General features: G+C 72.4%; 48 protein-coding genes and 3 pseudogenes (2 of these 51 only partly in view). 25 read left to right on the top strand and 26 right to left on the bottom strand.

Going from position 1 to position 57,107, the window contains the following annotated elements:
• From ACN26Y_RS11870 to ACN26Y_RS11850, 5 genes are all read left to right on the top strand, one after another.
• On the top strand, positions 1-848 hold the 3' portion of the coding sequence (locus tag ACN26Y_RS11870; protein ID WP_422734715.1) for a peptide ABC transporter substrate-binding protein. The gene continues 757 nt to the left of window position 1, outside the view; 848 of the gene's 1,605 nt are visible here — the last part of the coding sequence; its start codon lies off the left edge, out of view; its stop codon occupies positions 846-848.
• Between the two features lie 82 nt (positions 849-930).
• Positions 931-1,869: an ABC transporter permease gene (locus ACN26Y_RS11865; protein WP_422734714.1), complete on the top strand. Its 939-nt coding sequence runs from the start codon at positions 931-933 to the stop codon at positions 1,867-1,869.
• The gene (locus tag ACN26Y_RS11860; RefSeq protein WP_155330341.1) at positions 1,862-2,830 is read left to right on the top strand and encodes an ABC transporter permease; all 969 of its coding nucleotides are present in this window, start codon (positions 1,862-1,864) and stop codon (positions 2,828-2,830) included. Before ACN26Y_RS11865 ends, ACN26Y_RS11860 begins: the two co-directional genes overlap by 8 nt.
• Before the next feature lie 7 nt (positions 2,831-2,837).
• A complete protein-coding gene (locus ACN26Y_RS11855; protein ID WP_155330340.1) occupies positions 2,838-3,875 on the top strand; it encodes an ABC transporter ATP-binding protein in 1,038 nt (345 codons plus the stop codon).
• Positions 3,859-4,881: an ABC transporter ATP-binding protein gene (locus ACN26Y_RS11850; protein WP_155330339.1), complete on the top strand. Its 1,023-nt coding sequence runs from the start codon at positions 3,859-3,861 to the stop codon at positions 4,879-4,881. The genes ACN26Y_RS11855 and ACN26Y_RS11850 overlap by 17 nt, the downstream gene beginning before the upstream one ends.
• 67 nt (positions 4,882-4,948) lie before the next feature.
• On the opposite strand, the gene purH is transcribed toward ACN26Y_RS11850, so the two are convergent.
• Together purH and purN are read right to left on the bottom strand one after the other, a co-directional pair.
• Entirely contained in the window at positions 4,949-6,517 is a 1,569-nt protein-coding gene (gene purH, locus ACN26Y_RS11845; RefSeq protein WP_155330338.1) for a bifunctional phosphoribosylaminoimidazolecarboxamide formyltransferase/IMP cyclohydrolase, read from the bottom strand.
• Positions 6,514-7,134, bottom strand: a complete 621-nt coding sequence (gene purN / locus ACN26Y_RS11840; RefSeq protein WP_422734713.1) for a phosphoribosylglycinamide formyltransferase — start codon at positions 7,132-7,134, stop codon at positions 6,514-6,516. The genes purH and purN overlap by 4 nt, the downstream gene beginning before the upstream one ends.
• A 169-nt stretch (positions 7,135-7,303) precedes the next feature.
• Between purN and ACN26Y_RS11835 the strand changes: the two genes are divergently transcribed.
• On the top strand, positions 7,304-7,594 hold the full coding sequence (locus ACN26Y_RS11835) for a CD225/dispanin family protein (RefSeq protein WP_155330336.1): 291 nt from the start codon (positions 7,304-7,306) through the stop codon (positions 7,592-7,594).
• Positions 7,595-7,603: 9 nt separating this feature from the next.
• Positions 7,604-7,987, top strand: a pseudogene (locus tag ACN26Y_RS11830) (DUF4190 domain-containing protein); the annotation flags it as partial.
• A 173-nt stretch (positions 7,988-8,160) separates the two neighbouring features.
• On the opposite strand, the gene ACN26Y_RS11825 reads toward ACN26Y_RS11830, so the two are convergent.
• Positions 8,161-9,435: a DUF6350 family protein gene (locus ACN26Y_RS11825; RefSeq protein WP_155330335.1), complete on the bottom strand. Its 1,275-nt coding sequence runs from the start codon at positions 9,433-9,435 to the stop codon at positions 8,161-8,163.
• A 145-nt stretch (positions 9,436-9,580) separates the two neighbouring features.
• On the opposite strand from ACN26Y_RS11825, the gene ACN26Y_RS11820 reads away from it, so the two are divergent.
• The gene (locus ACN26Y_RS11820) at positions 9,581-9,844 is read left to right on the top strand and encodes a DUF4190 domain-containing protein (protein WP_155330334.1); all 264 of its coding nucleotides are present in this window, start codon (positions 9,581-9,583) and stop codon (positions 9,842-9,844) included.
• 80 nt (positions 9,845-9,924) lie between these two features.
• Here the strand turns inward: ACN26Y_RS11820 and sucD are convergent, their stop codons facing one another.
• The 3 genes from sucD to ACN26Y_RS11805 all read right to left on the bottom strand — a co-directional run bounded on the left by sucD (position 9,925) and on the right by ACN26Y_RS11805 (position 12,840).
• The gene (gene sucD, locus ACN26Y_RS11815; protein WP_155330333.1) at positions 9,925-10,812 is read right to left on the bottom strand and encodes a succinate--CoA ligase subunit alpha; all 888 of its coding nucleotides are present in this window, start codon (positions 10,810-10,812) and stop codon (positions 9,925-9,927) included.
• A gap of 3 nt (positions 10,813-10,815) precedes the next feature.
• Positions 10,816-11,994 carry an ADP-forming succinate--CoA ligase subunit beta gene (gene sucC / locus ACN26Y_RS11810; protein ID WP_422734712.1) on the bottom strand — a complete coding sequence of 393 codons (1,179 nt, stop codon included), beginning with the start codon at positions 11,992-11,994 and terminating at the stop codon, positions 10,816-10,818.
• A 441-nt stretch (positions 11,995-12,435) separates the two neighbouring features.
• Positions 12,436-12,840, bottom strand: a complete 405-nt coding sequence (locus ACN26Y_RS11805) for a cobalamin B12-binding domain-containing protein (protein ID WP_155330331.1) — start codon at positions 12,838-12,840, stop codon at positions 12,436-12,438.
• 422 nt (positions 12,841-13,262) lie between these two features.
• Between ACN26Y_RS11805 and ACN26Y_RS11800 the strand changes: the two genes are divergently transcribed.
• The 8 genes from ACN26Y_RS11800 (at position 13,263) to ACN26Y_RS11765 (ending at position 20,837) form a co-directional block, all read left to right on the top strand.
• On the top strand, positions 13,263-13,973 hold the full coding sequence (locus ACN26Y_RS11800) for a M23 family metallopeptidase (protein ID WP_155330330.1): 711 nt from the start codon (positions 13,263-13,265) through the stop codon (positions 13,971-13,973).
• 274 nt (positions 13,974-14,247) lie between these two features.
• Positions 14,248-15,009, top strand: coding sequence for a M23 family metallopeptidase (locus ACN26Y_RS11795; protein WP_230688961.1), 762 nt, complete (start codon positions 14,248-14,250; stop codon positions 15,007-15,009).
• 246 nt (positions 15,010-15,255) lie between these two features.
• Positions 15,256-15,912 (top strand): response regulator transcription factor, encoded by a 657-nt coding sequence (locus ACN26Y_RS11790; RefSeq protein ID WP_155330329.1) that lies wholly within the window; start codon positions 15,256-15,258, stop codon positions 15,910-15,912.
• A complete protein-coding gene (locus tag ACN26Y_RS11785) occupies positions 15,912-17,054 on the top strand; it encodes a sensor histidine kinase (RefSeq protein ID WP_155330328.1) in 1,143 nt (380 codons plus the stop codon). The genes ACN26Y_RS11790 and ACN26Y_RS11785 overlap by 1 nt, the downstream gene beginning before the upstream one ends.
• A gap of 237 nt (positions 17,055-17,291) precedes the next feature.
• Positions 17,292-17,873 carry a hypothetical protein gene (locus ACN26Y_RS11780; RefSeq protein ID WP_155330327.1) on the top strand — a complete coding sequence of 194 codons (582 nt, stop codon included), beginning with the start codon at positions 17,292-17,294 and terminating at the stop codon, positions 17,871-17,873.
• Positions 17,870-18,928 (top strand): peptidoglycan-binding protein, encoded by a 1,059-nt coding sequence (locus ACN26Y_RS11775; protein WP_155330326.1) that lies wholly within the window; start codon positions 17,870-17,872, stop codon positions 18,926-18,928. The genes ACN26Y_RS11780 and ACN26Y_RS11775 overlap by 4 nt, the downstream gene beginning before the upstream one ends.
• A gap of 2 nt (positions 18,929-18,930) precedes the next feature.
• A complete protein-coding gene (locus ACN26Y_RS11770; protein WP_155334041.1) occupies positions 18,931-19,638 on the top strand; it encodes an ABC transporter ATP-binding protein in 708 nt (235 codons plus the stop codon).
• Positions 19,635-20,837, top strand: a complete 1,203-nt coding sequence (locus ACN26Y_RS11765) for an ABC transporter permease (protein WP_422734711.1) — start codon at positions 19,635-19,637, stop codon at positions 20,835-20,837. The genes ACN26Y_RS11770 and ACN26Y_RS11765 overlap by 4 nt, the downstream gene beginning before the upstream one ends.
• A gap of 229 nt (positions 20,838-21,066) precedes the next feature.
• Here the strand turns inward: ACN26Y_RS11765 and pcrA are convergent, their stop codons facing one another.
• On the bottom strand, positions 21,067-23,460 hold the full coding sequence (pcrA, locus tag ACN26Y_RS11760; protein ID WP_155330324.1) for a DNA helicase PcrA: 2,394 nt from the start codon (positions 23,458-23,460) through the stop codon (positions 21,067-21,069).
• A gap of 314 nt (positions 23,461-23,774) precedes the next feature.
• Here pcrA and ACN26Y_RS11755 point away from each other — a divergent pair, with 314 nt between their 5' ends.
• Positions 23,775-24,113, top strand: coding sequence for a chorismate mutase (locus tag ACN26Y_RS11755; RefSeq protein ID WP_155330323.1), 339 nt, complete (start codon positions 23,775-23,777; stop codon positions 24,111-24,113).
• Positions 24,114-24,382: 269 nt separating this feature from the next.
• Here ACN26Y_RS11755 and ACN26Y_RS11750 read toward each other — a convergent pair whose 3' ends face one another.
• The 5 genes from ACN26Y_RS11750 to ACN26Y_RS11730 form a co-directional block, all read right to left on the bottom strand.
• Positions 24,383-25,393, bottom strand: coding sequence for an ABC transporter ATP-binding protein (locus tag ACN26Y_RS11750; protein ID WP_155330322.1), 1,011 nt, complete (start codon positions 25,391-25,393; stop codon positions 24,383-24,385).
• A complete protein-coding gene (locus tag ACN26Y_RS11745) occupies positions 25,386-26,423 on the bottom strand; it encodes an ABC transporter ATP-binding protein (RefSeq protein WP_155330321.1) in 1,038 nt (345 codons plus the stop codon). The genes ACN26Y_RS11750 and ACN26Y_RS11745 overlap by 8 nt, the downstream gene beginning before the upstream one ends.
• Positions 26,424-26,428: 5 nt before the next feature.
• Positions 26,429-27,376 (bottom strand): ABC transporter permease, encoded by a 948-nt coding sequence (locus ACN26Y_RS11740; protein ID WP_155330320.1) that lies wholly within the window; start codon positions 27,374-27,376, stop codon positions 26,429-26,431.
• Between the two features lie 75 nt (positions 27,377-27,451).
• The gene (locus tag ACN26Y_RS11735; protein ID WP_155330319.1) at positions 27,452-28,462 is read right to left on the bottom strand and encodes an ABC transporter permease; all 1,011 of its coding nucleotides are present in this window, start codon (positions 28,460-28,462) and stop codon (positions 27,452-27,454) included.
• Between the two features lie 100 nt (positions 28,463-28,562).
• A complete protein-coding gene (locus tag ACN26Y_RS11730) occupies positions 28,563-30,200 on the bottom strand; it encodes a peptide ABC transporter substrate-binding protein (protein ID WP_155330318.1) in 1,638 nt (545 codons plus the stop codon).
• A gap of 223 nt (positions 30,201-30,423) precedes the next feature.
• On the opposite strand from ACN26Y_RS11730, the gene ACN26Y_RS11725 reads away from it, so the two are divergent.
• The gene (locus ACN26Y_RS11725; protein ID WP_422734710.1) at positions 30,424-31,158 is read left to right on the top strand and encodes a PIG-L deacetylase family protein; all 735 of its coding nucleotides are present in this window, start codon (positions 30,424-30,426) and stop codon (positions 31,156-31,158) included.
• Positions 31,159-31,189: 31 nt separating this feature from the next.
• On the opposite strand, the gene ACN26Y_RS11720 is transcribed toward ACN26Y_RS11725, so the two are convergent.
• Both ACN26Y_RS11720 and ACN26Y_RS11715 read right to left on the bottom strand, forming a co-directional pair.
• On the bottom strand, positions 31,190-31,876 hold the full coding sequence (locus ACN26Y_RS11720) for a response regulator (RefSeq protein WP_422734709.1): 687 nt from the start codon (positions 31,874-31,876) through the stop codon (positions 31,190-31,192).
• On the bottom strand, positions 31,876-33,141 hold the full coding sequence (locus ACN26Y_RS11715; protein ID WP_155330315.1) for an ATP-binding protein: 1,266 nt from the start codon (positions 33,139-33,141) through the stop codon (positions 31,876-31,878). The genes ACN26Y_RS11720 and ACN26Y_RS11715 overlap by 1 nt, the downstream gene beginning before the upstream one ends.
• A gap of 172 nt (positions 33,142-33,313) precedes the next feature.
• Between ACN26Y_RS11715 and ACN26Y_RS11710 the strand changes: the two genes are divergently transcribed.
• The 3 genes and pseudogenes from ACN26Y_RS11710 (at position 33,314) to ACN26Y_RS11700 (ending at position 36,915) form a co-directional block, all read left to right on the top strand.
• Positions 33,314-34,975: a PspC domain-containing protein gene (locus ACN26Y_RS11710; RefSeq protein WP_155330314.1), complete on the top strand. Its 1,662-nt coding sequence runs from the start codon at positions 33,314-33,316 to the stop codon at positions 34,973-34,975.
• A pseudogene (locus tag ACN26Y_RS11705) lies at positions 34,972-35,214 on the top strand (hypothetical protein); the annotation flags it as partial. The gene ACN26Y_RS11710 and the pseudogene ACN26Y_RS11705, both read left to right, overlap by 4 nt.
• A gap of 447 nt (positions 35,215-35,661) precedes the next feature.
• Positions 35,662-36,915: a phosphatidylserine decarboxylase gene (locus tag ACN26Y_RS11700; RefSeq protein WP_155330313.1), complete on the top strand. Its 1,254-nt coding sequence runs from the start codon at positions 35,662-35,664 to the stop codon at positions 36,913-36,915.
• A 67-nt stretch (positions 36,916-36,982) separates the two neighbouring features.
• Here the strand turns inward: ACN26Y_RS11700 and ACN26Y_RS11695 are convergent, their stop codons facing one another.
• The 3 genes from ACN26Y_RS11695 to ACN26Y_RS11685 form a co-directional block, all read right to left on the bottom strand.
• A complete protein-coding gene (locus tag ACN26Y_RS11695) occupies positions 36,983-37,885 on the bottom strand; it encodes a CDP-alcohol phosphatidyltransferase family protein (RefSeq protein ID WP_155334040.1) in 903 nt (300 codons plus the stop codon).
• 442 nt (positions 37,886-38,327) lie between these two features.
• On the bottom strand, positions 38,328-39,242 hold the full coding sequence (locus tag ACN26Y_RS11690; RefSeq protein WP_422734919.1) for an NUDIX hydrolase: 915 nt from the start codon (positions 39,240-39,242) through the stop codon (positions 38,328-38,330).
• 123 nt (positions 39,243-39,365) lie between these two features.
• Positions 39,366-40,313, bottom strand: a complete 948-nt coding sequence (locus ACN26Y_RS11685) for an NUDIX hydrolase (RefSeq protein ID WP_155330312.1) — start codon at positions 40,311-40,313, stop codon at positions 39,366-39,368.
• Between the two features lie 144 nt (positions 40,314-40,457).
• Between ACN26Y_RS11685 and ACN26Y_RS11680 the strand changes: the two are divergent.
• Positions 40,458-40,769, top strand: a pseudogene (locus ACN26Y_RS11680) (PspC domain-containing protein); the annotation flags it as partial.
• Positions 40,770-40,881: 112 nt separating this feature from the next.
• On the opposite strand, the gene guaA reads toward ACN26Y_RS11680, so the two are convergent.
• Both guaA and ACN26Y_RS11670 read right to left on the bottom strand, forming a co-directional pair.
• Positions 40,882-42,435 carry a glutamine-hydrolyzing GMP synthase gene (gene guaA, locus ACN26Y_RS11675; protein WP_155330310.1) on the bottom strand — a complete coding sequence of 518 codons (1,554 nt, stop codon included), beginning with the start codon at positions 42,433-42,435 and terminating at the stop codon, positions 40,882-40,884.
• Between the two features lie 118 nt (positions 42,436-42,553).
• On the bottom strand, positions 42,554-44,248 hold the full coding sequence (locus tag ACN26Y_RS11670; protein WP_422734708.1) for an FAD-dependent oxidoreductase: 1,695 nt from the start codon (positions 44,246-44,248) through the stop codon (positions 42,554-42,556).
• A 145-nt stretch (positions 44,249-44,393) separates the two neighbouring features.
• Between ACN26Y_RS11670 and ACN26Y_RS11665 the strand changes: the two genes are divergently transcribed.
• Complete coding sequence (locus ACN26Y_RS11665) at positions 44,394-45,524, top strand: LCP family protein (protein ID WP_155330308.1); 1,131 nt, start codon at positions 44,394-44,396, stop codon at positions 45,522-45,524.
• A gap of 46 nt (positions 45,525-45,570) precedes the next feature.
• Here ACN26Y_RS11665 and ACN26Y_RS11660 read toward each other — a convergent pair whose 3' ends face one another.
• From ACN26Y_RS11660 to guaB, 4 genes are all read right to left on the bottom strand, one after another.
• Positions 45,571-47,040 carry a M1 family metallopeptidase gene (locus ACN26Y_RS11660; protein WP_155330307.1) on the bottom strand — a complete coding sequence of 490 codons (1,470 nt, stop codon included), beginning with the start codon at positions 47,038-47,040 and terminating at the stop codon, positions 45,571-45,573.
• A gap of 102 nt (positions 47,041-47,142) precedes the next feature.
• Positions 47,143-48,552, bottom strand: a complete 1,410-nt coding sequence (locus ACN26Y_RS11655) for a M1 family metallopeptidase (RefSeq protein ID WP_422734707.1) — start codon at positions 48,550-48,552, stop codon at positions 47,143-47,145.
• A gap of 50 nt (positions 48,553-48,602) precedes the next feature.
• Positions 48,603-49,721 (bottom strand): GuaB3 family IMP dehydrogenase-related protein, encoded by a 1,119-nt coding sequence (locus ACN26Y_RS11650; RefSeq protein ID WP_155330305.1) that lies wholly within the window; start codon positions 49,719-49,721, stop codon positions 48,603-48,605.
• Between the two features lie 29 nt (positions 49,722-49,750).
• Positions 49,751-51,313 (bottom strand): IMP dehydrogenase, encoded by a 1,563-nt coding sequence (gene guaB, locus ACN26Y_RS11645; RefSeq protein WP_422734706.1) that lies wholly within the window; start codon positions 51,311-51,313, stop codon positions 49,751-49,753.
• 185 nt (positions 51,314-51,498) lie between these two features.
• Here guaB and ACN26Y_RS11640 point away from each other — a divergent pair, with 185 nt between their 5' ends.
• Positions 51,499-51,906, top strand: coding sequence for a DUF5319 domain-containing protein (locus ACN26Y_RS11640; RefSeq protein WP_155330304.1), 408 nt, complete (start codon positions 51,499-51,501; stop codon positions 51,904-51,906).
• Positions 51,907-51,910: 4 nt separating this feature from the next.
• On the opposite strand, the gene ACN26Y_RS11635 is transcribed toward ACN26Y_RS11640, so the two are convergent.
• The gene (locus ACN26Y_RS11635) at positions 51,911-52,735 is read right to left on the bottom strand and encodes a helix-turn-helix transcriptional regulator (protein ID WP_155330303.1); all 825 of its coding nucleotides are present in this window, start codon (positions 52,733-52,735) and stop codon (positions 51,911-51,913) included.
• A gap of 242 nt (positions 52,736-52,977) precedes the next feature.
• Here ACN26Y_RS11635 and ACN26Y_RS11630 point away from each other — a divergent pair, with 242 nt between their 5' ends.
• Positions 52,978-53,361 carry a WhiB family transcriptional regulator gene (locus ACN26Y_RS11630; RefSeq protein WP_155330302.1) on the top strand — a complete coding sequence of 128 codons (384 nt, stop codon included), beginning with the start codon at positions 52,978-52,980 and terminating at the stop codon, positions 53,359-53,361.
• A 366-nt stretch (positions 53,362-53,727) separates the two neighbouring features.
• Here the strand turns inward: ACN26Y_RS11630 and ACN26Y_RS11625 are convergent, their stop codons facing one another.
• Both ACN26Y_RS11625 and groL read right to left on the bottom strand, forming a co-directional pair.
• Entirely contained in the window at positions 53,728-55,341 is a 1,614-nt protein-coding gene (locus ACN26Y_RS11625) for a molybdopterin-dependent oxidoreductase (RefSeq protein ID WP_422734705.1), read from the bottom strand.
• A 127-nt stretch (positions 55,342-55,468) separates the two neighbouring features.
• A protein-coding gene (gene groL / locus ACN26Y_RS11620) for a chaperonin GroEL (protein WP_155330300.1) crosses the window boundary here: on the bottom strand, positions 55,469-57,107 show its 3' portion. The gene runs 11 nt beyond the window's last position; the window shows 1,639 of its 1,650 coding nt (coding positions 12-1,650); its start codon lies beyond the right edge, outside the window; the stop codon is at positions 55,469-55,471.

The following is a 57,107-nucleotide window of genomic DNA, read 5'->3' as shown; positions in this document are numbered from 1 at the left end:
TGACCGCGGCGTACGCCGACGTGCTGTCGGACAACCTCGACGTGATCAAGACGATCCCGACCGAGAACCTGTCGACCGCGTCGACCGACCTGGGCGACCGGTTCAAGACCAGCCCCGCCTCGTCGTTCCAGTTCCTCTCCTTCCCGACGTACCAGAAGGAGTTCAGCAACCCGGACGTGCGCAAGGCGATCTCGATGGCGATCGACCGCGAGGAGATCACCAAGTCGATCTTCAAGGACTCGCAGACGCCGGCGCGCTCCTTCGTCTCCCCGGTCGTGGCGGGCTACCGCGACAACACCATCGGTTCGGCCGGCACGTTCGACCCGGCCAAGGCGAAGGCGCTGTACCAGGCCGCGGGCGGCCCGAGCCGGATCGAGATCTCGTACAACGGCGACGGCGGCCACAAGGACTGGGTCGACGCCACCTGCAACCAGCTCAAGGCCAACCTGGGTGTGGACTGCGTCGGCACCGCCGAGCCGAAGTTCGCGGACCTGCTGACCAAGGTCAAGGCGAAGCAGCCGGTCGGCCTGTTCCGGATGGGCTGGATCATGGACTACCCGTCCATGGAGAACTACCTCGGCCCGCTGTACAGCACCACCGGCTCGTCGAACTACTACGGCTACAGCAACCCGGAGTTCGACAGGCTGGTCGCCGAGGGCTCGGCGGCGGCCACCGAGGAAGAGGCGATCAAGAAGTACCAGCAGGCCGAGGACCTTCTGGCCAAGGACATGCCGGTGATCCCGCTCCGGTTCGGCCAGAACAGCTTCGGTCACTCGACCAAGGTCACGAACGTGGAGATGGATCTCTTCGACCGGGTCGACCTGGTGAAGATCGAGGCCGTTCAGTAACACGGCGCGACGGGTCGGGCCACTGCCAGCCGGTGGTCCGACCCGCCTTCCTGTTCGCCCTTTTTCAGAGAGACTTCCTAGTATGTTCCGCTTCATTCTGCGGCGACTGCTCCAGATGGTCCTCGCGTTCTTCGGGACCACGCTGATCGTCTACGCGCTGATGTTCGCCGGTCAGGGCGACCCGATCCAGGCGCTCGCCGGCGAGCGCCCGGTCACCGCCGCCCAGCGGGCATATCTGACGGAGAAGTTCCACCTGGACAGGACCGGGATCGACGGCTTCTTCTACCGCTACTTCGACTACGTCACCAACCTGCTCCAGGGCGACCTCGGCCAGTCCCTCACCGGACGGCAGATCGGCGACATCCTCGCCGCCGCCTGGCCGGTGACGATCAAGCTGGCGCTCATCGCCATGGCGGTCACCATCCTCTTCGGGGTCACCGCGGGCGTGCTCGCCGGCATCCGGCGGGCCAGCATCTTCGACAACTCGACGCTGCTGCTGACCCTGCTGGTGCTCGGCATCCCGACGATCGTGCTGGCCCCCCTCGCCCAGTACTTCCTCGGCGTGAAGTGGCAGCTCTTCCCGCCCACCGCCGGCGCCGAGCCCGACCTGTACGCGCTGCTCCTGCCCGGCATCGTGCTCGGCTCGCTCTCCCTGGCCACCGCGCTGCGGCTGACCCGGACCTCGGTGGCGGAGAACCTGCGCGCCGACTACGTCCGCACCGCCCGGTCCAAGGGCCTGGTCAAGCGGCGCATCGTCGGGATCCACGTGCTGCGCAACTCGCTCATCCCGGTCGTCACCTTCCTCGGCGTCGAACTGGGCAACCTGATGAGCGGCGCGATCATCACCGAGGGCGTGTTCAACATCCCCGGTGTCGGCTTCAACCTCTTCCGCGGCATCCGCACCGAGGACGGTCCGCTGGTGGTGGGCATCGTCAGCGTGCTGGTCGTGGTCTACCTCATCTCCAACCTGGTGGTGGACGTCCTGTACGCCGTACTCGACCCGAGGATCCGCTATGAGTGATTTCGAAACCGTGGCGGCGTCGGAGGACCAGGCCGCACGGCGGGGGCCCTCCGGCGAGCCGGGCGCCCCGAACCAGGTCGGCGGCACCTCGACCGTCACCGGCCGTCCCCGTAGCCTGGCCGGCGACGCCTGGCGCGACCTGCGCCGCAAGCCGATCTTCTGGATCAGCCTCGCGCTGGTCGTGCTGGTCACCGCGATGGCCGCGGTGCCCGGCCTGTTCACCGGCAACGACCCGACCAACTGCGTCCTCGCGCGGCAGCACGCCGCGCCGTCCGGCGGCGCCATCCTCGGGTACGACTTCCAGGGCTGCGACACCTACGCCCGGGCGGTGTACGGCGCCCGCGCCTCGCTCCTGGTGGGCGCACTCTCCGCGCTGCTCACCGGGCTGGTCGCGCTCACCGTCGGGATGCTCGCCGGCTACTTCGGCCGATGGGTCGACGCGATCCTCTCCCGCGTGATCGACATCGTGCTCGGCATCCCGCTGCTGCTCGCCGCGATCGTCCTGCTCAAGCGGGTCGCCAGCGACAGCTCGACGGTCCGGATCGCCTCCGTCATCTTCGTGCTGGCGGTGCTCGGCTGGACCACGGCGGCCCGGGTGGTCCGCTCGTCGGTGATCACCGCCAAGGAGCAGGACTACGTCGCCGCCGCCCGGATGCTCGGCGCGAGCAACGGCCGGATCATGTGGCGACACATCCTGCCCAACGCGCTCGCCCCCGCCGTCGTGGTGCTGACCATCGCGCTCGGCTCGTTCATCGCCGCCGAGGCGACGCTGTCCTTCCTCGGCATCGGCCTGAGGGAGCCGACGATCTCCTGGGGCATCGACATCAACAACGGCCGGGTGCACATGCGGGAGTCGGCGACCCCACTGATCGTCCCGTCGACCTTCCTCGCGCTGACCGTCCTGGCGTTCATCATGCTCGGCGACGCGATCCGTGACGCCTTCGACCCGAAGCTCCGGTGAGGCTCTCATGACCCAGTCCGCTGTCCACCCCACCCCGGCCTCCCCCACCCCGGAGGGCGGTCACCTGCTCGAGGTGCGGGACCTGCACGTCGAGTTCCGCACCACCGAGGGCGTGGCGAAGGTGATCAACGGCGTCTCGTACCACCTGGACGCCGGTGAGACCCTCGCCGTCCTGGGCGAGTCCGGCTCCGGCAAGTCCGTCACCGCCCAGGCGATCATGGGGATCCTCGACACCCCGCCCGCGGTGATCCGCTCCGGCCAGATCCTCTACCGGGGCCGGGACCTCCTCACCCAGTCCGAGGAGCAGCGCCGGCAGGTACGGGGCAAGGAGATCGCGATGATCTTCCAGGACGCCCTGTCCGCGCTGAACCCGACCTTCCCGGTGGGTTGGCAGATCGGCGAGACGCTGCGCCAGCGCGCTGGCATGTCCCGCGCGGACGCCCGCCGCCGCGCGATCGAGCTGATGGACCTGGTGAAGATCCCGGCCGCCGCCAACCGGCTCGGCGACTACCCGCACCAGTTCTCCGGCGGCATGCGGCAACGCGTCATGATCTCCATGGCGCTGGCGATGAACCCCAAGGTCCTCATCGCCGACGAGCCGACCACGGCGCTGGACGTGACGGTGCAGGCCCAGATCATGGACCTGCTCGCCGACCTGCGCCGCGACCTCGACATGGCGATGATCCTCATCACCCACGACCTCGGCGTGGTCGCCGGCGTCGCGGACCGGATCGCCGTCATGTACGCGGGCCGCATCGTCGAGCACGCCGACGTGCGGTCGCTGTACCGGGCGCCCGCCCACCCGTACACCAAGGGGCTGCTGGAGTCGATTCCGCGGATGGACGTCCGCGGCCAGCAGCTGTCGACGATCCGGGGTCTGCCGCCGAACCTGATGCGGATCCCGTCCGGCTGCCCGTTCCACCCCCGGTGCCCGTACGTCCAGCAGGTCTGCGTGGACGTCGTGCCGCACGACCTGGTCCTCGGCGACGGCCGGACCAGCGCGTGCCACTTCGCGCAGGAGGTCCGTGATGACAGCGCCCGCTAGCCCGACCAAGGTCCGGGGCGAGACGATCCTCGCCGTCGAGAACCTGGTCAAGCACTTCCCGATCACCCGGGGCGTCGTGTTCCAGAAGCAGGTCGGCGCGGTCAAGGCGGTCGACGGGGTCAGCTTCGAGCTGCGCCGCGGCGAAACGCTCGGCATCGTCGGCGAGTCCGGCTGCGGCAAGTCCACCCTGGCCCGCCTGCTGATGCGCCTGGAGACGCCGACCTCCGGCAAGGCGACCCTGGAGGGCCGGGACCTGTTCAAGGCCTCGGGCGCCGAGCTGCGCCGCCTGCGCCGCAACATGCAGATGGTGCTCCAGGACCCGTACACGTCGCTGAACCCGCGGATGACCGTCGGCGACATCATCGGCGAGCCGTTCGAGATCCACCCGGAGGCGGCCCCGAAGGGCAGCCGGCAGCGACGGGTGCAGGAGCTGCTGGACGTGGTCGGCCTGAACCCCGAGCACATCAACCGGTACCCGCACCAGTTCTCCGGCGGCCAGCGGCAGCGCATCGGCATCGCCCGCGCGCTCGCGCTGCGGCCCGAGGTCATCGTCTGCGACGAGCCGGTGTCCGCCCTGGACGTGTCGATCCAGGCCCAGGTGATCAACCTGCTGGAGCAACTCCAGGACGAGCTCGGGCTCTCGTACATCTTCATCGCCCACGACCTGTCGGTGGTGCGGCACATCTCGGACCGGGTCGCGGTGATGTACCTGGGCCGGATCGTGGAGATCGGCACCGAGGACGAGATCTACGAGCGCGCCACCCACCCGTACACCCAGGCGCTGCTGTCGGCGGTGCCGGTGCCGGATCCGGAGCAGCGCGACAACCGGAACATGATCCGGCTGGTCGGCGACGTGCCGAGCCCGGCGAACCCGCCGAGCGGCTGCCACTTCCGCACCCGCTGCTGGAAGGCCCAGGAGGTCTGCGCCGCCGAGGACCCCGCCGCGGTGCCCCGCGCCGCCGACCCGCACCCGTCGGCCTGCCACTTCGCCGAGCTCCGTACGTAAGGAAGGGCCCCTTCTTAACGCCTCGCGTTGTGGAAGGGGCCCTTCTTAACAGGACACGTCGGGGCCGTCAGTGGAAGAAGTGGCGGGTGCCGGTCAGGTACATGGTCACGCCGGCCTCCTTGCAGGCCGCGATGGTCTCCTCGTCCCGGATCGAGCCGCCGGGCTGGACGATCGCCCGCACGCCCGCGTCGATGAGGATCTTCGGGCCGTCGGCGAACGGGAAGAACGCGTCGGAGGCGCACACCGCCCCGCGCGCCCGCTCGGCGCCGGCCCGGTCCACCGCCAGGCGGGCCGAGTCGACCCGGTTGACCTGGCCCATGCCGACGCCGACGGTCGCGCCGTCCTTGGCGAGCAGGATCGCGTTGCTCTTCACCGCCCGCACCGCCCGCCAGGCGAAGGCGAGGTCGCGCAGGGTCGCCTCGTCGGCCGCCTCGCCGGTGGCCAGGCGCCAGGTCGCCGGGTCGTCGCCCTCGGCGTCGATCCGGTCCCGCATCTGCACCAGCACACCGCCGGTGACCTGCCGCCACTCGGCCGGCAGCGGGGCGTACGCGGGTGCCCGCAGCAGCCGGATGTTCTTCTTCCCCTGAAGGATCTCGACGGCACCAGGCTCGAACTCCGGCGCGACGACCACCTCGGTGAAGATCTCCGCGACCTGCCGGGCCAGCTCGGCGCTGACCGGGCGGTTCACCGCGATCACGCCGCCGAACGCCGAGACCGGGTCGCAGGCGTGCGCCTTCCGGTGCGCCTCGGCCACGTCCGCGCCGACCGCGATGCCGCACGGGTTCGCGTGCTTGATGATCGCCACCGCCGGCTGGTCGGCGAAGTCGTTCGCGGCCCGCCACGCCGCGTCCGCGTCGAGGTAGTTGTTGTAGGACATCTCCTTGCCGTGCAGCTGCTCGGCCTGGGCGAGCCCCGCCGGGCCGGACGGGTCGGCGTAGAGGGCGGCCGCCTGGTGCGGGTTCTCGCCGTAGCGCAGCACGGCCTGCCGGCTCAGTGCCAGGCCGGCGAACTCCGGCCAGGCGGCATCCTCGACGAGTTCCTTCGCGCACCACTCGGCGACGGCCACGTCGTAGTCGGCGATCACCGCGAAGGCGCGGGCCGCGAGCGCCTTGCGCTGCGCCAGTGTGAACCCGTCGGCCCGCACGGCCGCCAGGAGCACCGGGTACGCGGCTGGGTCGGTCACCACCGCGACCGAGGCGTGGTTCTTGGCGGCGGCCCGGACCATCGCGGGCCCGCCGATGTCGATCTGCTCGACGCACTCGTCCTGGCTGGCCCCGGAGGCGACGGTGGCCTGGAACGGGTAGAGGTTGGAGACCAGCAGGTCGATCCCGGCGATGCCGTGCTCGGTGAGCTGCGCCGCGTGCGACTCCTTGCGCAGGTCGGCGAGGAGGCCACCGTGGATCTTCGGGTGCAGCGTCTTGACCCGGCCGTCGAGGATCTCCGGGAAACCGGTCACGGACTCCACCGCGGTCACCGGCACGCCCGCACCGGCGATGGCCGAGGCCGTGCTCCCCGTCGAGACGATCTCCACGCCGGCGTCGTGCAGCGCCCGGGCCAGCTCGACCAGGCCGGTCTTGTCGTAGACGCTGACCAGCGCCCGCCGGATCGGGCGGCGCTCGTCCTGACTGGAACTCACGGAACCGTGACCTTTCTTCCGGTGATCGTCCAACCTTCGCGGACCAGGCGGCCCACCTGCTCGACGAGCTGGCGCCGCTCGGCTTCCTTGATGCGCTCGGTAAGCGTCTCCACGTCGTCGTCGTCGAGCACCGGCACGGCGACCTGCGCGACGATCGGGCCGGTGTCCATCCCGGCGTCGACGAAGAAGAGGGTGGCCCCGGTGATCTTGACGCCGTAGGCGAGCGCGTCGCGAGGCCCGTGGATGCCGGGGAACGCCGGCAGCAGCGTGTTGTGCGTGTTGAGGTAGCGGTCGCCGAAGGCGGCGAGGAAATGCGGGCCGACCAGCTTCAGGAAACCGGCGGAGATGACCAGGTCCGGCTTGTGCTCGGCCACGTGCGCGGTGAGGGCGGCGTCCCAGTCCTCGCGGCTCGGGTGGGCCTTGACCCGCTCGACGAACGTCGGCACCCCCGCCGCGGCGGCGCGGTCCAGCCCCGCGATGCCGTCCCGGTCGGCGCCGACCGCGACCACCCGGGCTCCGTACGCCGGGTCGGCGCCGGCGTCGAGCAGTGCCTGGAGGTTGCTGCCGGAGCCGGAGACGAGGACGACGATGCGGGCGACGGACGCGGGCTCGGTCACCGGACAACCCTATCGGGACGGCGACGCCGTCCAGCCGGTGGGCGGCGGGCCGGTCACCGACGCCCTGACTGGCACGAACCGGGTACGCTGCCGGTCGCTCTGGCCGGCGCGTGCCCGGCCGTCACCATCCGACGCCCCGGCGTCGACCCCCGTTGAGGAGTGACCAGAGATGCAGCCCGGATACCCGCCCCAGCAGCCGGCCCCGGTCGACAACAACATGACGATGTCGATCGTCTCGATCTTCCTGTTCTGGCCGCTGGCCATCCCCGCCATCATCAACGCCAGCAAGGTCAACCCGCTGCTCCAGCAGGGTGACTACGCGGGCGCCCAGGCCGCCGCGGCGGAGTCGAAGAAGTGGTCCAAGTGGGCGCTCATCGTCGGCATCGTCATCTGGGGCGTCACCATCCTGTGCTGCCTGGCCTCCTTCGCGCTGAGCGGCAGCACCGCCAACAGCCTCTGACCGGACGGGACGTCCCACATGCGGCCCGGCCCCGATCCGTACGGTCCACCACCGACGGATCCCACCGCACCGCCGCCGCACGACCCGTACGGCGGGACGCCGGTGTACCCGAACGCGGGCTACCCCTTTCCGCGGGGACAGCAGAACACGCTCGGGCTGATCTCCATGATCCTCGGCATCGCGTCGGTCCCGCTGGTCTGCTGTCACCTCGGCCTGCCGCTGGGCGTGGCCGCGCTGGTGACCGGCTGGCTCGGGAAGCAGAAGGGCGACCAGGGGCTGGCGGGCAACCCGGGCCAGGCGGTCGCCGGCATGGTCTGCGGCGCGCTCGGCGCGGTGCTGGGCCTGGCCTGGGGCGCCCTCACAGTCGTCGGGTTCGGCCTGTCCGGGCCGTGATCGGCGTACCCGTGACAGCTCCGGCGGGGGCACCCGGACGATCCGGGCGCCCCCGCCGCCGTCCCGGGACCGCTCGCGCCGGCGGGTGACACTCGCGGTCCTGCCGGCGGAGCGTCGTGGCCGGACCGCACGGCCGGACCGGAGCGGGCGGCGGCCCAGGGCGGCCGGCGGGCTCAGGGGCGGGAGAGGACCCGGGTGGCGGCGGCACCGAGCAGCACGCCGACCCCGGTCACCGCGGTCGCGACGGCCGCCACGTGCCACGGCACCGGGCCGATGTCGGCGAGTCGGCCGCCGCCCAGCGGCCCGGCGGAGGCCGCCGCGGCGAGGCCGGCCAGCAGGCCCGCGACGGGCCCGGCCAGCACCGCCCGCCGGAGCAGGGGCGCCCAGGGCAGCGGCGCCTTCTCGTCTGCGGCGAGCCGGAACACCCGGCGGGCCAGCAACCAGCCCGCCACCATGCCGGCCAGCACCGGTATCGCGAGCAGCGCGGTGGCGGGCCCGTCGACCGGCCCCCCGGGAAGCCCGGCCACGAGCGGCACGGCCGGCAGCGCGCCCACTGACACCTCGCTCGTCCGGACGGCCGTGTCGGTGCCGACGGCGAAACCGGGACCGAGCAGGTAACTGGCCGACCAGACGGCGGCGTTCGGGGCGTACGCCAGGCTGACCAGCGTGATGCCCGCCTGGCCGGCCACTCCGGTCCGGTACGCCCCGATCAGGTCGGCCGCGTCACCACCCCCGGTCGCCACCGAGAGGCCCGCCGCACCGGCCCCGGCCGCGAGCAGCAGCAGCCCGGCGACCAGGCCGGCCCGAACTCCGTCGCGCAGCGGCAGCGGCGCCCGCTCGGCGAGCAGGTGGGCGACGCCGGTCGTGCGGGCGGCGCCGACCAGGGCGGCGAGCGTGCCGACGACGGCCAGCGTCAGCCCCGCCCGCACCGGCGACACCCCCGGCCCGCCGGCCGCCACCAGCAGCGCGGCGAGCACGCCGAGCACGGCGTACGCGACACCGACCGCGCCGGCGGCGACGAGCGCCCGCCGTGGGGAGCGGCTGCCGCGCGCGCCGATCGCGCGGCTGGTGTGCACTCCGGCGCGGGTGAGCCGCCAGACGGCGAGCAAGGTCAGGGCGAGCGGGGCGAGACCGAGCGGCCCGGCGTCGGTCGTCAACGGGACACCGTGCCCGAGGAGCCAGCCGGCCAGCCCGGCACGGACCGCACCCGGCACGGTCGCGGCCCCCTCGCTGAGCTGGACGAGCCAGAGCACCACCGCGACCGGCAGCCAGGAGGTGAACGCTGCCCCGGCGGCGGCGACCCCGGCGGCGACGGCGAGGGGCGGCCGGCGGCGGGGCGGCTCGCCGGCGCGCGGTGCGGGGATCCGCCGGGCCGCCCCGGGGCGCCCGGGTGGCCGCGGGCCCACCTCCGTGGGTCGGCTGGGCTGATCGGGGGTGACGAACGACATCGGGTCTACTCTGGCACGCCGCACCGCTGATGGCAGTCCGATACCGCGCCCGGACGGCGGCGAGTTCCGTGATCCACCGTCCCCCACCTCCGATCGGGTCTAGCCTCGGCCACAGGACGTGATCGCGAGGCGGAGGAGGCAAGCCGTGAACGCTCCCTACCCACCGCCCCCACCCCCACCGGCGGGTGGCCGGGACCGGACCACCCTCTGGGGCGTGCTCGGCATCATCACCGGCCTGCTCTGTTGCGGCATCCTGGGGATCGTCTTCGGCTACCTGTCGATCCGCGACGCCCGCCGCTTCGGTCAGTCGCCGGTGCTGGGCTGGCTGGCCATAGCCTTCGGCGTGATCAACATCATCGGGAGCGGCATCCTCTGGGCCGGCGGCAACTATCCGCTCTACAACGACTGAGCCCCGGACCGCCGGGATCCGGAAACGAGCGGAGGGGCCGACCGTGACCGGTCGGCCCCTCCGCGACAGCCGCTGCGGGCTCAGCCCGCCGACATGATCTCCCGCATCAGCTTCGCGGTCTCGGTCGGGGTCTTGCCGACCTTGACGCCGACCGCCTCGAGCGCGGCCTTCTTGGCGTCGGCCGTGCCGGCCGAGCCGGAGATGATGGCGCCCGCGTGCCCCATGGTCTTGCCGGGCGGCGCGGTGAAGCCGGCGATGTAGCCGACCACCGGCTTGGTCACGTTCGCCTTGATGAACTCCGCGGCCCGTTCCTCGGCGTCGCCACCGATCTCACCGATCATGACGATCGCGTCGGTGTCCGGGTCGGCCTCGAACGCGGCCAGCGCGTCGATGTGGGTGGTGCCGATGATCGGGTCACCGCCGATGCCGACGCAGGTGGAGAAGCCGATGTCGCGCAGCTCGTACATCATCTGGTAGGTCAGCGTGCCGCTCTTGCTGACCAGGCCGATCCGGCCGGTGCCGGTGATGTCGGCCGGGATGATGCCGGCGTTGGAGGCGCCCGGCGAGGCGATGCCGGGGCAGTTCGGGCCGATGATCCGGGTCCGCTCGCCCTGCGCCACGTTGTACGCCCAGAAGGCGGCGGTGTCGTGCACCGGCACGCCCTCGGTGATCACCACGGCCAGCGGGATGCCGGCGTCGATCGCCTCGATCACCGCGCCCTTGGTGAACTGCGGCGGCACGAAGATGACCGTCACGTCGGCGCCGGTCTCCTTCATGGCGTCCGCGACGTTCGCGAAGACCGGCAGCTCGGTGCCGTCGAAGTCCACGGTGGTGCCCGCCTTGCGCGGGTTCACGCCGCCGACGACGTTGGTGCCCGCGGCGAGCATCCGCCGGGTGTGCTTGGAACCCTCGGAACCGGTCATCCCCTGAACGATGACCTTCGAGTCCTTGGTCAGCCAGATCGCCATGTGTCAGACCCCCGCAGCGGCCAGCTCGGCGGCCCGCTCGGCCGCGCCGTCCATCGTGTCGACCCGCTGCACGAGCGGGTTGTTCGCGCCGTCGAGGATCGCCCGACCGGCCTCGGCGTTGTTGCCGTCGAGGCGGACGACCAGCGGCTTGGTGACCTTCTCGCCACGCTGCTCGAGCAGGGCCAGCGCCTGCACGATTCCGTTGGCGACCTCGTCGCAGGCGGTGATGCCGCCGAAGACGTTGACGAAGACGCTCCTGACCGACGGGTCGGACAGCACGATCTCCAGGCCGTTGGCCATCACGGCCGCGCTCGCGCCGCCGCCGATGTCGAGGAAGTTGGCCGGCTTGACGCCGCCGTGCCGCTCACCGGCGTACGCGACCACGTCGAGGGTCGACATGACCAGACCCGCGCCGTTGCCGATGATGCCGACCTCGCCGTCGAGCTTGACGTAGTTGAGGTCCTTCTCCTTGGCGGCCTGCTCCAGCGGGTCCACCGCGGCCTGGTCGACCAGCGCCTCGTGGTCCGGGTGCCGGAAGGCGGCGTTCTCGTCCAGGGTCACCTTGGCGTCGAGCAGCAGCAGCTTGCCCTCGCCGGTCTTCGCCAGCGGGTTCACCTCGACCAGCGTGGCGTCCTCGGCGACGAAGGCCTTCCACAGGCCCACGGCGACCTCGACGACCTGGTCGGCGACCTCGGCCGGGAAGCCGGCGGCGACGACGATCTCGCGCGCCTTCGCCTCGTCGACGCCGGTGTTCGCGTCGATCGGGGCCTTGACGACCTTCTCCGGGGTCTCGGCGGCGACCTGCTCGATGTCCATGCCGCCGGCCACGCTGGCGATGCAGAGGAAGGTACGGTTCGCCCGGTCCAGCAGGTAGGAGAAGTAGTACTCCTCGGCCACGTCCGCGGTCACGGTGATCATGACCTTGTGGACGGTGTGCCCCTTGATGTCCATGCCGAGGATGTCGGTGGCCCGGGCCACCGTCTCCTCCGCGCCCTCGGCCAGCTTCACACCGCCGGCCTTGCCCCGGCCGCCGACCTTCACCTGCGCCTTGACGACCACCCGACCGCCGAGGCGTTCGGCGATCGCGCGGGCCTCCTCCGGGGTCGTGGCGACGCCGCCGGCGAGCACGGGCAACCCGTGCCGCTCGAACAGGTCCCGCCCCTGGTACTCGTACAGGTCCACGATTGCGCGTCCCGTCCCGTCTCCGCGGCGCGCCGTCGCGCCGCCACCAGCGATATGGAAAACAGTTTGACGCCTGTCATCAGTTGAAACAGGCCATTGGGCGCAGCCTAGCGAGGTCGGCACCGCCGGCAACCGAGCGGGTGCGCGGTGTGCGGTAATGCACAACCGCCCCGCCGCCGCCCGCCCGTCATGCCGTCGTCAGCCTTCCGGGCGATGTTGCCCGGGGTGCGTAACCCCTCCGGCAGGGCGTCGTTGAGTCAGGTGTCGGAGCGCTGGTTCGGCGCGACGACGGGAGACGGCCGATGCCCTGTCGGTCGAGGGGTGGCGGCGGGGCATCGTGCATAGAGGGGCCGGACGTGTGAGGGGTGCGTCCGGCCCCTCCCCCTGTTCCGGTACGGGCGCCGGGTCGACCGCACGGCCGGCCGCGCGGCCGGGTGGGCGTCAGCCGACCGGCTGCGCCACGTTCTGCCGGACCCACTCCACGATCGACTGGGTGGTCGCCCCCGGCGTGAAGATCTTGGCGACCCCGAGCTTCTCCAGCTCCGGGATGTCGGCGTCCGGGATGATGCCGCCGCCGAACACGACGATGTCCCGCGCGTCCCGCTCGCCGAGCAGCTCCAGCACCTTGCGGAAGAGCGTCATGTGCGCCCCGGAGAGAACGGAGAGCCCGACGGCGTCGGCGTCCTCCTGGATCGCCGTCTCGACGATCTGCTCGGGGGTCTGGTGCAGACCGGTGTAGATGACCTCCATGCCGGCGTCCCGGAGGGCACGCGCGACGACCTTGGCGCCACGGTCGTGGCCGTCCAGGCCCGGCTTGGCGACGACGACCCGAACACGAGAGCTCATCTGCGCATCCCCTTCACCGGCTCCGCGGCTCTACCTGAACGAACGGTAACCCGGCCGGGCCGAGCCGGGAAATCCGGGCCGCGTCACATCAGGCGGACGGCGGACACCGGTACGTGGCCGGGCAGTGACAGTTACGGTCTCGGTCGTCAAGCGGGACGACTCCGCCGTTTGGTCACGCTGCGCGACGAACGGTCGGTATCGGGGGCACGTTCACCGGGCTGTGAGGTGCCACAATCATGGACGCAACCGGACAGATCGCTACACCAATTCGGCGATGCGGCTTGTGACGGACGTGGCAGTTGGCTAACGTGTCCACGGTTGTCATCAGGTCCATGGACGGGTGGCGACGCGGTCAGCGGACGTTCAGCCGAGCTTCACGAACGCCCCGGGCCGCTTCGGTACCCCGACAACGGAGGGTGTGCGTGCGCCAGCGCCTGTCGTCTGAGCCCGATCGATATCGCGGTCGCCGCCGCGTACCCACCCCGCCGCGGAGCCGTTACGCCGCCGTCGTCACCACCGCTTTCGTCGGTGCCGGCGGGGTCGCGCTCCTCGCGGGCGCCCTGCCGGACGCCAAGAGCGTCAACCCGTCGGTCCTCGACGAGTTGAAGGCCGCGTCCACGCTGAGCCAGGACGCCGCCGACCGCGCCGACGCCGCGGACCGCGCGACGCGTGGCAACACCCGCGGCGGCGCCGAGGCCGAGCCCGAGGTCTGGCTGCTCCCCCTCCAGGGTTACGACTTCAACTCGCCCTACGGAGTGCGCTGGGGCAAGTTGCACACCGGCGTCGACCTGGTCGCCCCCGAGGGCACCCCCTATGTCGCCATCCACGACGGCACCGTCACCAAGGCCGGCTGGTTCGGCGGGTACGGCTACACGGTGATCGTCCGCCACGCCGACGGCAGCGAGGCCATCTACGGCCACTCCTCCGCGGTGACGGTCAAGGAGGGCCAGCAGGTCAAGGCGGGAGACCAGCTCGGCCTGGTCGGCAACACCGGCCACTCCTACGGCTCCCACCTGCACCTGGAGATCCATGTCAAGGGCGAGCCGCTCGACCCGGTGCCATGGCTCAAGGAACGCGGAGTGGACATCAAGCTCCAGGTGGAGGCAATCTACAACGAGGTTGCCGCCTCCTGACGCTGCGTGATGCCCGACAACCGCCCGGATCGTTCGATCCGGGCGGTTCCGTATTGCCACCCGAGGCGGGAAAGTGTCCTGGGTCACATCACGGGATGTGGCCAAGCACACGGCCATCCATGATCGACTTTCGCGGCATTCCCGGACAGCAGGGGACATAGGGCCCTCGACCACATCGGACCCGCCGCCGCCGCCCCGGTCCCCTTATCCGGCCTGATCCGGACCGACACCAGTATTTCGAGGTCACATGCCCCTCGATCAGTGAAGGTCCGTAGTGCAGGACGACAGCTCCAACCCGACCGAGAACATCGCCCCCGTCCGGCACCGCAGGCGGGCCAGCACGCGTACCCGCGTGCTGATGGCCACGGCGGTCGCGGTGGCCGGACTCGGACTCGGGGGCGTCGCGGTCGCCGCAACAGGTAACGACGACGCCACCGTGCCGGCCGCCGCCGCGATCGACGCACAGGCCCGCGCCGACGCCGCCGCCCGGGCCGACCGCTCCGCCCGCGAGTCGGCCAGCCCCACCCCGGCGAGCCCGACGCCCGGCCCGTCCACTGCCAGCCCCACACCGAAGGCCACCGCCAAGCCGACGGTGACGGCCAAGCCGACGCCGAAGAAGACCACCCGGCCGAAGCCGACGTGGGTCATCCCCATGAAGGGCGCGGAGATCACCTCCTGCTACGGCCCCCGCTGGGGAGTCCTCCACGCCGGAATCGACTTCGCCATGCCCGCCGGCACGCCGGTCCGCGCCGCGTACCGCGGCACCGTGGAGAAGGCCGGCGACGCCGGCGACGGCTACGGCATCTCCGTCGTGGTCGACCACGGCAACGGCTACCTCACCCACTACGCCCACCTGAGCACCGCGAAGGTGAGCGTCGGTGACCCGGTCGCCGCCGGGGAGACCATCGGCCTGGAGGGCTCCACCGGCGACTCCACCGGCCCGCACCTGCACTTCGAGGTGCACCAGGGCCAGCTGTGGAACCAGATCGACCCGGCGCCGTTCCTGCGCGCCCGGGGCATCGACGTGGCCTGCTGACGGCTCGTAGCTCAATAGATCTGGCGGTTTCTCAACGGGCATGAGTGGGCCGCGCGGCAGGCGGGCAAGGCCGGCATCGGCTTCACCGCGCTGTCCAAAGGGTTCGCCGCCACCGATGACCCGACCGGCCCGCAGGCGGTCTGCGACCGGCTCGGCCCGGTCACGACAATTCACTCACACCCTGCTCACAACGCCCATGCATACTTGGCGGTCGGTCGGTCGGCGGTTCGGTCGAGAGGTGGCGGGGTGCGGGTCCTGGTCGTGGAGGATGAGGTGCTGATGGCTGAGGCCGTCGCCGAGGGGCTGCGGCAGGAGGCCATCGCCGTCGACGTCGCCTACGACGGGGCGACGGCACTGGAGAAGCTCGCCGTCAACGCGTACGACGTGGTGGTCCTCGACCGCGACCTGCCCCGGGTGCACGGCGACGAGGTGTGCCGCCAGGTCGTGGCGCAGGGCCTGGACGTGCGGGTGCTGATGCTCACCGTGTCGGTGACGGTGGCCGAGCGGGTCGCCGGGCTCAGCCTCGGTGCCGACGACTACCTGTCGAAGCCGTTCGCGTTCGCCGAGCTGGTGGCCCGGGTGCGGGCGCTCGGCCGGCGCGCCCGACCGGCGACGCCGCCGGTGCTGGAACGGGCCGGCATCCGGCTCGACCCGCACCACCGCGAGACCTACCGTGACGGCCGCTACGTCAGCCTGTCCCGTCGTGAGTTCGCGGTGCTGGAGGAGCTACTGCGGGCCGGAGGCGCGGTGGTGTCGGCCGAGACGCTGCTGGAAAAGGTCTGGGACGAGCACATGGACCCGTTCACCACCATCGTCCGGGTCACCATCAGCGGGCTGCGCCGCAAGCTGGGCGAGCCGCAGCCGATCGAGACGGTCACCGCCGTCGGCTACCGGATCCGCTGATGCGCGAGTGGCGCGGCAGCCTGCGGGTCCGGCTGACCGTCGTGTTCAGCCTGCTGTTCGCCCTGGCGGGCGGGGCGGTGCTGGCGGGCATGCTGATCCTGGTCGACAACAGCATGGAGTTCAGCCTGAACGTCGCGTACAACGAAAAGTACGGGCTGCTCCCGCCGGAGCAACAGGCGGTCGCGAGTGAGCACATCGAGCGCAGTTTCGTCTCCAAGCAGGCGATCATGGATTCGATGCAGGCGAACCTGCTGTTCAAGGGCGGGATGACGCTGCTGGCGGTGTGGGTGCTGGTCACCGCGGCGGGCTGGTTCGTCGCCGGGCGGCTGCTGCGCCCGCTCAGCATGATCACCAAGACCGCGCACCGGATCGCGGGGCGCACCCTGCACAAGCGCATCGACCTGGACGCCCCGCCGGGCGAGGTGAAGAGCCTGGCCGATTCGTTCGACAGCATGCTGGACCGCCTCGACGGGGCATTCGCCGGGCAGGGCCGGTTCATCGCCAACGCCGCACACGAGCTGAAGACCCCAATCGCGCTCAACCGCACCCTGGTCGAGGTTGCGATGGGCCGCCCGGACAGCCCGGCCGAGGTCAGGCAGCTGGGCGACACCCTGCTCGCGGTCAACCTGCGCCACGAACGGCTGATCGATTCGCTGCTCACCCTGGCCAGGGCGGAGGAGGCAGTCACCGACCGGCGGTCGGTCGACCTGGCGCAACTGGCGGGGTATGCGCTCGAGGTCACCGCGAAGGCGGCCGCGGAGCAGCGGGTGCAGGTCCAGGCGCAACTCGCGGCGGCGCCGGTGGTCGGCGACCCGATCCTGCTGGAGCAGTTGATCCGCAACCTGGTCGACAACGCGGTCCGCTACAACCACCCGCACGGCTTCGTGTGGGTGCAGACCCTGGCCGAGGTCCGGCAGGCCGAGATCATCGTGACCAACACGGGCGCACTGATCTCGCCGCACGAGGTGCCGGTGCTGTTCGAGCCGTTCCGCCGGCTCACCGATCGGGTGGGTTCGGCCCGGGGCAGCGGTCTGGGCCTGTCCATCGTGCGGGCGGTCGCCCAGGCTCACGGCGGCGACGCGCTGGCCACCCCCCGTCCCGACGGCGGCCTGTCCGTGCGCGTGATCCTGCCCCGCCCGTGACGCCCTGCGGGCATGCCCACGACTGCACCTGAAGAATCAGTAAATACATCGACTTTAGATGATGTTAGCGGGATGTGAGGAACTCTGCTCACCGCCCCATAACACCACCTCTGGTGACCTGTGTACCGAGACGGCCGGTGAACCCCGCCGGCGTCCAGCACAGGCATGGCCGCGACGTTCCCGTCGAAACGGATACGTCGTACGCGATGCGCAAACCTTGGTCCAGAGGAGAAGTAGATGCCGATCGACGGCAGACGGGTGAGCCGGCGTTCACCGCGTGGCATCCGGTACGCGGCACTGGCGGCGTGTGCGCCGTTGCTGGTGGCGGTGTTGACGGCGTGCGGGCCGGACCAGTCGGAGACTACCGGCGGCGCGGCGAACTCCGGCACCGCCGGCGAGTGGGACGCCTACGACAAGCAGATGCAGAACCTTGTGACGTGCCTGCACGAGCAGGGCGCTACGGGAGTCCGCTACCTCGGCCACGACAAGGTGGGGGAGGAATTCTCGGGCATGCCGGACTCGGTGACTCCCGAACTGGTCCAGTGCTTCGAGAAGTGGCCCGCGCTGGACCGCCCGGTGAAGGACACGCTCAGCAAGCCGAGCGAGGAGCAGCTGCGCGAGGCCCGCGCGAACGCGCAGTGCATGCGCGACAACGGCGTGCCGGACTTCCCGGATCCTGATCCCAACCCGGCCCCGGCCGACGAGACCGCCTTGCGAGGCCTCAAGGAGAAGCACCGAGCCATGATGGAGAAGCCGGCGGCCAAGGCGGCGGCGAAGATTTGTCTGCCCGACACCAGCGACCTGACGGGCGTCGGATGAGCGGCCGATCTCGCCGGGTGCTCTTCGGTGTCGTCGCCGCCGCGGTGGTCGCCGCGGCGGCGACGATGTCCGCCGGGGTCTTCGCCGGGGGCGGGGACGACACCCCCGTCGGCGCTCCCGCCGTCGACACCGTCAAGGTGACGCGGTCCACGATCACGGCGGCCACGGTCGTCGAGGGCGAGATCGGCTACGGCCAGCCGTCGGCGATCACTTCCAAGGCGGCCGGCACCCTGACCTGGCTCGCGGCGGCCGGCAGCACGGTGCGGCGCGGACAGCCGCTGCTGCGTGCGGACAACAACCCGGTCGTGCTGCTCTACGGCGAGCTGCCGTTCTACCGCGTCCTCGCCGACGGGGTCGAGGGCCCGGACGTCGCCCAGCTCGAGGAGAACCTGGTCGCGCTGAAGTACACCGGCTTCGAGGCCGACGACTCCTACTCCGCGTCGACCGCGGCCGCCGTCAAGCGGTGGCAGAAGGACCTGGGGCTGCCTGACACGGGCACCGTGGCGCCGACGGACGTGATCGTCGCACCCGGCCCGCTGCGGATCGCCACCCAGACGGCCCGGCTCGGGGCGCCGGCCGCCGGTGACATCCTCACCGCCAACCCGACCACCCTCATCGTCACCGCGAAGGTGCCGGCCGCCGAACCCGACCTGGCCAAGAAGGGCGCCAAGGCCACCGTCACGCTGCCCGACGGCGCACCGGTGGCGGCGACCGTGCGCGGCGTGGTGCCACCCGCGTCCCCCGGCGACACGCCCGCAGGTCCGGCGCCGGATCAGGGGGAGCCCACGGTCACCGTGCAGCTGACCCTGAAAGCCACCGCCAAGCCGCAGCCCGGGCCGGTCTCGGTCCGCTTCGTCACCGCCGAGCGCGCCGACGTGCTCGTGGTGCCGATCCAGGCGCTGCTCGCCGTCGGCGAGCGCGGCTACGGCGTGGAACTGCGGGACGGCGCGACCAGCCGGGTCGTGCCCGTGAAGACCGGGCTGTTCGCCAGCGGCAAGGTCGAGATCAGCGGCGACGGCATCGCCGAGGGCGTCACCGTGGGGGTGGCGCAGTGAACGTGGTCGAGCTGACGGACGTCACCAAGACCTACCCCGGCGGGGTACGGGCCGTACGCGGGGTCAGCCTGGACATCGCGTACGGCGAGGCGGTCGCCGTCGTCGGGCGTTCCGGATCGGGTAAGTCCAGCCTGCTCAACCTGATCGGCACCCTGGACCGCCCCACCAGCGGCCGGGTCCGCATCGGCGGGCACGACGTGGCGGCCCTCTCCGACCGGCAGCTGTCCGGCCTGCGGGCCGCCACGATCGGCTTCGTCTTCCAGCAGTTCCACCTGACCCCGGGCGTCGCGGTGCGCGCGGCGGTGGCCGACGGCCTGCTCTACTCGGGCGTGGCCGCCCAGGAGCGGCTGCGGCGGGCCGACGCCGCGTTGGAACGGGTCGGCCTGGGCCACCGGCTGCACCACCGTCCGCACGAGCTGTCCGGCGGTGAGCGGCAGCGGGTGGCGATCGCCCGGGCGCTGGTCGGCGATCCGCCGCTGCTGCTGGCCGACGAGCCCACCGGCAACCTCGACTCCGCCTCGGGCGAGACCGTGCTGGGCCTGCTGACGGAGCTGAACGCGACCGGCACCAGCGTCGTGGTCATCACCCACGACCGGGAGCTGGCGGCACGGCTGCCGCGGCGGGTCGAGGTCTCCGACGGGCTCATTGTGCGCGACGAGCGCGAACCCGGTGTGGTGCCGTTCGCCGCGCGGGTCGGGGCGGCCCGGTGACCGCCCCGCCCCGCCCCGGGCGGCTGTCGCCAGCCGACGTGCTGCGGCTCGGCGCGGTCGGGCTGCGATCACGCCGACTGCGGGTGTTCCTGTCCGCGCTCGGCATCGCGATCGGCATCGCCGCGATGATCGCCGTGGTCGGTATCTCCAGCTCCAGCCAGGCCGAACTGAACCGGCAGCTGGACGACCTGGGAACCAACCTGCTGACTGTCGAGCCGGGCAGATCGTCGGCCGACAAGCCGACGCAACTACCGAAAGAGGCGATCCCCATGATCGCAAGAATCGCGTCGGTGGAGGCGGTGTCGGCGGTCGGACGGCTGCCCAACGTGCACGCGTACCGCAACGAGCACGTCAACCCCGTGCAGACCGGCAGCCTCACCGTGTACGCGGGCCACCTCGACCTGCCGGCAACGGTCGGGCTCAGCCCGGTCAGTGGGCACTGGCTGAGCCAGCCCACCGCCGACTTTCCCACCGCCGTGCTGGGCTGGACCGCGGCGCAGCGGCTCGGCATCGACGACGCCGCGGCACGGCCGCAGATCGTGCTCGGCAAGCACCGCTTCACCGTTGTGGGCGTGCTGCGGCCGGTGCCGCTGGCCGAGGACCTGGACCGCGCCGTGTTCGTCGGCTGGTCGGCCGCGGAGAACTACCTCGGCTTCGACGGGAACGCGACGACCGTCTACACGCGTACGGCGGAGGACGCGGTGGCCGAGGTACGCAAGGCCCTGCCGCGCACCGTGAAACCGGGGGCGCCCCACGAGGTCCTGGTCTCGCGGCCGTCCGACGCGCTGGCCGCCAGAATGATCACCGAGAACACGTTCAGCGGCCTGCTGCTGGGCCTCGGCGCGGTGGCGCTGCTGGTCGGCGGGATCGGCGTCACGAACACGATGGTCATCTCGGTGCTCGAACGCCGCTCGGAGATCGGCCTGCGCCGGGCGCTCGGGGCCACCCGCGGCCAGGTCCTGCTGCAGTTCCTGGTGGAGTCGCTGCTGCTGTCCGCGCTCGGCGGTCTCGGCGGCATCCTGATCGGCGTCGTGGTGACCGCCGGGTACGCGGCCACGCAGGACTGGCCGGCCGTGGTGCCGCTATGGGCGACGGCGGGCGGGTTCGCCGCGACGCTGCTGATCGGCGCGGTCGCGGGGCTCTACCCCGCTGTGCGGGCCGCCCGGCTCACGCCGACGCAAGCGCTGGCGGGCGTCTGAGCCGACCGGCCGGCGGCGTCCCGATCGGGGGTCGCCGCCGGCCGGCGGCCGGTGCGGACCCGCCCGAGTACTGGTCGCAACTGCCGGACCGGTCGGGTTTCCCCACGACCTCGAACATGGGTTCGCCGGTGCCCGGCTTCAGCAGCCGTACCAGCAGGAGCGCCCGGCGCTCAGCCGGGCCGAATCCGCGGCCTTCACCGCACCTGCTCAGGCAGTCCCTGGCCGCGGCTCAGAGCTTGTCGATCGGGGCGTGCCGCAGGACCAGCCACATCGTCTGGTCGCCGAAGTCGATCTGGGCCCGCGCCCCCGGACCGTGCCCCTCCACGGCGAGCACCCGGCCCAGCCCGTACCGCTGGTGGTTGACCCGGTCCCCGACCGCCACCTTGGGCGCCTGCGGAAGCTCGCTCGCCGTCGCCAGCCGGCTGCCGTCCACGCCGAGACGCTTCGCGAGCTGCGCCGCCTTCGGGGTCCCCCCGGTGAAGCCGCCACGGCCGCGGTCGGCGCGGTCCGCGCGGCCACCCACGCCTCCGCCACCGCCGGCCCACGACGTGTACGAGCCCTCGGTGCGCTCCCAACGCACCAACTCCGTGGGAAGCTCCTCCAGGAACCGGGACGGCGGGTTGTAGGCGGGCTGCCCCCACGCCGAGCGGGTCACCGCCCGGGACAGGTAGAGGCGCTGGCGGGCCCGGGTGATGCCCACGTACGCGAGGCGCCGCTCCTCCTCCAGTTCCCGCGTGTCCCCGAGGGCGCGCAGGTGGGGGAAGACGCCGTCCTCCAGGCCGGTCAGGAACACCACCGGGAACTCCAGGCCCTTGGCGGTGTGCAGCGTCATGAGGGTGACCACGCCCTGGTGCTCCGGGTCGTCGCTGGGGACCTGGTCGGCGTCGGCGACCAGCGCGACCTGCTCCAGGAAGCCGGCGAGCGTGGCCCGCTCCCCCTCGGCGCCGAGCGCCTCGACCCGCTCCGTGTACTCCCGGGCGACGCTGACCAACTCCTGCAGGTTGTCGACCCGGCCGGCGTCCTGCGGGTCGAGGCTCTCCTCCAGCTCGGTCAGGTAACCCGAGCGGGTCAGCAGCGCCTCCAGCACCTCCTCGGGGGTGCCCGTCTCGGCCAGCTCCCGGGCGCCGTCGAGCAGCGCGACGAACTCGGCGATGCCGTTGGCCGCCCGGGTGGAGATGCCCGGCGCGTCCTTGGCCCGGCGCAGGGCAGCGCCGAAGGAGATCCGGTCCCGGCCGGCGAGCGCCTCGACGCACGCCTCGGCCCGCTCCCCGATGCCCCGGCGCGGCGTGTTCAGGATCCGGCGGAGGCTGACCGTGTCGTCGTCGTTGACCACCGCGCGCAGGTACGCCAGGGCGTCGCGGACCTCCTTGCGCTCGTAGAAGCGCACCCCGCCGACCACCTTGTACGGCAGGCCGACCCGGATGAACACCTCCTCGAAGACGCGGGACTGGGCGTTGGTGCGGTAGAACACCGCCACGTCCCCCGGGCGGGTGCCCCCGTCGTCGACGAGCCGGTCGATCTCCCGGGCCACCCAGTCCGCCTCGGCGTGCTCGGTGTCGGCGACGTAGCCCACGATCGGGTCGCCGGACCCGGCGTCGCTCCACAGCCGCTTCGGCTTGCGGGAGGTGTTGCGGTCGATCACGGCATTGGCCGCGTTGAGGATGGTCTGGGTGGAGCGGTAGTTCTGCTCCAGCAGGATCGTCCGGGCGTCGCTGAAGTCGCGCTCGAACTCCAGGATGTTGCGGATCGTCGCGCCCCGGAACGCGTAGATCGACTGGTCGGCGTCACCCACCACGCACAGCTCGGCCGGCTCCAGCCCCTCGGTGCCGGACACCAGCTCCTTGATCAGCACGTACTGGGCGTGGTTGGTGTCCTGGTACTCGTCGACGAGCACGTGCCGGAACCGGCGCCGGTAGGTCTCCGCGACGTGCGGGTGCGACTGGAGCAGGTGCACCGTCGTCATGATCAGGTCGTCGAAGTCCAGCGCGTGCGCCTCCCGCAGCCGCCGCTGGTAGAGCGTGTACGCCTCGGCGAGCGCCCGCTCGTTGGGGCCCTTGGCCCGGGCGGCGAACGCCTCCGGGTCGACCAGCTCGTTCTTCAGGTTGGACACCTGGGCCGCCAGGCCGCGTGCCGGGTAGCGCTTCGGGTCGAGATCCAGCTCGCGGGCGACGAGCTGCATCAGCCGGCGGGAGTCGTCCGCGTCGTAGATCGAGAACGTGGACTTGAGGCCGGCGTGCTCGTGCTCGGCCCGCAGGATGCGGACGCAGGCGGAGTGGAACGTCGACACCCACATCAGCCGGGCGCGCGGGCCGACCAGCGCGGCCACCCGGTCCTTCATCTCGCCGGCGGCCTTGTTGGTGAAGGTGATCGCGATGATCTGGCCGGGGTGCACGTCCCGCGCCGCCAGCAGGTACGCGATCCGGTGGGTCAGCACCCGGGTCTTGCCCGATCCGGCGCCGGCCACGATGAGCAGCGGCGACCCTGCGTGGGCGACCGCGTCCCGTTGGGGGCCGTTCAGCCCGTCGAGAAGCTGCTGCGGGTCGAGGCGCGCGGCGGCGGACCGGCGCGGCGGAGCAGGCTCGGGCGCGGGCGGGGACACGGGGATGTCGAAGAGAGGATGCATCGCACGGCGAGTCTATGCCGCCGCCCCGACGAAACCCGCCACGCACGCCCCGGGTGTAAGGAAGGGCCCCTTCTTAACGTCTCCGGTAGTGGAAGGGCCCCTTGTTAACGGCTTTCCTTGCGCCCGTCGCAGCCCTCACGGCATACTCGACGGCGTGTTCGGTCAGCGCTTCTACTTTTACTACGGCTCCGGGAGTCCGGCAGCCGTAGGTCGCGCCTGATCAACCAGACCTACGAAAGCCCCGGGCTCCGCGAGCCCGGGGCTTTTCCGTCCCGGGATCCGGGCACCGGGCCCGACATCCGAAGGGTACGGCGATGATGACAGACGTGGCGGAGCAGAACGGGAGCCGGGCCGAAGCGGGCGGGGCCGGCGGCTCCGTCGATCCCCGCACCGGCACCCAGGAGCCGCTGGCGGCGGCCCGGATCGCGGAGATCCGCCAGCGCATCGACGAGATCGACCAGGCGCTGATCGAGCTGTGGCAGGAACGGGCCCGGCTCTCCCAGCAGGTCGGGGCGACCCGGATGGCCTCCGGCGGCACCCGCCTGGTGCTCTCCCGGGAGCAGGAGATCCTGGAGCGGTTCCGGTCGGCGCTCGGCGCGGACGGCACCCAGTTCGCGATGCTGCTGCTCCGGGCCGGCCGCGGCCCGCTCTGAGGCCGGCCGCGGCCCGCGTTGGGGCCGGCCGCGGCCCCGCGTTGGGGCCGACCGCGCGCCGCCCCGCCGCGACCCTTCGCACCACGCCTCGGGTCTGCGGCCCCGCAGCCGTGCCCGGTGGGCGTCCGCTCGCCGCGGGCCGGCGACGGGCGGGAGACGAGGACCGGGGCGCCGGCCGTGGTGCGGCCGGCGCCCCGGGTCACTGAGGAGGCACTACCTTCACCGCCGGCCCCGTCAGGGTGGTCGGGGCGACGGCGTCTGGAGGGCTACTACTCGACCGCGTGCACCACGTCGCGTACCTCGGCGAAGTGGCAGGCGCTCGGGTGCGCCGACTTCTCCCGCACCTCCAGGACCGGTTCCTGCTGGGCGCAGATGTCCTGGGCCTTCCAGCACCGGGTCCGGAACCGGCAGCCCGACGGCGGGTTGGCCGGCGACGGGACGTCACCGGTGAGGACGATCTGGTCCCGCAGGCCGCGCAGCTTCGGGTCCGGCACCGGCACGGCCGAGAGCAGCGCCTGGGTGTACGGGTGGGTGGGGTTCTCGTAGATCTGGTCCTCGGTGCCGATCTCGACGACCTTGCCGAGGTACATCACCGCGACCCGGTCGGCGATGTGCCGGACCACGGACAGGTCGTGGGCGATGAAGATGTACGAGAGACCCAGCTCGTTCTGGAGCTTCTCCAGCAGGTTGATCACCTGCGCCTGGATCGACACGTCCAGGGCGGAGACCGGCTCGTCGCAGAGGATGATCTCCGGGTTGAGCGCGAGCGCCCGGGCGATGCCGATGCGCTGGCGCTGGCCGCCGGAGAACTGGTGCGGGTACCGGTTGATGTGGTCGGGGTTGAGGCCGACCAGCTCCAGCAGCTCCTGGACCCGCGCCCGCCGCTTCGCCCGGGGCAGCACGTCGGGGTGCACCTCGAAGGGCTCACCGACGATGTCGCCGACGGTCATCCGCGGGTTGAGCGACGTGTACGGGTCCTGCATGACGAGCTGGATGTTCCGCCGGCCGCGACGCCGCTCGGCGCCGCTCACCTTCGACATGTTCTTGCCCTGGACGAAGAGGTCGCCCGAGGTCGGGGTCTCCAGACCCACCAGCATCCGCGCCAGGGTCGACTTTCCGCAGCCGGACTCGCCGACGACGCCGAGCGTCTCGCCACGGCGCAGCTGCAGGTTGATCCCGTCGACCGCGCGGACCGCGCCGACCTGCTTCTTGAAGAGGATCCCCTGGGTCAGCGGGAAGTGCTTCACCAGGTCGCGGGTCTCCAGCACGATGTCAGACACCGGCCTTGACCTCCTTCCAGAAGTGGCAGGCGGCCGTCCGGACCGGCGACACCTGGTAGAGCGGCGGCGACGGTTCCTGGCGGCAGACGTCCTGCGCGTACCGGCACCGCGGGTTGAACGAGCAGCCCTTCGGGATGTTCGTCAGCGCCGGCGGCAGCCCCTTGATGGCGGCGAGCTCCTGGCCCTTGAGGTCCAGTCGCGGAATCGACTCGAGCAGGCCCTTGGTGTACGGGTGGGCCGGGCTCGCGTAGATGTCCTCCACCGGCGCTTCCTCGATGACCCGACCGGCGTACATGACCGAGATCCGGTCCGCAACGTCGGCGACCACGCCCATGTCGTGCGTGATCAGCACCAGGCTCATGTTCCGCTCGCGCTGAAGCTCGGCGAGCAGAGTCATGATCTGCGCCTGCACGGTGACGTCCAGGGCGGTGGTCGGCTCGTCGGCGATCAGCACCTCCGGGTCGAGCGCGAGCGCCATGGCGATCATGACGCGCTGGCGCATACCGCCGGAGAACTGGTGCGGGTAGTCGTTCACCCGCTGCTTCGCCGCCGGAATCTTGACCAGGTCGAGCAGCTCGACCGCGCGCGCCTTGCTGTCCTTGCGGGACATGCCGCGGTGCTTGCGGAACAGCTCACTGAGCTGGAAGCCGACGGTGAAGACCGGGTTCAGCGCCGACAGGGCGTCCTGGAAGATCATCGCGATCCGGTTCGCCCGGACCTTGCGGCGCTGCGCCTCCGGCAGCTTCAGCAGGTCCACGCCCCGGTAGAGGATCTGACCGCCGGTGATGAAACCGGGCGGGCTGTCCAGGATGCCCATGATCGCCTGGGCGGTGACGCTCTTGCCGCAGCCGGACTCGCCGAGGATCGCTCGGGTCTCACCCGGCCGCAGGTCGAAGCTCACGCCGTTGACCGCGTGCGCGATGCCGTTCCGGGTGCGGAACTCCACGTGCAGGTCCTTGACCTGGAGCGGCATGGCGTTCGGGTCCAGGCCGGGCAGGGCGTCCAGCTTGACGTTCACATCAGTGCTCATGGGACTCACCGGAACTTCGGGTCGAGGGCGTCACGCAGGGCGTCACCCATGAGGATGAAGGACAGCACCGTGCCGACCAGCAGCCCGCAGGGGAAGAGCAGCAGCCACGGGTCCTCCAGGAAGTAGACCTGGTGGGTCGAGATCATGATGCCCCACGACTGGGCGGGCGGCTGGAGCCCGACACCGAGGAAGGTCAGCGTGGCCTCCGCGGCGACGAACGAGCCGAGCACGATGGTCGCGTACACCAGCATCGGCGCGATCGCGTTGGGCAGAATGTGCCGGAACATCAGCCGACCGTTGGTCGCGCCCACCGCCTTCGCGGCGTGCACGTAGTCCAGGTCCTTCGACGAGATGACGCTACCGCGGATGATCCGCGAGATGACCGGCCAGGTGAGCAGGAACAGCACCAGGGCGATGGTCACCGGGTTCTGCCGCTTGATGACCGTGAGGAACACGATCGCCCCGAGCAGGAACGGCAGCGAGAGGAAGATGTCCATCACGCGGGAGATGACCGCGTCGACCCAGCCGCCGTAGTAGCCGGCGAGCAGGCCGAGGGCACCACCGATCAGGATCATGGCGCCGGTGGCCATGATCGCGATGATCATGGAGGGGCGGGCGCCGTAGATGGCGTGCGAGTAGTAGTCGCAACCGAGGATGTCGGTGCCGAAGGGGTGATCCCAGCTCGGCGCGACCCGGGAGCGGTCGGTGCTGCAGTCGCGCGGGTCCTGGCTCGTCCACAGCCCTGGGAAGGCCGCCATCGAGCCGACCACGAGGATGTAGAGGAACGCGATCATGAAGACCGGGTCGCGGACCAGTTGCCGGCGGGCGTCCGCCCACAGGCTCGCGCTGCGCTCCTTGCCACCGGTGGTCGCGGGGTCCCCCGCCGCCGCCGGCCCGTCACCGCCCACCGGCGCGCCGCCGACGGCGGTGCCGGCACTGGTCAGGTCGCTCATGTCCACACCTCGTTTCGTTCTGCCCTGCCGCGGGCGGCGGGGGTCTCCCGCCACCGGTTGCTCGCCCTGGTCCGGTCACTCATAGCGGATCCTCGGGTCGAGGACGGCGTACAGGATGTCGACCAGCAGGTTGGCGACCAGGACGACCAGCACCAGCATCGTCACCACGCCGATGACCACGGACGACTCGCCGGTGCGCGCCGAGAACGTCACCAGGCGGCCGATGCCGGGCACGTTGAAGATGGTCTCGGTGACCACCGCACCGGCCATGGCGGAGCCGATGTCGACGCCGATGAAGGTGATGACCGGGATCAGCGAGTTGCGCAGCGTGTGGACACCGATGACCCGCTTGTTCGCCAGACCCTTGGCCCGCGCGGTCCGCACGTAGTCGGCCCGGATGTTCTCCATGATGCTGGTCCGGGTGAGTCGCGCGGTGGTGGCGAGCGAGACGGCGCCCAGCACCATGCCCGGGATGACCAGGCTGGCCAGTGGATAGTCGGGCTTGAAGCCCGGGCTGAAGATGCCGTTCGAGATGACCTCGGGGATCCAGGCCTGGTCCCGCAGGACGTTGCCGAACTTGACCCCGACGAACTCCCGCACCACGACACCGAGCACGAAGATCGGGACCGAGATCACGAACACGGTGCTGATCTTGACCAGGTTGTCGGCGAAGCTACCGCCCCGCAGGCCCGCCCACACGCCGGCGGCGATACCGACGACCGACTGGAAGACGATCGCGATCACCAGCAGCTTCAAGGTGTACGGAAGAGCGTCCGCCACGAGATCGGTGACCTCACGCTGGCGGAGGTTGATGCCGAAGTCGAACTCGAGGAAGACGCCGGTGACCCGATCGACGAACAGCCCGAGGCACGGGTTGCCCTTCTGGTCGAGGCAGGGGTCACCGTACCCGAGCCGCTCGGTGATCGCCTGCAGCAGGGCCGGCGGCGGCGTCCGGTCGCCGAAGATGGCCCGGACCGGGTTCCCGCTGAACTGGATCGCCAGCGAGGTGATGTAGTGCAGCAGGAACATGGTGCCCAGCACGGTGGGGATGAACTGGAGCAACCGTCGAATGACGTAGCGCCCCATGTCGGGGTCTCCTCTCGGCGCTGACGTGGCGGCAACGATCGCCCTGGTGGGGTGACCGTTGCCGCCACGTCCTGTTACGGCTGGATCAGGAGTCTGAAGCTCAGTTCTGCTTCAGCGAGGTCGCAGCGTAGTCGGCGTCCGAGACCTTGTTCCAGACGAAGTTGTCGACGTTCTCGCTGTAGATCGCGGCCTCCTTGCGCCACCACATCGGGATGACCGGCAGGTCCTCGAGGATCAGGTCCTCCGCCTTCTGGTAGAAGGGGATCGCCTCCTCGATGGACTTGGCGCTGTCACCCTGCTGGAGCAGGCTGTCGAACTCCGGGTTGGCGTAGGTGGAGTTGTTGCTGTCCGCGCCGGTGCTGTACAGCGGCGAGAGGAAGGTCTCCAGGAACGGGTAGTCCGGGCCCCAGCCGAGACGGAACGGACCGGTGAACTTCTTGGCGTCCGCGGTCTCGAGGTACTGGGCGAACTGCAGGTTGATCTTCAGCTCGTAGTCGATGCCCAGCGCGGCCTTGATCTGGTCGCCGACCGCCTGCAGCCACTGCTCGTGGCCGGCACCGGCGTTCGCCCAGAGCTGCAGCTTCTTGCCGGCCGGCCAGCCGCCCGCCTGCTGCAGCAGATCCTTGGCCTTCTCGACGTCCTTCTTGCAGTACTGGCAGACGTTCTCGCGGGCGCCCTGGAAGGACGGCGCGATGTAGCCGGTGGCCGGGGCCTGCCGACCGTCGAAGACGGCGTCGATGATGGACTGCCGGTCGATCGCCAGCGAGAGCGCCTGGCGGATCTTCTTGTCCTTGAACTCCGGCAGGTAGATCGGCATGCCGACGTAGGTGAGGCTGTCACCCGCGAGCTCGAAGAGGCGGTCGCCGTAGGTGGACTTCGCCTCCTTGTAGCGCGCCGGCGGCAGGGTGTACATCACGTCCAGCTCGCCGGCCTGGAAGGCGGCGTAGCCGGCGTCGACGTCCGCGAAGATCCGGAAGGTGATCTTGTCGGGCTTGCCCGGCTCGCCCTTCCAGGACTCGCTGCGGACCAGGTTGATGCCGACGTTGTGCTGCCAGCTGCCCTCGATCTTGTAGGGGCCGTTGCCGATCGGGGTCTCGTTGCACTTGTCGGCCGCGTCGATGCACGCCTTGGCCATCGGGGAGTAGCCCGGGTAGCCGATCGTGGTCGGGAAGCCGGAGAACGCCTCGGCCAGCTCGACGGTGAAGGTCAGGTCGTCGACCTTCTTCAGGCCGGAGAGCTCCTTGGCCTTCGGCTCCGGGGCCTTCTTCGGGCCCTCGCCGTCCGGGTCCTCGGACTGGACGTCCTTGAAGCCGGCGATCCGCTTCATGAAGTAGCCGTTGTTCTGGCCGTTGGGGCCGTAGGCGGCGTAGTTCCACGCCCGGATGAACGCGTCGGCGTTGACCGGCTCGCCGTTGTCGAAGGTGTAGCCGCTCTTGACCTTGATCGTCCAGAGCTTCTGGTCGTCCGAGGTGATCGACTCGGCCAGGTCGTTCTCCGGCGCGCCGGACTCGGCGTTGTACTTGACCAGCTGACGGTAGATCTGACGGATCACGTAGAGCGACGGCTCGTCGTCACCGGCGGACGGCAGCAGGAACGCCGGCTCCGCGTTGTAGACCCGGAGCTCGCCGCCCGCCTGGCCGGCAGCGTCGTTCGAGTCGTCGCCGCCGCTGCTGCAGGCGGTGGCCAACATGGCGGTGGCGGTCGCCGCGACCGCCACCTTCAGGAATTTCCCGCGCATGGGAGTGCCTCCTCAGGGCGCTCGGCTCACGAGGGGGTTGTGAGGTGCCTGCCACTGTGACACCCGATGCACGGTGGCGGGAAGGCGTGTTATCAACCCGATACCCGGCCGGGACGGTGCGTACATCCGTCCGGAGGCGGCTGCACCCTCCCCGGTCAGGCGTGGTAAGAGCTGCGGGAACGTTCCCGCCGGGCCGGTTCGCCACGGGTAGGGTCGATCCACGATGACCTTTCCGCCCTCCGCCACGCCCCTGGCCGACGTGCGCCGGGCCCTCGCCATCTTCGCCCACCCGGACGATGTGGATTTCGGCTGTGCGGGCACCGTGGCCACCTGGACGGGCGGCGGGATCGAGGTCGCCTACGTTTTGGTTACTGAGGGTGATGCCGGGGGATACGACGAGACACCCCGGCCGGAGCTGGTCCGGCAACGCGCGGAGGAGCAGCGGGCGGCGGCCGCCGCCGTCGGCGTCCGGCAGGTCAACGTCCTGACCGGGTACGCCGACGGCACGCTCGCGCCGACGCCACAGCTCCGCCGGGACCTCACCGCGGCCATCCGCCGGTTCCGCCCGGACCGGGTGCTGACCAGCTCACCCCTGCGCCGGTGGGAGCACATCGCCGGGCCGGGACACCCCGACCACCAGGCCGTCGGCGAGGCGGCCACCTGCGCCGTCTACCCGGACGCGCGCAACCCGTTCGCGTACCCCGACCTGCTCGCCGCCGGCCTGGAGCCGTGGGTGGTGCGGGAGGTCTGGTACGCGGGCGGCCCGGCACCCGACCATGCCGTCGACGTCACGGACAGTTACCACCGCAAGGTCGCCGCGATGCGCGCCCACCGGTCGCAGACCGCCCACCTCGACGTGGACACCTGGGTACGCGACCAGCTCACCGCCATCGCGGCCGACGCCGGCCTGCCGCCCGGCCGCCTCGCCGAGGCGTTCACCGTCCTGCGGACGGAGTGAGCGGCGACCCCGGCCGGCCCAGCCGGCACGGTCAGACGAGGCGGCGGTCGGCCGCCCAGCGGGACAGCTCGTAACGGTTGGACATCTGGAGCTTGCGCAGCACGTTCGACACGTGCGTCTCGACCGTCTTGATCGAGATGTACAGCTCCTTGGCGATCTCCTTGTACGCGTACCCCCGGGCGAGCAGCCGCAGCACCTCCCGCTCGCGGTTGGTGAGCTGGTCCAGCTCGGGATCGGAGACCGGCGCGTCGGGCCGGGCCGCGAACGCGTCCAGCACGAACCCGGCCAGCCGGGGGCTGAACACCGCGTCCCCGTCGGCGACCCGGCGGATCGCCGCCGCCAGCTCGTCCGGTGAGATGGTCTTGGTGACGTAGCCCCGCGCGCCGGCGCGGATCAGCCCGATCACGTCCTCGGCGGCGTCCGACACGCTCAGCGCCAGGAACCGCACCTGCGGGTGCGTACGCCGCATGGCCTCGAGCACCGCGCGGCCGCCACCGTCGGGCATGTGCACGTCGAGCAGCACCACGTCGGGCTCCGTGGCGGCGATCCGGCTGACCGCCTCGGCCACCGTGCTCGCCTCACCCACCACCTCGACGTGCACACCCAGCTCGGCGCGCACCCCGGCCCGGAACATCGCGTGGTCGTCGACGAGGAAGACCCGCAGCCGCTCCGGGGCGGCCCCCGTCTCCTCGACCGGGCCCGTCGTCTGCTCCGCCATCACCTGTCCCTTTCCGCCGTGGACGAGTCCCGGGAGATCGGCAGGATCAACCGGACCTCGGTCCCCTCCCCCGGCTCGGACCGGATCTCCGCCCGGCCGCCGTGCCGCTTCATCCGCCCGATGATCGAGCCCCGGACACCGTGCCGGTGGTCCTCCACCGTATCCGGGTCGAAGCCCTTCCCACGGTCCCGGACGAAGACACTGACCTGCTCCGGCTCGACCTCGGCGTACAGCGAGACGGTCTGCACGCCGGCGTGCCGGGCGGCGTTGACCAGGGCCTCCCGCGCGGCGGCCACCAGCGCGCCCACCCGTTCGTCGGTCTCCCGGTCACCGACGACCACCGTCTCCACGGTGATCGCGAAGGTGTCCTCCACCTCGGCCGCCGCCTGCTCCAGGGCCGCCGCGAAACGCTCCGTCGGGGAGCCGGTCGGCTTGTAGAGCCAGTTGCGCAGCGAGCGCTCCTGACCCCGGGCGAGCCGCTGCACGGTCTTCACGTCACCGGCGTTGCGCTGGATCAGCGCGAGGGTGTGCAGCACCTGGTCGTGCACCATCGCGGCCAGCTCGGCCCGCTCCTGCTCGCGGATCCGTCCCTCGCGCTCCGAGCGCAGCTGGTTCCACGTCCGCCAGAGCACCGGCGCGGCGACCACCCCGACGCCGGCGAGCCCGACCAGCGCGAAGATCACGCCGTTGAGCACCGCGTCGAAGTTCTGGGCCGGCGAGTAGACGGCCGCGACGCCGATGATGCCCACCGCGACGAGCACGCCGCCGCCGATGAACCGCAGCACGAACGCCCGCCGGTCGCTCTCCTCGACCACCGCGCTCAGCCAGGGCACCGGCATCGCCTCGCCCCACTGCCGCCGCCGCTCGGGAGCGGACTGGTGCCAGATCACCCCGGCGCCGACCGCGATGATCGCCACCAGCCACCCGGCGGTGCCGGCCGCGCCCACCGAGTCGAAGAGCACCATCTGGAGCAGCAGCACCACGAGCCCGATCGCTACGAACGGCAGCAGCTGCGCGACGTCGCGGCGCGGAGGTACGGCGGTGTCGCCCGGTCGCAGCGGCACCACCGCCCAGAAGGCGGCGTAGAGGAGCAGGCCGAGACCGCTCAGCCCGAGCAGCACCATGAAGGCGACCCGGACGCGGAGCACCGAGATGCCGAGGTGCTCGGCGATGCCCGCGGCCACCCCGGCGGCCATCCGGTGCTCGGGGGCGCGGTAGAGGCGAGGGGGCTGGGTCACGGTGCTGATCGGGGGCTCCCTGGTCACGACGGGTACGGTGTGGGCGACCGTCCGCTGCCGGCGCCGGTTCGATCGTCACACGGCACGCCGCCGCCCGACCACGGGGACGCCCCGGACATCCGGGCCGCCCGGATCTCAGGGTGGTGTCAGGGTCTCCTCCTGAGGTCGCCGACGCGACACGGGGAGCAGGATCGAGGGCATGACCGAGGAAGCCGCTCAGTCCCCGACGCCCGGGGTGCCGCCGCCACCCGCGGCGTCCCCGCCGGCCGGCGGGCCGCCACCTCCGCCGCAGGACCCGACCGGCGCGCCGCCCACCCCGGCCGCCGCCCCGCCGGCGGGCGGCGGCACCAGCTTCACCTCGCGGTACGGGCTGGTCCGACCGCACGACGGCCGGTACCTGGCGGGCGTGTGCGCGGCCATCGGCCGGGCGACGAACACCGACCCGGTGCTCTGGCGGGTGCTGCTGGCGGTGCTCGGCTTCTTCGGCGGCATCGGCATCCTGGTGTACGTCTCCGCCTGGCTGATCATCCCGGGCGAGGGCGACAGCGCCTCGCCGGTCGAGTCGATGCTGGGCCGTGGGCGGTCCAGCATGTCCCCGGTCACCGTGATCGTCCTCAGCATCCTGGTGGCTGTCAGCTTCGCCTTCATCGTCACCGACGCGTTCCGGGCCGTGCTGCTGGGCGCGGCCATCCTGGTCTGCGGGGCGCTGCTGCTCAACCGCGAGCGCCCCGGTGGCCCGCCGGTCGGCGGCGCCCCGCCGGGTGCCGCCCCCGCGCCACCCGGCCCGGTGCCGCCGGTGGCCTACCCGGCCCCGGTCGGTCATCCGGCCGCCCCGGGGGGCCCGACCCTCGCGGCGGGCGCCGTGCCACCCGCCGGAGCGGCGGAGTCGGCCGCGCCGACCATGCCGCTGCCGGTCACCACGTCGCCGCTGCCGGTGACCACGCCCGGGACCGCCGAACCGACGGCCGAACTGCCGGCGGCGACGCCCGCAGGCATGGCGCCGCCGCCCGCGCCGCCGGCGTGGGGCGGGACGCCGGCCGGCCCGGCGCCCTCGGCGTGGGCGTCTCCGGTCAGCGGTACGCCGGCTGCGCCGACCTGGCCCCCGGCACCGTCCGGGCCGCCGACCCCGCCCCCTGGCGGCTACCGCCCACCGTTCGCGCCGCACGGCCCGTACGCGGGACGTCCGGTGGCACCGCCGACGCCGGCGCCCCGCCCGCCGAAGCGGCCACGGGAACGGTCCGCGCTCGGTGCGGTGACCTTCTCGCTGATCTTCCTCGCCCTCGGCGTGGTGACCGTCCTCGACCTGCTGGACGTCTTCCCGGTCGGCGCCTCGGCGTACTTCGCGGCGGCCCTGGCCACCATCGGCCTCGGCCTGCTCGTCGGCACCTGGTTCGGCCGGGCCCGGTGGCTGATCGCACTCGGGCTGGTGACCGCCGCCGCGCTGACGGTGGCGACCGTCGCCGAGTCGTACGACCACATCCGGGGGGTGGACGGCGCGGTGACCTGGGCCCCGGCCAGCCACGCGGAGCTGGCGACCCGGTACGAGAACAGCTTCGGCGACTCGGTGCTCGACCTCCGCGCCGTGGACTTCGACGGGAAGGACACCGAGATCACCGTCGCGGTCAACTTCGGCGAGGCCACCGTTGTGGTCCCACCGGACGTCGACGTGACCGTCCTGGCCGACGTGAACGCCGGTGACGCGGTCGTCTTCGGCCGCCGTTCGGGGACGCTCGACGAGCGCGCCGGCGGGGTCGACGGGCCGCTGCGCGAGACCACCGACCTGGGTGCGAACGGCCCCGGCGGCGGGAAACTGCGCCTCTACATCCACGTCAACGCCGGCAAGCTGGAGGTGACCCGGTGAGGGCGCATCGCACCGACCTCGTGTCCCTGGCGTTCGGGCTCCTCTTCGTCGGCCTCGCCACGTGGTGGCTGGTCGCCCGGCTGCTCGGGTTCGTCCTGCCGCCGGTCGGCTGGTTCCTGGCCGGGGCGCTGCTGCTGGTCGGCGTGCTCGGACTGGTGGGCGCGCTGCGCGCCGCACGCTCTACCCGCCCGGCCGGGACCGACGGGATCTCCACGACCGACGGGACCACCGGACCCGCCGGGACGGTCGCCCCGACCTCGACGCACCCGGTGCCCGAGGTGGCGGCCGGGGAGACCGCCAGGACGGACGCGGACGGGTGGCCGGTGCCCGGCCGCCCGGACCGGGACGTGTCGGCGCCCCTGTCGGGCGCCCCGGCCGGCGGGAACGCCGGCCGGGAGGACGCCGACGAGTGGCCGACGGAGGCGGTCACCGACCGCCGGGACGAGGCCGTCGAGGACCGGCCGGCGGACGTTCCCGGGGACTGGCCGCCGTCCCCACCGGCCGGGGGGGACGGCCGCTGACCGCGGCGGTGCGATGCCCGCACGGCGGCGCATATGCTGGCCGGTGGAGACCGTCCCGGCCGGTCGCCGCACGCCCGCGCCGGGCCGGCCACGGCCGATGCCGGCGCCGGCCGTGCCGGTATTCCGCCTCAACCGTCGTCCCGACCCGTCAGGAGCCCGCCCGACATGACCCAGTCCCCCGCCGTGCGCCTCTCCGGCCGGTCCGGTCCGGTCCGCATCGGCGAGCGTGCCGCCCGTACCCTCGTCGCCGAGTTCGCCCGGATCAACGACCCGAAGGCCGCCCTCCTGGTCGGCGCCAGCCCGGAGTCCCCGGTGCTCGCCGCGGCGATCGAGGCGCTGCTGCCCGGTGACACGCTCACCGTGGTGCCGGCCGCCGCGACGAGCGCCGCGCCGCTGCGTGAGCACGTCTCCACGCAGGGCCGCTGGGTCGCCGAGCGGGTCCGCGTCGTCGAGACGTTGGCCGAGGCCGAGGTAGCGGCGGTCGCCATCGTCGGTGAGCCGTTCACCGGCACCGCCGAGGAGACCCGCGCCGCCATCGAAGGGCTGGGCAAGTACCTGGCCGACGGGGCGGTGCTCAGCGTCGCCGCGCCGGTCGCCCCGGGTCGCAGCGCCGGCGCCGCCGACGAGCTGGACCGCCAGGGCGCGCTGTACGGCGTCGGCAGCGACCTGGTGCTGCGCAACAACCCGCCGCTGCGGGTGCACCGGCTCCGGTTCACCCCGGTCGACGCCGCCGCGGCCGCGGGGCTGGCTCCGGCGTACCGGCCGTCCAGCGTGCCGCTGACCCGCACCATGCACATCGACTCCAACGGCGTGGCCGCCGCGGGCATCGCGCTCGGGCTGGCGGGGCTGGCCCGGCTGACCCGGCCCAGGTCGAAGCTGTGGCTGCTGCCCGCCCTGGCCGCAGCGCCCGTGGCCGCCTTCTTCCGCGACCCGGAGCGGGACGTGCCGGAGGACCCGTCTGCCGTGGTCGCCGCCGCCGACGGGCAGGTGCTCTCCGTGCAGCGGCTGCACGACGAGCGTTTCGGCGACGGCGAGTGGCTGCGGATCGCGGTCTTCCTGTCGGTGCTCGACGTGCACGTCAACCGCTCCCCGGTAGCCGGCAAGGTGGTCGACTACTTCGTTGCCGACGGCGGCTTCGTCAACGCGATGAAGCCGGAGGCCGAGCACAACGTCGCCGCGTACACGGTGCTGGACACCGCGCACGGCACGGTGGTGGTGGCGCAGCGCACCGGGCTGATCGCCCGGCGGATCGTGCAGCGGGCGCCGATCGGCGCGCTGCTGGCGAAGGGCGAGCGTTTCGGGCTGATCCGGTTCGGCTCACGCACCGACGTCTACCTGCCCGCCGAGGCGGCGGAGCCGCTGGTCGGCCCGGGTGACAAGGTGGTCGGCGGGTCGACCGTCATCGCCCGCTGGCGCTGACTTCCGCCAACAAGCTGAAAAGGGGCGCCGCGGATACCCGCGGCGCCCCTTTCCTGCTGCTTGATCGTCAGACGGTGCGACGCTGGCGCAGCCAGAGCACCGGGCCGCTGAGCAGGTAGCCCGCGACGACGAGGGCGAAGGTGAGCCGGATGTCGACCAGCGCGCCGAGGACCGGGGCCAGCCACAGCCACGGCGGCAGCTTCACCAGGCGGGCGAGCTTCGCGTACGGGAAGCTGGAGACCATGGCGAAGGCGAGCAGCGTCACCCCGCTGACCAGCACCAGCCCCGACACCGGCAGCCCGATGGCGACCGTCAGGGCGAGCACCGCGGCAGCCATGGTGGTCGGCACGCCGCAGAAGAAGCGGCCGTCCTTCGGCGAGACGTTGAACCGGGCGAGCCGGATGGCGGCGCAGGCGGCGACGAGGGCGCAGGCCACCGCGGCGGCGGCCGGCGGCACGGAGCCGGCCAGCGAGGCGTAGACCACCACCGGAGCGGCGAGGCCGAACGAGCACATGTCGGCCAGCGAGTCCATCTGGGCGCCGAACGGGCTGGCCACACCGAGCTTGCGGGCCAGGGCGCCGTCGAGACCGTCGAAGGCGACGCAGGCGATCAGGCAGAGGGCCGCGACCCGCACCTCACCCTGCATGGCGAGGAAGATCGCCAGCATGCCCAGCATGAGGCTGGCCAGGGTGCACGCGTTGACCACCGCGAACTTCATCCGGCGGGCGACGGTCCGCTCGCCGGGGAGCAGCGGGATCGACATCGCCGTCGGGTCGTCGACCGGCGACGCGGGAGCGAGGGCGGGGCTGACCGGGACGACCGCCTCGATCTCGGCGTCGTACCGGCCGTACCGGGTGTCCGCGTACCGGCGCTCGACCAGTGCCACGTCGGTGCCGGCACGGAGGTCGCCGTCCCGGCGACCCACCCGGACCAGCAGCACCTGGCGGGCGAACGTGCTGCTGCGGCGCAGCCGGCCCGCCCAACGGCGCCCTGCGGGGCGCGGACTGTCAGTCGTACGACGCCGGCGCCATGGGGCTCTCGGCACGTTTCCTCCATCACCGGATCGGCTCACCGCCTCGGCGGCGGGTGTCCGGCTGTCTCGTGCCGGACCTCTCTGGCCCGGCAGCCGTTTTGCGGAGTACACCATCGCATAGGGGAACGGGGATTGGCGATAGCTGCCGGCGGTACTTATATCTCCCTTAAACCGCGCGAACCGCTCTCATATTCCCATCCCGGGCCGCATCGCCCGTTTCACCGCCAACTCCCTCACTCGAATGTACCGGACCTGGGCGAGGTCGTCGCGGCGAGCGAGTCCCGGCATCCCTGATGACCGATATATACCTGTTTAATGCTTTGCCGGTCGCCGTGCTCAGGCGCCGTGTCCTCACGTACGGCCCCCGACGGCCGACGGTTCAGCCAACACGCTCCGTGATCGCGCGGCTGGCGATGTCGGTCAGCGGCAGGCCGGCGAGCTGACCGACGTCGAACCACGCCGCGCACTCGGTCGACCCCCCGGCCAGCTCGGTGACCCGCGGCTCGGTCGGCCCGTCCACCGCCACCCGGTAGACCACCCGGACGCCGTGCCAGTCCAGCGGGTACCCCTCCGGCCCGAGCGCGGCCGGGTTGTGCAGGTTGTCCACGCCGATCAGCTCGACCACCCGCCCGAGCTGGCCGGCCTCCTCGACCAGCTCACGCAGCAGCGCGGGCTCCGGCGCCTCCCCGTGGTCGGTGCCGCCGCCGGGCAGGTGCCAGCGGCCGGCGCCCGGGTAACCGTCCGCGATCCGCGTCAACAGCACCCGGCCCCGCGGATCGGTGACCAGCCCGTACGCCCCGAAGCGCTGCCGCCGGCCCGCCGGAAGCGGGGCGGCCTGGTCGGCCGGCAGGGCCGTGGGGAGCCCCGGTGGCAGGGGCGTGACGGCCAGCCCGAGCAGCTCGGCGGTGAAGGGCATCAGCGGCACGGTCGCCGCCTCGGCGGGCGTGAACCAGCCCACCTCGTCGCTGCCCCCGGCCGGCTCCGGCCGGAGCGTGCCACCCCGCGCCGTCACGTCGAACACCAGCCGGTCGGTGTGCAGCGCGATCCCGGCGTCGGCGAAGGTGGCCACGTCCGCGACGGCGGCCCGCATCCCGGCCACCGCCACGGCGAGCCCGCTCTCCTCGGCGAACTGCCGCACGACCGCGTCGGCGGGGTGCTCGGCGTGCACCAGCCCGCCGCCGGGCAACTGCCAGACGCCCGGGTACGGGCACGCGGCCGACCCCCGCGCGAGCAGCACCCGCCCATCGGCGTCCCGCAGAACCCCGTACGCCGCCACCCGTCGCCGCTGCTCCACGAACCCGTCCCCCGTCCGCACTACGTCGATCATGAAGTTATCGCCGTCGACACCGGCGTGTCCCGACAATAACTTCATGATCGACGTGTGCGGCGCCGGGCGAGCCCGGGGTGAGGTGGGCGATCAGGTCAGGCGGGCGGCCTGGACGGCTTCCGCCGTCACCTCGGTGAGCCGGTCGCTGGGGAGAGCGCCCAGCTCCTCCCGGGCGAACCAGCGGGCCTCGCAGGTGGAGCCGCCCACGTCGGCGACGGTCGGCGGCGCGGGCTGGTCGACCACGACCCGGTAGAACGCGCGGACGCCGTGCCAGTCGATCGGGTACCCCTCCGGCCCCAGCGAGGCGGCGTCGCGGTGGCTCGCCACCCCGAGCAGCTCGACCAGGCGCCCGGTCTGCCCGGTCTCCTCCACCAGTTCCCGGATCAGCGCGGCGCCCGGCTGCTCGCCGTAGTCGGTGCCGCCGCCGGGCAGGTGCCAGCACCCGGCTCCCGGGTAGCCGTCCGAGACGCGGGTGAGCAGCACCCGCCCCTCCGGGTCGGTGACCACGGCGTACGCGGCGAAGCGCTGCGCCCGGTGCAGGCCGTCCGGCCCGGGCACCGCGTAGAACGAGGGGAACTCGGGCGGCTCGTCGGGCACGATGTCCGCCGAGGAGGCCGGCAGGCCCAGGGCACGCGCGGTGAACGAGCGCAGCGGCAACTCGCGGGCCTCGTCGAGGGTGAACCAGCGGGCCAGGTCGGTGGGCCGGTCGACCCGGTCGGTGAGCGTTCCGCCACGGACCGACACCCGGTAGAGGAGGCGGTCGGTGTGGATGGTGATGCCCCGCTCGGGCAGCGCCCGCATGTCGGCCAGCACGTCCTTCAGGCCGGCGACGCTGACCGAGAGCCCGGTCTCGGCCGCGGTCTCCCGGACGACGGTGTGGTGCGGATCCTCGCCGTGGTCGACCGCGCCTCCGGGCAGCGACCACGTGCCGGGGGTGCCGGAGCGCTCCGATGCGCGGACCAGCAACACCCGACCGACTGAGTCAGTGCAGACTGCGTACGCCGCGATCCTGCGGAGCGGCTCCAGCATGGTGGTCACGGGGCCAAATTCTCCCCGCAACCGGCTACCGGCATCGAAAAGAGTCAGATTCCTGACTCTAGGCTCCCGCATCAGGGGCGGGTCAGGGTATGGATCCGGGCGGTCACCGAGGTCGACCGGCAGCCCGGCGCGGACCGTGGAGACATGACGACCACCGGTATTCCCCAAGCCCCGTACAAGCAGCTCCGCCGCCCCGTCACCGACCGGATGGTCGCCGGGGTGGCCAGTGGAGTCGGCCGCTACTTCGACGTCGACCCCACCCTGATCCGGGTGATCTTCGCGGTCACCGGCCTGCTCACCGGCGGCCTCGCGCTGCTCGCGTACCCGATCATGTGGTTCCTGATGCCGGAGGAGCCGGCCGGCGCGCCCGCCTGGCCGCACCCGACGGCGGCCGCGCCCACGCCGACGGCCGAAACCACGCCGACGGCCGGGACCACGACGGCTACCCCGCCCGCGCAGCCGGCCCCGTGGCCGGCGGCGACGCCCGAGGCGACCACCGCGCCGGTCCCGACGCCGCAGAGCCGGCCGGCGCCTCAGCCGCCCGTGCCGCCCGCGGCGTGAGCCCGGCTCACTCCCACTCGATGGTGCCCGGCGGCTTGCTGGTCACGTCCAGGACCACCCGGTTGACCTCGGCGACCTCGTTGGTGATCCGGGTGGAGATCCGGGCGATCACCTCGTACGGCAGCCGGGACCAGTCGGCGGTCATCGCGTCCTCGCTGGAGACCGGGCGCAGCACCACCGGATGCCCGTAGCTGCGCCCGTCTCCCTGCACGCCGACGCTGCGCACGTCCGCCAGGAGGACCACCGGGAACTGCCACACGCCCCGGTCCAGATCCGCGGCGGACAGCTCCTGGCGGGCGATCAGGTCGGCCTTCCGGAGCACGGCCAGCCGCTCCTCGTCGACCGCGCCGATGATCCGGATGGCCAGGCCCGGCCCCGGGAACGGGTGCCGCCAGACCATCGCCTCGGGCAGGCCGAGCTGGAGCCCGAGGGTGCGGACCTCGTCCTTGAAGAGCGTGCGCAGCGGCTCGACCAGCGCGAACCTCAGGTCCTCCGGGAGCCCGCCGACGTTGTGGTGGCTCTTGATGTTGGCCGTGCCGGTGCCGCCGCCGGACTCGACCACGTCCGGGTAGAGGGTGCCCTGCACCAGGAACTCCACGTCGCCGTGGGCGGCGATCTCCCGCGCGGCGGCCTCGAAGACCCGGATGAACTCCCGACCGATGATCTTACGCTTCTGCTCGGGGTCGGTGATCCCGGCGAGCGCGCCGAGGAAGCGCTCCTGCGCGTCGACCACCTTCAGCTTGATGCCGGTGGCGGCGACGTAGTCCTTCTCCACCTGCTCCGCCTCCCCGGCCCGCAGCAGGCCGTGGTCGACGAAGACGCAGGTGAGCTGGTCACCGACGGCCTTGTGGACCAGCGCCGCGGCGACGGCGGAGTCCACGCCGCCGGAGAGCCCGCAGATGACCTCCTTGTCGCCGACCTGCTCGCGGATCCGGGCCACCTGCTCGTCGATGATGTTCTCCGGCGTCCAGGTGGGCTCGATGCCGGCGATGTCGTACAGGAAGCGGGCCAGCATCTCCTGACCGTGCGCGGTGTGCCCCACCTCCGGGTGGAACTGCACGCCCGCGCGACGGCCGGCCAGGTCCTCGAAGGCGGCCACCGGCGCACCCGCCGACTCGGCGGTGACCGTGAAGCCGGCCGGCGCCTCGATGACGCAGTCGCCGTGGCTCATCCACACCGGCAGGTCGTCGGGGAGGTCCCGGAGCAGCACGCCGGCCTCGGGACGGGTGTGCAGCGGGGTGCCGCCGTACTCCCGGTTGCCCGTCTTCGCGACCGTGCCGCCGAGCGCCCGGGCCATCGCCTGGAAGCCGTAGCAGATGCCGAACACGGGCACCCCGGCGTCGAACATGCCCGCGTCGATCTGCGGCGCGTCGGGCGCGTAGACGCTGGCCGGGCCGCCGGACAGGACGATCGCGGCCGGGTTCTTCGCCAGCATCTCGGCGACCGGCATCGTGTGCGGGACGATCTCCGAGTAGACCTTCGCCTCGCGCACCCGGCGCGCGATGAGCTGGGCGTACTGGGCTCCGAAGTCCACCACCAGGACTGGGCGAGGCGTGCTCATGTGCAGAAAGCCTACCCACCGTCACGGCCCGCCCGGCCGCCACCCGGCGGGCGCGTCGGGGTGAGGCTGTTAACAAGGGTCCCCTGCTCTACCGGAGGCGTTAACAAGGGGCCCTTCCTTACCGCAGCGCGCCGGGGGCGTCGGGCGGGACGGCCGGGGTGCGCGGGGGGATCGGGGGGACGCGGACATAGCGGGCGCCGAGGGATGGGCGGGGATCCGGCTCGCCCTTGTTGGGCCAGAAGGACATGGCGCGTTCGGCCTGGGCGGTGATCGTGAGGCTCGGGTTGACGCCGAGGTTGGCCGAGACCGCCGCGCCGTCCACCACGTGCAGGCCCGGGTGCCCGTACACCCGGTGCCAGGGGTCGATCACCCCGTCGTCGGGGGTGGCACCGATCACCGCGCCGCCGAGGATGTGCGCGGTCATCGGGACGTTGAACGGCTCGGTCAGCGCACCGCCCGGCACCCCGCCGATCACCTCGGCGAGCAGCCGCACCGCCTGGTTGCCGGCGGGAATCCAGGTCGGGTTCGGGGCACCGTGGCCGGGGCCGGAGACCAGCTGCCGGCCGAGCGGCCCGCGCCGCATCCGGGTGGTCAGGGAGTTGTCCGCCGACTGCATGACCAGCGCGATCACCGTCCGCTCCGACCAGCCGCGGACCGACAGCATCCGGGCCGCGACGCCCGGCTGCCGCACGATGGAGCCCAGCCAGCGGCGCACCCGGCGCGGGCCGCCGTCGACCAGGAGCGACTGGAGCAGCCCCATCGCGTTTGAGCCCCGCCCGTAACGGACCGGTTCGATGTGGGTCTGCGCGTCCGGGTGGAACGAGCTGGTGATCGCCACGCCCTCGGTGAAGTCCGTCCCGTCCGCCCGGGCCCGCTGGCGGGGCACCGACGCGCCGAGGATCGCCTCCGAGTTGGTCCGGGTCAGCTCGCCGAGGCGGGACGAGAGCCGGGGCAGCGCCCCGCTCGCCTTCATCCCGTGCAGCAGCCGCTGGGTGCCGAGCGCCCCCGCCGCGAAGACCACCTGGTCGGCGTGGATCACCTGGCGGCGCTTGCGCAGCCAGGCCCCGGTACGCACGGTGTGCACCGCGTACCCGCCGCCCTCGACCGGGCGCACGGCGGTCACCGTCGTCAGCGGGTGCACGTCGACACCGAGCCGCTCGGCGAGCCACAGGTAGTTCTTGACCAGGGTGTTCTTGGCCCCGTGCCGGCAACCCGTCATGCAGCCGCCGCAGTGCGTGCAGCCGGTCCGCTCCGGGCCGGCGCCGCCGAAGTACGGGTCGGGCACCCGCTGCCCCGGCCGGCCGATGTGCACGCCGACCGGGGTGGCGTGGAAGGTGTGCCCGACCCCCATCCGCTCGGCCACCGACCGCATCGCCCGGTCCGCGCCGGTGGTGACCGGGTACGTGGTGACGCCGAGCATCCGCTTCGCCTGGTCGTAGTGGCGGGCCAGCTCGTCCCGCCAGTCGGTGACGTCGCGCCACTGCGGATCGTCGTAGAAGGCGTCGAGCGGCTCGTACAACGTGTTGGCGTAGACCAGTGAGCCACCGCCCACCCCGGCGCCGGAGAGCACCATCACCCCGCCGCCGGCCTTCCGGTCGGCCGCCCGCAGCAGGGTGATCCGCTGGAGCCCGTAGCACCCGAGCCACGGCGCCCAGAGGAACCGCCGCACCCGCCACGAGGTCTCCGGGAACTCCTCGTCGGCGAAGCGGCGCCCGGCCTCCAGGACCCCCACCCGGTAGCCCTTCTCGGCGAGCCGCAGCGCGCTGACGCTGCCGCCGAACCCGGACCCGATGACGACCACGTCGTACCGCATGAACGCATCATTACCGGCGGGTAGCCGTCGCGCCAGGGGCAGTTTGCCGCGATCATGGAAACCCGTTCGACGGATCGTCGAGCGCCGGCGCAACCCGGTGCCCCCGTCCGCGCGTTTCTTCAGGCACGGGGGAAGGGGTGGCCGGATGGTCCTCGGGTCCGACGCGCGCCGTGGGTGGCGCCTCGCCCTGGTCGCGCTCGCCGCCGGCGTCCTGCTCACGGCCGGCGGGGCGGCCGTGGTCCGTACGCTGGCCGACCGCGGCCCGCAGCGGCCGGCGCCCGACGCGAGCGCCACCGGAGCCACCCCCACCCCCACGCCCACGCCGTCGCCCGCACCGACCGGCCCGCCGCCCGGCGCCGCCGCCATCACGGGCCCGCTCAACCTGCTGCTGGTGGGGGTGGACACCCGGGTCAGCGACCCCGCCTGGGAGCCGCACTCGGACGCCGTCCTCGTCCTGCACGTGCCGCGCGGGCTGGACCGGGCGTACCTGTTCTCACTCCCCCGCGACCTGCTGGTCGACATCCCGGCCTTTCCCCGAGCCGACTACCGCGGCGGGCGCACCAAGCTGACCCACGCCATGGCCTACGGCAGCCGGGTGCCCGGCCGGCCGCGCAATCCGGACCCCGCCCAGGGGTACGACCTGCTGCGCAGCACGGTCAGCGGCTACACGGGCCTGCGGATCGACGCCGGCGCCGTGCTCACCTTCGGCGGCTTCGACCGGCTGGTGGACACCCTCGGTGGGGTGGACCTGCGGATCGACCAGCGGGTGGTGTCGCAGCACCGCCGGCCGGACGGTACCCACCGCGCCCCGAAGCCGGGCGGCGGCGGGTACGTCGGGCCGCAGATGGTGTACGAGCCGGGCGTACGGCACCTCAACGGCTGGCAGGCGCTGGACTACGCGCGCCAGCGCTACATGTCCGGTGGCGACTACGCGCGCCAGCGCCACCAGCAGCAGCTGATCAAGGCACTGGTCACGAAGATCCTCGACGAGGACCTGGCCCGGGACCCGGCGCGGGTCGAGCAGGTGGTGGCGGCACTCGGAGACACCCTGATCTACGCCGGTGGGCCGCGGATCGTCGACGTCGCGTACGCCCTGGGCGGTCTGGATCCGGACCGGCTCGTCCTCGTCGGTCTCCCCGGCGCATCCGTCGGCCGGGGCAGCGGCTACCGCGGTGAACAGCTCACCCAGGTCGGGCGCGGGTTCCTCCCGGAGCTCCGGGCCGGCCGCGCCGACGCGTACCTGGCCGCGCATCCGGGGCTGCGGCAGGAATCGTGAGCCCGTCCCCGCCGCCGGCCGGCGGCGGGGACGGGGACACCACCGCTCAGAGCGGCTTGGGAACGGCGGGCTTCCTGGTGTCGTACAGCCACGCGTCGAAGAGCTTGTCCAGCTGCTTGCCGGAGATCCGCTCGGAGAGCTCGACGAACTCCTTCGTGGTGCCGGTGCCGTTCCGCTGCTCCTGCGCCCAGGTCTTCAGGATCTGGAAGAACGCCTTGTCGCCGACCGACACCCGGAGCGCGTGCACGGTCATCGCGCCGCGCTCGTACACCGATTCGCTGAACAGGTTCTTCACGCCGGGCTTACCCGGCGGGGTCCGCCACACCTCCGCCGGCACCCGGGCCATCCGGATGTCGAAGGCCTGCTTCGCGGTGCCCTCGCCGCTGTGCTCGGCCCACAGCCACTCCGCGTACGACGACAGCCCCTCGTTGAGCCAGATGTCCTGCCACCGCTCCAGCGCCACGCTGTTGCCGAACCACTGGTGGGCCAGCTCGTGCGCCACCACGCCGGTGTTCTCGCCACGGCGGAAGAAGCCGGCGGAGTAGACCGGTCGGCTCTGCGTCTCCAGCGCGTACCGGATGCGCTCGTCGGACACGACCACGCCGCCGTACGCGTCCACCGGGTACGGGCCGAACACGGTCTCCAGGTAGTCCGCCACCTTGAGCGTCTTCGCGATCGACGCGTCGGCGGCGCCCTTGGACACCTTCGTCGTGACCGCGTGGAACACCGGCCGTCCCTTGTGCTCGCTCTGGGTGAGCCGGAACTTGCCGATGGCCACCGTGCTGAGGTAGCTCGCCATCGGGGTGTTCTCGGCCCACTTCCAGGTGGTCCAGCCGCCGGTGCTGGTCTTCCCGCCCGGCACGCCGTTGCTGACCGCCGTCAGGCCGTCCGGGACGGTGATCTCGAACTGGTAGGTCGCCTTGTCCGACGGGTGGTCGTTGACCGGGAACCAGGTGCTGGCCGACTCCGGCTGGCCCAGCGCGATCGCCCCGTCGCCGGTGTGCAGCCACCCGCCCTCACCGAGCACCTCGTTCTTCAGCGGCTTCGGCACGCCCGCGTACGTGATCTCGGCGGTGAAGCCGTTGCCGGAGACCAGGCCGGCGGCCGGGGTGACGACGAGTTCGTTCTTCTCCTGCTCGTGCCCGGCGGCGGCACCGTCGATCGTCACACCGCTGACCGTCAACCCGGCCAGGTCCAGGTTGAACGACGACAGGTCCGCCGTGGCCGTGGCCTTCACCGTGGTCACGCCGCTCAACTGGTCCTTCGCCGGGTCGTAGCGCACCTTCACCGTGTACGCCGTGACGTCGTACCCGCCGTTGCCGTAGCTCGGGAAGTACGGGTCGCCGGCACCGGCCGCCCCGGGCGTGAAGTTCCGCGCCGGCGTCGGCGTCGCCGTCGGTGCGGCCGACTGCTCGGGTGCCGCCGTCGGCTCGGACGACTGGCAGCCGCTCACCCCCAACACACCCGCCATCAGCAGACCGACGCCCACCCGAAGGTTTCGTCGTCCACGTACCATCAGCAGTCCTCTCCCCGTCGCCGTGGCCGGTCGACGCCGGCCACCCCGCCCCGCTCCGGCCGGGCGCAGGCGGGAGCCTACCGATCGACGATCACGCGTCCATCACGGCAGGGTCGGCGCGGTCCGCCCGGTCAGCCAGGCGTCGAAGAGCGGGCGCAGATCCTTCCCGGAGACCCGCTCGGCGAGCGCCACCAGATCGTCCGTGGTGGCGTTGCCGCCCCGCCGCTCGGCCGTCCACGTGCGAAGGATCGTGAAGAAGGCGTCGTCACCGACCGTCCGACGCAGCGCGTGCACGGCCAGCGCACCGCGCGTGTAGACGGCGCTGCCGAACAGCTGCCCGCGGCCGGGGTCGAGCGTCGGTCGCGACCAGTCGGTCATCGCGTACCGGAGCTCGAAGTTCCGCTGCGCGGTCCGGCCGCCGTCGTGCTCCTCCCACAGCCACTCCGCGTACGTGGCGAAGCCCTCGTTGAGCCAGATGTCCCGCCAGCGGGCCACCGCGACGCTGTTGCCGAACCACTGGTGCGCCAGTTCGTGCGTGACCACACCGAGGTTGGGTTGCCCGCTCCGGAAGAAGCCCGGCCCGTAGACCGGCCGGGACTGCGTCTCCAGCGCGTACCCCACCCGCGGGTCGGTGACCGCGATCCCGCCGTACGACTCGAACGGGTACGGCCCGAACCGGCCGGCCAGGAAGTCGGCGATCTCGGCGGTGCGGGCCAGCGAACTCGCCTCCGGGCCGGTCGCGGCGAGCCGCTCCGGCACCGCCGTGACGATCGGCTTCCCGGCGTGGGTGCCGGTCGTCACCCGGTAGTCCCCGATCACCAGCGTGCTCAGGTAACTCGCCATCGGCGTCCGCTCGGCCCACCGCCACGTGGTCCGGCCGCCCGCGCTGGTCCGCCCGCCCGGCACGCCGTTGCTGAGCGCCTCCAGCCCGTCCGGGACGGTCACCTCGATCTCGTAGGTGGCCTTGTCGGAAGGGTGGTCGTTGACCGGGAACCAGGTCGCGGCCGAGTACGGCTGGCCGAGGGCGATCGCCCCGTCCTCGGTGTGCAGGAAGCCGCCACTGCCCAGCTGCCCGTCGGGGCGGGCGGTGGGAACGCCGGCGTACGTCACCTCGACGGTGAACCGGCTGCCCCGGGCCAGCCCCCGCTCCGGGGTGACGACCAGTTCGTCGCCGTCGCGGTGGTGTTCGGCCCGGGCGTCGTCGACGGTCACCGCCGTCACGTCCAGCCCGACGAGGTCCAGGTTGAAGCGGGACAGCGGCTCGGTGGCGGTGGCGGTGACCACGGCCCGGCCGGAGAGCCGGTCCCCGGGCGGGTCGTAGTCGACGGCGAGGCGGTAGTTGTCCACGTCGTACCCGCCGTTGCCGGCCCCCGGGACGTACGGGTCGCCGATGTCGGCCGCGCCCGGGTGGAAGCCGTCGTCGTCCCTGGACGGGAGGCAGCCGGCGAGCACGACCGCCGCCGCGACGGCCACGGCCAGGCCCGGGCGGACCGGGGCTGAGGTACGACGCACCGGTCGAGCCTATCGGCGCGACCGGTGCGTGCGGTGCTTCTCGGGGCGGGTCAGCGGTCCAGGACCAGGCCGACCTTCTGGAACTCCTTGAGGTCGCGGTAGCCGCACTTGGCCATCGCGCGGCGCAGCCCGCCGAACAGGTTGAGCTGGCCGTCCGGCTCGTCGGCCGGGCCGAAGAGCAGCTGCTCCATCGAGCCGAGCGGCTCGCCGGCCACCTCGAACGCGCCGCGCGGCAGCGACGGGTGGCTGGCGGCCGAGTGCCACCACGCGCCACCGGCCGGTGCCTCCGCGCACAGCGACAGCGGCTCGCCGAGCATCACCGCGTCCGCCCCGCAGCCGAGGGCCTTGGCGATGTCGCCCGAGGTCATGACGTCGCCGTCGGCGATCAGGTGCACGTACCGGCCGCCGGTCTCGTCCAGGTAGTCGCGCCGCGCGGCCGCCGCGTCGGCGATCGCGGTGGCCATCGGCACCCGGATGCCGAGCACGGAGTCGGTCGTGGACCAGTCGTCGCCGCCGATGCCGACGATGACGCCGGCCGCACCCGTACGCATCAGGTGCAGGGCGGTCTTGTAGTCGGTGCAGCCGCCGACGATGACCGGCAGGTCGAGGTCGGCGATGAACTCCTTGAGGTTGAGCGGCTCCTCGGTCGTCGAGACGTGCTCGGCGGAGACGATGGTGCCCTGGATGACCAGGATGTCGACACCGGCGTCGAGGATGACCGGGGCGAGCGCGAGGGTGTGCTGCGGCGAGACCCGCACGGCCACCGTGCCGCCGCCGGCACGCAGCTCGCGGACCCGCTCGGCGATCAGGTCGGGACGGATCGGCTCGGAGTACGCCTCCTGGAGCCGCTTGGTGTGGCGCGCGTCCTCGTCCAGGCCGGCCAGCTCCTCCAGCACCTTCGTCGGGTTCTCGTAGCGGGTCCACAGACCCTCCACGTTGAGCACGCCGAGGCCGCCGAGCTGGCTCAGCTTCACCGCCGAGGCCGGGCTCATCGTCGCGTCGGAGGGGTGGCCGACGCAGGGGATGCCGAACGGGTACGCGTCGAGCTGCCAGGCCGTGGAGACGTCGTCGACGTCCCGGGTGCGGCGGCTCGGCACGATCGCGATGTCGTCCAGGTGGTAGCCGCGCTGCGCGGTCTTGCCCAGCCCGATCTCGACCACGTCACGCATGGGGACTCCAGGTGGTTGGGGGTGGTGGGTCAGCGGGTGTGGTAGTTGGGCGCCTCGACGGTCATCTGGATGTCGTGCGGGTGGCTCTCCTTGAGCCCGGCCGCGGTGATCCGGATCAGCTGGCCACGCTGGTGCAGCTCGGTGATGCTCTCCGCACCGGCGTACCCCATGGCGAGCCGCAGCCCACCGACCAGCTGGTGGGCGACCCGGGCCAGCGGCCCCCGGTACGGCACCTGGCCCTCGACGCCCTCGGGGACCAGCTTCTCGTCGCTGGTCACGTCCTGCTGGAAGTAGCGGTCCTTCGAGTACGACTTGGCCTGGCCCCGGGACTGCATGGCACCCAGCGAGCCCATCCCCCGGTAAACCTTGTACTGCTTGCCGTTGACGAAGATCAGCTCGCCCGGGCTCTCCTCGCAGCCGGCCAGCAGGCTGCCCAGCATGACCGTGTCGGCCCCGGCGACGAGCGCCTTGGCGATGTCGCCCGAGTACTGGACGCCGCCGTCACCGATCACCGGGACGCCGGCCGGCCGCGCCCCCCGCGCCGCCTCCATGATCGCCGTGATCTGCGGTACGCCGACACCCGCGACCACCCGGGTCGTGCAGATGGCGCCCGGGCCGACCCCGACCTTGACGCCGTCCGCGCCGGCCTCGACCAGTGCCTTCGCGCCGGCGTACGTGGCGATGTTGCCGCCGATGACGTCGATGCCGGTGTCCTTCTTGACCCGGGCCACCATCTCCAGCACGGCCCGCTGGTGGCCGTGCGCGGTGTCCACGATCAGCACGTCGACGCCCGCGTCGACCAGGGTGCGGGCCCGCTTGTACGCGTCCTCACCGACGCCGACGGCGGCGGCGACGCGGAGGCGGCCGGCGTCGTCCTTGGTGGCGTCCGGGTACTGCTCGCTCTTGGTGAAGTCCTTGACCGTGATCAGCCCGCGCAGCTTGCCGGAGCCGTCGACGATCGGCAGCTTCTCGACCTTGTGCTGGCGCAGCAGGGCGAGCGCCTCGTCCTTGCTGACGCCGACCGGGGCGGTGATCAACGGGGTGCGGGTCATGATCTCGTGGACCGGGGTGGCCGGGTCGGACACGAAGCGCATGTCGCGGTTGGTGACGATGCCGACCAGCTGGCCGTCGCCGTCGACCACCGGCACGCCGGAGATGCGGTACCGCCCGCAGAGCGCGTCGACGTCGCGGAGCGTGTCCTCCGGGCTGGCGGTCACCGGGTTGGTGATCATGCCGGACTCGGAGCGCTTCACCAGGTCGACCTGGAGCGCCTGGTCCTCCACGGAAAGGTTGCGGTGCAGCACGCCGATGCCGCCCTGGCGGGCCATGGCGATCGCCATCCGCGCCTCGGTCACCGTGTCCATCGCGCTGGACAGCAGCGGGATGGACAGCTCGATCGACCGAGTCAGCTTGGTGCGGGTGTTCACCCGGCTGGGCACGATGTCCGACTCGCCCGGCTGGAGCAGCACGTCGTCGAAGGTGAGCCCGAGCGGCACCACTCGCGCCGAGCCGGCGGGCAGCTCCGGCAGGTGGCCGCCCAGCTCGCCGTTGTCGGCGCCGGTCGGCTGAGCGGTGCTGGGCGAAATTTCCACGATTGCTCCCCTGAGCTGCTCGGACGGGCTTCAGCGAGGTGGCGCGGGCGGGCACCGGCGCACGCCGGGTGACGGCGCGTCGCCCCATCGTACCCAGTGACCCGCCCCGTCCCCGCCGGTGGCGGGGCAGGTCACGCACGGCCCGGGGGCGGGCGTCGGCGGGGGGTTGGGTCTACGGTGAGGGGGTGCACGACGAGCCCATCGACCCGTTCAACGGCGACCCGGCCGATCCGACCGCCGGCCTGCACGATCCTGGCGACGAGTCGCTCGACCCGCTGACCGACGTCGAGCGGCAGGACGTCCTGGAGGACCTGGCCGACCTGGAGATCTACCAGGCGCTGCTGGCGCCGATCGGGGTGCGCGGGCTGGTGATCGAGTGTGAGGACTGCCGGGAGCCCCACTACTTCGACTGGGACCTGCTCCGGGGTAATCTGCGCCACCTGCTCAGCTCCGGGCGTCCCCGGGTGCACGAGCCGGCGTACGACCCGGATCCGGACCACTACGTCAGCTGGGACTACGCGCGCGGGTACGCCGACGGCGTGCACGACACGCTGAGCGAGGGCTCGGACGAGGAGCCGGGCTCCGGGCGCTGAGGGGTCAGGCCACCAGCCCGGCGCGGAAGCCGGCGGCCACCGCGTGGGCGCGGTCCCGCGCGCCCAGCTTGCGGAAGAGCCGCCGGGCGTGGGTCTTGACCGTGTCCTCGGAGACGAACAGCTCACGCCCGATCTCGGCGTTGCTCTTGCCTTCCGCCATCCCCAGCAGCACCTGCAGCTCGCGCTCGGTCAGCCCGATCGACGCCCGCCCGTTCCGGGCGGCGGAGGCGTTGCGCTGGTTGCCCGGCACCGCACCCTCCGGCTCGCCGGCCGGTTCGGCGGGGTCGTCACCGCGCTGCACGGGCACCACCGTCGGATGCCCGGCGGCCGGGTCGGTGGAGCTGGCCGACCAGGCCGTGGGCGGGTCGGCGGGGGTCCGGCCGGCCGGCGTGGAGCGGGCCGGCCCGCCCACGGAGGCGGCGTCCCGTACGGGGTCGGTGACCCGGTGCCGGTTGGCCCGCCCGGGGGCCGAGAGCAGCAGCAGCGCCTTCGCCACCGCGCTGGTGAGGTCGTGGTCGGTGCCCTGGATGAGGCCACGGGCGCCGGCGTTGATCGTCGCGGCGGCCGCCTCGGACTCCTCGGCGCCGAGCAGCAGGACGGCGGCCTGCGGCGCCCGGGCCAGCACCCGGCGGACGAACCCGGCGCTGTCCGGCCGGGTGAGCGCCGTGTCGGCGAGCACCACGTCGGCGGGACGCTCCGCGAGCCGCAGCATCACCTCGGGATCGGAGACGGCGGTCCGCACCGCCCCGGACAGTCCCAGCCGCGCCGCCGCGGAGGTCAGGTGCTGCGCCGCCAAGGGCGTCCGAACGCACACGAGAACCGTACGCACAGTGGTCTCCTCTCCGTTCACGAGCAGACCATGGCGGGGTCCCGTCGGGAGGTGGTTCCGGGCAATCCTTCGAACTTTTCCGACAGTTGGGGCATATGCCGCGAGTTGTCCGAGGTTTTGGATCACAGAAGTGTGAGCCGCGCGGACCCCGGGTACCGGGACCTCGAGCCGGACACGGCGCGCCAGCGCGGACGCCGGTAACACAGGGAACTCCGCGGTGCCGCGCGGAAGGAGGGGTGCTGATGTCGAACGTACGTAGACTTCCCGGACCCATCGTCGACCTCTGGGACTGGCAGCGTCTCGGCGCGTGCCGAGGTCGGGACAGCGCCCAGTTCTTCCACCCGGACGGCGAGCGGGGCTCCTCCCGCCTGCGCCGGGAGTCGGGCGCCAAGGCGGTCTGCCGCACCTGCCCGGTCCGGGCCGAGTGCGCGGCGCACGCCCTCGCCGTCCGCGAGCCGTACGGCGTCTGGGGCGGCTTCAGCGAGTCCGAGCGGCTGCGCCTGCTCGCCCTGGGCTGGGAGGACCTGGCCGATCGCCGGCAGACGCGGGTCGACATCGCCCGGCTGGAGGCTCGCCTGGGCCGGCCGCACAAGTCGACCGTCCCCGCGCAGCGCAAGATCGCCTGACCCCGGCCCGAGAACCTTCCGACGCCGCGCCCCAGTGGGGCGCGGCGTCGTCGTCGGGAGGTTCGCCTTCGGTTCGTCCTATGGGCGGCCCGGCCCGCCCGCATGTTCCCCACCACCGCCTTTGCTCTGCTTCAACCGGCGCACCGTTTTCGGCCCGTTTCCGGTGCGTGGGTTGAAGCAGAGCAAAGGGTGTGCGGCGGCATGTTCCTGGAGCAGGTGCGTCCGGAGGATTTCGCCGGGCGGGCCAGGGCGATCCGGCCGGCGCGTTCGCCGTCGCGGGGTGTCCGGTGTCGGGTGACGGACCGGCACCGGAAGGGGCGCCGGCGGTCAGGTGGCGGCGTCGGCGGTCGGTGGCGTTCCCGTCGGTCAGCGGACGGTCACCCGGACGGCGTGCCAGCCGGTCGCGCCGTCGGGCGCCAACGCCGAACGCCGGCCGGTCTGCGTCTCGCCGGTCGAGTCCGTGGCCCGCACCTCCAGCTTGTGCTCGCCCGGCGTCGCGTCCCACCGCCACGACCACTGCACCCAGGTGTCCACCGAGACCGTCGCGGCGAGGTCCGCCTCCCGCCACGGACCCTCGTCCACCCGGACCTCGACCCGGCGGATGCCGCGATGCTGCGCCCAGGCCACCCCGGCGACGGTCACCGGGCCGGCGGTCAGCCGGTTACGCGGGCGCGGCGTGTCGATCCGCGACTGGGTCTTGATCGGCCCCTGGGCCGACCAGCCACGCGGCACCCAGTACGCGTCGAAGTCCGCGAAGCTGGTCAGCTCCAGCTCGGTGACCCACTTGCACGCAGACACGTACCCGTAGAGACCGGGCACCACCACGCGGGCCGGGAAGCCGTGCTCGACCGGCAGCGGCTCGCCGTTCATGCCGACCGCCAGCAGGGCGTCCCGCCCGTCCCGCAGCACCGCCGTGGGGGTGCCGCACGTCCAGCCGTCGACCGACCGCCCGACCACCTGGTCGGCGCCCTCCTCCGGGTCCGCCTCGTCCAGCAGTTCCTTCAGCGGCACACCCAGCCAGCGGGCGTTGCCGACCAGGTCGCCGCCGACCTCGTTCGAGACGCAGGCGAGGGTCACGTAGCGCTCGACCATCGGCCGGGCCAGCAGGTCGTCGAAGGTGAGCGTGATCGGGTTGCGTACCCGGCCGTGGATGCGCAGCCGCCAGGTGGCCGGGTCCACCTGAGGCACCACCAGGGCGGTGTCGATCCGGTAGAAGCCGGTGTTCGGGGTGACGTACGACGCGAGCTGCGGCACCGCCAGGTCGGCGCCGGCCGGCACGGCGGGCGCGGGCGAGACGGGCGGCGGCAGCGTCACCGCGCTCCGGGCCGCCGAGACGCCCTGGCGGCCCGCCAGCCACCGGCCGCCGAGTCCGGCCACCCCGGCCGCCCCGAGCAGCAGCCCGGTGGCGGCGAGAAAGCGCCGCCGCGACTCCAGGTCCGGCGTCGCGGGCTCCGCCGCGACCCCCCGCCCGGCCGCGACCACCGAGCCAGCGGCCGGTGACGGGGGCTCGGCCGGCGGCACGGGTGGAGACCAGGGCCAGGGGTCCAGCTCCAGCGGGCCGGCGATGAACGCCCACAGCACCACCGCGCCGAGGACGCCCCCGACCAGCGCCGGCAGGGCGTCGGCGCCGTCCGCGCCGGCCCGGGTCAGGGCCGCCCCGACCCCCAGGGCGGTGAACGCCGCGACGCCGGTGAGGCCGTACGCCAGCCGGCGCCGGGACAGCACGCCCAGCAGGGCGGCGAAGCCCGCCAGCAGCAGGGCCGTCCCGATCAGCAGCGCGATCTTGTCGTACGTGCCGAACAGCGCGATGCCGACCTGCTTCAGCGGCTCGGGCACGGTGTCGACGACCAGGCCCCCGACGGCGACCAGCGGCGCGGAGCGCGGGCCGGTCAGCACCGCCACGAGCTCCGCCGACCCGAGCGCCACCGCGGCGGCGGTCACCCCGGCCAGGGCGGCGTGGTACCTCGTCGTCGTGGTCACGCCGCCCAGTGTTTCCGATCGGAGCGGCGGCCCGGTAGTGACGTCAGCGTTCCGTAAGCACACCCGGAAACGCGTCGGGGCGCACCACCGGCGTGGCGGTGCGCCCCGAACGGGGTTGCGACGTGGGTCAGAAACCCGGGCCGTGCTGGTGGCTGTGGCCGTGGCCGTGCGAGTGGCCGTGGCCGCCCGCGGCCGGCTCCGGCTCCTTCGGCTTCTCCACCACGAGGCTCTCCGTGGTGAGCAGCAGACCGGCGATGGACGCGGCGTTGGCGACCGCGTTGCGGGTCACCTTCACCGGGTCGAGGATGCCGGCCTTGGTCAGGTCGACGTACTCGCCGGTGGCGGCGTTGAGCCCGTGGCCCCACTCCTTGCCGGCGACCTTCTGCACCACCACGTAGCCGTCGTGGCCGGCGTTCTGGGCGATCCAGCGCAGCGGCTCGACCAGCGCCTTGCGGACGATCGAGACACCCACCTTCTCGTCACCGGTGAAGCCGAGGTCGTCGTCGAGCACCGGCAGGATCTGGGCCAGGGCGGCACCGCCGCCGGGCACCGTACCCTCCTCCACCGCGGCCTTGGTCGCGGCGATGGCGTCCTCGATGCGGTGCTTGCGCTCCTTCATCTCGACCTCGGTGGCCGCGCCGACCTTGACCACCGCGATGCCGCCGGAGAGCTTGGCCAGCCGCTCGGCGAGCTTCTCCCGGTCCCACTCGGAGTCCGAGGCCTCGATCTCCTTGCGGATCTGGGCGACCCGGTCGGCGACCTCGGAGGCCTGGCCACCACCGTCGACGATCGTGGTGTTCTCCTTGTCGACCACCACGCGCCGGGCGGTGCCGAGCACCTCGAGGCCGACCTGGTCGAGCTTGTAGCCCAGCTCGGGAGCGACCAGCTCGGCGCCGGTGAGGATCGCGATGTCCTGGAGCATCGCCTTGCGGCGGTCACCGAAGCCGGGGGCCTTCACCGCGCAGACCTTGAGGGTCTTGCGGATCGCGTTGACCACCAGGGTGGACAGCGCCTGGCCCTCGACGTCCTCAGCGATGATGAGCAGCGGCTTGTTGTTCTGGAGGACCTTCTCCAGCAGCGGCAGCAGCTCCTCGATCGCCGAGATCTTCTGCGTGGTGATCAGGATGTACGGGTCCTCCAGGACCGACTCCTGCGCCTCCACGTCGGTGACGAAGTTCGGCGAGACGAAGCCCTTGTCGAACTGGAGACCCTCGGTCACGTCCAGCTCGGTGGCGAGGGTGGAGCCCTCCTCGACGGTGATGACACCGTCGCGGCCGACCTTCTCCATCGCCTCGGCGATCAGCTCACCGATCGTCGCGTCCTGCGCGGAGATCGTCGCGACGTGCGCGATCGCCTCCTTGTCGGCCACCTCGACGGCCTTGCCGAGCAGCGCCTCGGAGACCTTCGCGGCCGCCGCGTCGACGCCCCGCTTGAGGCCGGTCGGGTTGGCGCCGGCCGCGACGTTGCGCAGGCCCTCGCGGACCATCGCCTGGGCCAGCACGGTCGCGGTGGTGGTGCCGTCGCCGGCGACGTCGTTGGTCTTGGTCGCCACCTCCTTGACCAGCTGCGCGCCGAGGTTCTCGTACGGGTTGGTGAGCTCGATCTCCTTGGCGATCGTGACGCCGTCGTTGGTGATCGTGGGCGCACCAAACTTCTTGTCCAGGACGACGTTGCGCCCGCGGGGGCCGAGGGTCACCTTGACCGCGTCCGCGAGGGCGTTGACACCGTGCTCCAGCAGGTGCCGCGCGTCGTCCGAGAAGCTCAGG

It is taken from the genome of Micromonospora sp. WMMD558 (assembly GCF_049315255.1).
Taxonomy (GTDB): Bacteria; Actinomycetota; Actinomycetes; order Mycobacteriales; family Micromonosporaceae; genus Micromonospora.
Note: the sequence above shows the minus strand (reverse complement) of the source record. Positions and strands in the feature narration are given on the sequence as shown.

What these genes read in the sequence shown, in the direction of transcription:
- ACN26Y_RS11735 (WP_155330319.1), bottom strand. Translation starts at nt 28,462, where the DNA reads ATGGGGCGCTACGTCATTCGACGGTTGCTCCAGTTCATCCCCACCGTG.
- ACN26Y_RS11860 (WP_155330341.1), top strand. Translation starts at nt 1,862, where the DNA reads ATGAGTGATTTCGAAACCGTGGCGGCGTCGGAGGACCAGGCCGCACGG.
- ACN26Y_RS11740 (WP_155330320.1), bottom strand. Translation starts at nt 27,376, where the DNA reads ATGAGCGACCTGACCAGTGCCGGCACCGCCGTCGGCGGCGCGCCGGTG.
- ACN26Y_RS11775 (WP_155330326.1), top strand. Translation starts at nt 17,870, where the DNA reads ATGAGCGGCCGATCTCGCCGGGTGCTCTTCGGTGTCGTCGCCGCCGCG.
- ACN26Y_RS11780 (WP_155330327.1), top strand. Translation starts at nt 17,292, where the DNA reads ATGCCGATCGACGGCAGACGGGTGAGCCGGCGTTCACCGCGTGGCATC.
- ACN26Y_RS11725 (WP_422734710.1), top strand. Translation starts at nt 30,424, where the DNA reads ATGACCTTTCCGCCCTCCGCCACGCCCCTGGCCGACGTGCGCCGGGCC.
- ACN26Y_RS11665 (WP_155330308.1), top strand. Translation starts at nt 44,394, where the DNA reads ATGGTCCTCGGGTCCGACGCGCGCCGTGGGTGGCGCCTCGCCCTGGTC.
- ACN26Y_RS11785 (WP_155330328.1), top strand. Translation starts at nt 15,912, where the DNA reads ATGCGCGAGTGGCGCGGCAGCCTGCGGGTCCGGCTGACCGTCGTGTTC.
- pcrA (WP_155330324.1), bottom strand. Translation starts at nt 23,460, where the DNA reads ATGCATCCTCTCTTCGACATCCCCGTGTCCCCGCCCGCGCCCGAGCCT.
- sucD (WP_155330333.1), bottom strand. Translation starts at nt 10,812, where the DNA reads ATGGCGATCTGGCTGACCAAGGACTCGAAGGTCATCGTTCAGGGGATG.
- ACN26Y_RS11660 (WP_155330307.1), bottom strand. Translation starts at nt 47,040, where the DNA reads ATGGTACGTGGACGACGAAACCTTCGGGTGGGCGTCGGTCTGCTGATG.
- ACN26Y_RS11630 (WP_155330302.1), top strand. Translation starts at nt 52,978, where the DNA reads ATGTCGAACGTACGTAGACTTCCCGGACCCATCGTCGACCTCTGGGAC.
- ACN26Y_RS11850 (WP_155330339.1), top strand. Translation starts at nt 3,859, where the DNA reads ATGACAGCGCCCGCTAGCCCGACCAAGGTCCGGGGCGAGACGATCCTC.
- ACN26Y_RS11670 (WP_422734708.1), bottom strand. Translation starts at nt 44,248, where the DNA reads ATGCGGTACGACGTGGTCGTCATCGGGTCCGGGTTCGGCGGCAGCGTC.
- ACN26Y_RS11700 (WP_155330313.1), top strand. Translation starts at nt 35,662, where the DNA reads ATGACCCAGTCCCCCGCCGTGCGCCTCTCCGGCCGGTCCGGTCCGGTC.
- ACN26Y_RS11855 (WP_155330340.1), top strand. Translation starts at nt 2,838, where the DNA reads ATGACCCAGTCCGCTGTCCACCCCACCCCGGCCTCCCCCACCCCGGAG.
- ACN26Y_RS11710 (WP_155330314.1), top strand. Translation starts at nt 33,314, where the DNA reads ATGACCGAGGAAGCCGCTCAGTCCCCGACGCCCGGGGTGCCGCCGCCA.
- ACN26Y_RS11720 (WP_422734709.1), bottom strand. Translation starts at nt 31,876, where the DNA reads ATGGCGGAGCAGACGACGGGCCCGGTCGAGGAGACGGGGGCCGCCCCG.
- ACN26Y_RS11825 (WP_155330335.1), bottom strand. Translation starts at nt 9,435, where the DNA reads ATGTCGTTCGTCACCCCCGATCAGCCCAGCCGACCCACGGAGGTGGGC.
- ACN26Y_RS11805 (WP_155330331.1), bottom strand. Translation starts at nt 12,840, where the DNA reads ATGAGCTCTCGTGTTCGGGTCGTCGTCGCCAAGCCGGGCCTGGACGGC.
- ACN26Y_RS11745 (WP_155330321.1), bottom strand. Translation starts at nt 26,423, where the DNA reads ATGAGCACTGATGTGAACGTCAAGCTGGACGCCCTGCCCGGCCTGGAC.
- ACN26Y_RS11650 (WP_155330305.1), bottom strand. Translation starts at nt 49,721, where the DNA reads ATGCGTGACGTGGTCGAGATCGGGCTGGGCAAGACCGCGCAGCGCGGC.
- guaA (WP_155330310.1), bottom strand. Translation starts at nt 42,435, where the DNA reads ATGAGCACGCCTCGCCCAGTCCTGGTGGTGGACTTCGGAGCCCAGTAC.
- ACN26Y_RS11835 (WP_155330336.1), top strand. Translation starts at nt 7,304, where the DNA reads ATGCAGCCCGGATACCCGCCCCAGCAGCCGGCCCCGGTCGACAACAAC.
- ACN26Y_RS11755 (WP_155330323.1), top strand. Translation starts at nt 23,775, where the DNA reads ATGATGACAGACGTGGCGGAGCAGAACGGGAGCCGGGCCGAAGCGGGC.
- ACN26Y_RS11865 (WP_422734714.1), top strand. Translation starts at nt 931, where the DNA reads ATGTTCCGCTTCATTCTGCGGCGACTGCTCCAGATGGTCCTCGCGTTC.
- ACN26Y_RS11730 (WP_155330318.1), bottom strand. Translation starts at nt 30,200, where the DNA reads ATGCGCGGGAAATTCCTGAAGGTGGCGGTCGCGGCGACCGCCACCGCC.